This window comes from Acinetobacter sp. ME22, from assembly GCF_022012315.1.
GTDB lineage: Bacteria > Pseudomonadota > Gammaproteobacteria > Pseudomonadales > Moraxellaceae > Acinetobacter > Acinetobacter brisouii_A.
In genome coordinates, this window is the sequence record NZ_JAKLTL010000005.1 from 115,344 (window position 1) to 173,014 (window position 57,671).

54 protein-coding genes (2 of these 54 cut by a window edge) are annotated in these 57,671 nt (G+C 44.5%); 22 read left to right on the top strand and 32 right to left on the bottom strand.

Going from position 1 to position 57,671, the window contains the following annotated elements:
* The 3 genes in view from LVY74_RS08915 to LVY74_RS08925 are tightly spaced (at most 57 nt apart) and all read right to left on the bottom strand, a layout consistent with a single transcriptional unit that may run on beyond the window.
* Nucleotides 1–167, bottom strand: partial view of a GFA family protein gene (locus LVY74_RS08915; protein WP_237814781.1) — the 5' portion only. Its footprint begins 241 nt before the window's first position; 167 of the gene's 408 nt are visible here — the first part of the coding sequence; its start codon is at nucleotides 165–167; its stop codon lies off the left edge, out of view.
* A 57-nt stretch (nucleotides 168–224) separates the two neighbouring features.
* Nucleotides 225–1,421, bottom strand: coding sequence for a TIGR03862 family flavoprotein (locus LVY74_RS08920; protein ID WP_237814782.1), 1,197 nt, complete (start codon nucleotides 1,419–1,421; stop codon nucleotides 225–227).
* Nucleotides 1,411–2,049 carry a DUF938 domain-containing protein gene (locus LVY74_RS08925; RefSeq protein ID WP_237814875.1) on the bottom strand — a complete coding sequence of 213 codons (639 nt, stop codon included), beginning with the start codon at nucleotides 2,047–2,049 and terminating at the stop codon, nucleotides 1,411–1,413. Before LVY74_RS08925 ends, LVY74_RS08920 begins: the two co-directional genes overlap by 11 nt.
* Nucleotides 2,050–2,131: 82 nt before the next feature.
* Between LVY74_RS08925 and LVY74_RS08930 the strand changes: the two genes are divergently transcribed.
* Nucleotides 2,132–2,317, top strand: a complete 186-nt coding sequence (locus tag LVY74_RS08930; RefSeq protein WP_151708529.1) for a DNA gyrase inhibitor YacG — start codon at nucleotides 2,132–2,134, stop codon at nucleotides 2,315–2,317.
* Between the two features lie 6 nt (nucleotides 2,318–2,323).
* Here LVY74_RS08930 and LVY74_RS08935 read toward each other — a convergent pair whose 3' ends face one another.
* From LVY74_RS08935 to LVY74_RS08955, 5 genes are all read right to left on the bottom strand, one after another.
* On the bottom strand, nucleotides 2,324–2,968 hold the full coding sequence (locus LVY74_RS08935) for an MBL fold metallo-hydrolase (RefSeq protein WP_151708528.1): 645 nt from the start codon (nucleotides 2,966–2,968) through the stop codon (nucleotides 2,324–2,326).
* 12 nt (nucleotides 2,969–2,980) lie between these two features.
* Nucleotides 2,981–3,997, bottom strand: coding sequence for a ferrochelatase (gene hemH / locus LVY74_RS08940; protein WP_237814783.1), 1,017 nt, complete (start codon nucleotides 3,995–3,997; stop codon nucleotides 2,981–2,983).
* A gap of 37 nt (nucleotides 3,998–4,034) precedes the next feature.
* A complete protein-coding gene (locus LVY74_RS08945; RefSeq protein WP_237814784.1) occupies nucleotides 4,035–5,039 on the bottom strand; it encodes a DUF4062 domain-containing protein in 1,005 nt (334 codons plus the stop codon).
* An 82-nt stretch (nucleotides 5,040–5,121) separates the two neighbouring features.
* Complete coding sequence (gene murI, locus LVY74_RS08950) at nucleotides 5,122–5,988, bottom strand: glutamate racemase (protein ID WP_237814785.1); 867 nt, start codon at nucleotides 5,986–5,988, stop codon at nucleotides 5,122–5,124.
* A 46-nt stretch (nucleotides 5,989–6,034) separates the two neighbouring features.
* Nucleotides 6,035–6,646 (bottom strand): DUF1285 domain-containing protein, encoded by a 612-nt coding sequence (locus tag LVY74_RS08955; protein ID WP_151777237.1) that lies wholly within the window; start codon nucleotides 6,644–6,646, stop codon nucleotides 6,035–6,037.
* A gap of 167 nt (nucleotides 6,647–6,813) precedes the next feature.
* On the opposite strand from LVY74_RS08955, the gene LVY74_RS08960 reads away from it, so the two are divergent.
* From LVY74_RS08960 to LVY74_RS08980, 5 genes are all read left to right on the top strand, one after another.
* Nucleotides 6,814–8,526, top strand: a complete 1,713-nt coding sequence (locus LVY74_RS08960) for an electron transfer flavoprotein-ubiquinone oxidoreductase (protein WP_237814786.1) — start codon at nucleotides 6,814–6,816, stop codon at nucleotides 8,524–8,526.
* 408 nt (nucleotides 8,527–8,934) lie between these two features.
* The gene (locus LVY74_RS08965) at nucleotides 8,935–10,164 is read left to right on the top strand and encodes a COG3014 family protein (protein ID WP_237814787.1); all 1,230 of its coding nucleotides are present in this window, start codon (nucleotides 8,935–8,937) and stop codon (nucleotides 10,162–10,164) included.
* Between the two features lie 21 nt (nucleotides 10,165–10,185).
* Nucleotides 10,186–10,584, top strand: coding sequence for a DUF1425 domain-containing protein (locus LVY74_RS08970; RefSeq protein ID WP_237814788.1), 399 nt, complete (start codon nucleotides 10,186–10,188; stop codon nucleotides 10,582–10,584).
* 12 nt (nucleotides 10,585–10,596) lie between these two features.
* Nucleotides 10,597–11,193 (top strand): penicillin-binding protein activator LpoB, encoded by a 597-nt coding sequence (gene lpoB, locus LVY74_RS08975; RefSeq protein WP_237814789.1) that lies wholly within the window; start codon nucleotides 10,597–10,599, stop codon nucleotides 11,191–11,193.
* Nucleotides 11,194–11,251: 58 nt separating this feature from the next.
* Nucleotides 11,252–12,217, top strand: a complete 966-nt coding sequence (locus tag LVY74_RS08980; RefSeq protein WP_237814790.1) for a CsgG/HfaB family protein — start codon at nucleotides 11,252–11,254, stop codon at nucleotides 12,215–12,217.
* Nucleotides 12,218–12,222: 5 nt separating this feature from the next.
* Here the strand turns inward: LVY74_RS08980 and LVY74_RS08985 are convergent, their stop codons facing one another.
* The 5 genes from LVY74_RS08985 to LVY74_RS09005 form a co-directional block, all read right to left on the bottom strand.
* Nucleotides 12,223–12,420 carry a zf-HC2 domain-containing protein gene (locus LVY74_RS08985; protein ID WP_237814791.1) on the bottom strand — a complete coding sequence of 66 codons (198 nt, stop codon included), beginning with the start codon at nucleotides 12,418–12,420 and terminating at the stop codon, nucleotides 12,223–12,225.
* Entirely contained in the window at nucleotides 12,414–13,001 is a 588-nt protein-coding gene (locus LVY74_RS08990; protein ID WP_237814792.1) for an RNA polymerase factor sigma-70, read from the bottom strand. The genes LVY74_RS08985 and LVY74_RS08990 overlap by 7 nt, the downstream gene beginning before the upstream one ends.
* Before the next feature lie 11 nt (nucleotides 13,002–13,012).
* Nucleotides 13,013–13,741, bottom strand: a complete 729-nt coding sequence (locus LVY74_RS08995; protein WP_237814793.1) for an HvfC family RiPP maturation protein — start codon at nucleotides 13,739–13,741, stop codon at nucleotides 13,013–13,015.
* On the bottom strand, nucleotides 13,734–14,552 hold the full coding sequence (locus LVY74_RS09000) for an HvfB family MNIO-type RiPP peptide maturase (protein ID WP_237814794.1): 819 nt from the start codon (nucleotides 14,550–14,552) through the stop codon (nucleotides 13,734–13,736). The genes LVY74_RS08995 and LVY74_RS09000 overlap by 8 nt, the downstream gene beginning before the upstream one ends.
* A gap of 62 nt (nucleotides 14,553–14,614) precedes the next feature.
* The gene (locus LVY74_RS09005) at nucleotides 14,615–14,869 is read right to left on the bottom strand and encodes an HvfA family oxazolone/thioamide-modified RiPP metallophore (RefSeq protein WP_237814795.1); all 255 of its coding nucleotides are present in this window, start codon (nucleotides 14,867–14,869) and stop codon (nucleotides 14,615–14,617) included.
* 168 nt (nucleotides 14,870–15,037) lie between these two features.
* Here LVY74_RS09005 and LVY74_RS09010 point away from each other — a divergent pair, with 168 nt between their 5' ends.
* Nucleotides 15,038–15,637, top strand: a complete 600-nt coding sequence (locus LVY74_RS09010) for an HvfX family Cu-binding RiPP maturation protein (protein ID WP_151708514.1) — start codon at nucleotides 15,038–15,040, stop codon at nucleotides 15,635–15,637.
* An 11-nt stretch (nucleotides 15,638–15,648) separates the two neighbouring features.
* On the opposite strand, the gene tusA is transcribed toward LVY74_RS09010, so the two are convergent.
* Nucleotides 15,649–15,906 carry a sulfurtransferase TusA gene (tusA, locus tag LVY74_RS09015; protein WP_151708513.1) on the bottom strand — a complete coding sequence of 86 codons (258 nt, stop codon included), beginning with the start codon at nucleotides 15,904–15,906 and terminating at the stop codon, nucleotides 15,649–15,651.
* Between the two features lie 175 nt (nucleotides 15,907–16,081).
* On the opposite strand from tusA, the gene LVY74_RS09020 reads away from it, so the two are divergent.
* Together LVY74_RS09020 and lnt are read left to right on the top strand one after the other, a co-directional pair.
* Nucleotides 16,082–16,921, top strand: coding sequence for a CBS domain-containing protein (locus LVY74_RS09020; RefSeq protein ID WP_237814876.1), 840 nt, complete (start codon nucleotides 16,082–16,084; stop codon nucleotides 16,919–16,921).
* Complete coding sequence (gene lnt / locus LVY74_RS09025) at nucleotides 16,918–18,477, top strand: apolipoprotein N-acyltransferase (RefSeq protein ID WP_237814796.1); 1,560 nt, start codon at nucleotides 16,918–16,920, stop codon at nucleotides 18,475–18,477. The genes LVY74_RS09020 and lnt overlap by 4 nt, the downstream gene beginning before the upstream one ends.
* Before the next feature lie 39 nt (nucleotides 18,478–18,516).
* Here the strand turns inward: lnt and LVY74_RS09030 are convergent, their stop codons facing one another.
* Nucleotides 18,517–18,855, bottom strand: a complete 339-nt coding sequence (locus LVY74_RS09030) for a hypothetical protein (RefSeq protein ID WP_151778318.1) — start codon at nucleotides 18,853–18,855, stop codon at nucleotides 18,517–18,519.
* A gap of 255 nt (nucleotides 18,856–19,110) precedes the next feature.
* Between LVY74_RS09030 and LVY74_RS09035 the strand changes: the two genes are divergently transcribed.
* The 3 genes from LVY74_RS09035 (at nucleotide 19,111) to hslO (ending at nucleotide 24,207) form a co-directional block, all read left to right on the top strand.
* Nucleotides 19,111–21,312, top strand: coding sequence for a primosomal protein N' (locus LVY74_RS09035; RefSeq protein WP_237814797.1), 2,202 nt, complete (start codon nucleotides 19,111–19,113; stop codon nucleotides 21,310–21,312).
* A gap of 127 nt (nucleotides 21,313–21,439) precedes the next feature.
* Nucleotides 21,440–23,281 carry a monovalent cation:proton antiporter-2 (CPA2) family protein gene (locus tag LVY74_RS09040; RefSeq protein ID WP_237814798.1) on the top strand — a complete coding sequence of 614 codons (1,842 nt, stop codon included), beginning with the start codon at nucleotides 21,440–21,442 and terminating at the stop codon, nucleotides 23,279–23,281.
* Between the two features lie 50 nt (nucleotides 23,282–23,331).
* Entirely contained in the window at nucleotides 23,332–24,207 is an 876-nt protein-coding gene (gene hslO / locus LVY74_RS09045; protein WP_237814799.1) for an Hsp33 family molecular chaperone HslO, read from the top strand.
* A gap of 56 nt (nucleotides 24,208–24,263) precedes the next feature.
* Here hslO and garD read toward each other — a convergent pair whose 3' ends face one another.
* A complete protein-coding gene (gene garD, locus LVY74_RS09050) occupies nucleotides 24,264–25,814 on the bottom strand; it encodes a galactarate dehydratase (RefSeq protein WP_237814800.1) in 1,551 nt (516 codons plus the stop codon).
* Nucleotides 25,815–26,197: 383 nt separating this feature from the next.
* Here garD and kdgD point away from each other — a divergent pair, with 383 nt between their 5' ends.
* The 3 genes from kdgD to LVY74_RS09065 all read left to right on the top strand — a co-directional run bounded on the left by kdgD (nucleotide 26,198) and on the right by LVY74_RS09065 (nucleotide 29,500).
* Complete coding sequence (gene kdgD, locus LVY74_RS09055) at nucleotides 26,198–27,109, top strand: 5-dehydro-4-deoxyglucarate dehydratase (protein WP_237814801.1); 912 nt, start codon at nucleotides 26,198–26,200, stop codon at nucleotides 27,107–27,109.
* 16 nt (nucleotides 27,110–27,125) lie between these two features.
* Nucleotides 27,126–28,712 (top strand): aldehyde dehydrogenase (NADP(+)), encoded by a 1,587-nt coding sequence (locus LVY74_RS09060; protein ID WP_237814802.1) that lies wholly within the window; start codon nucleotides 27,126–27,128, stop codon nucleotides 28,710–28,712.
* A gap of 74 nt (nucleotides 28,713–28,786) precedes the next feature.
* Nucleotides 28,787–29,500 carry a FadR/GntR family transcriptional regulator gene (locus tag LVY74_RS09065; RefSeq protein WP_237814803.1) on the top strand — a complete coding sequence of 238 codons (714 nt, stop codon included), beginning with the start codon at nucleotides 28,787–28,789 and terminating at the stop codon, nucleotides 29,498–29,500.
* 3 nt (nucleotides 29,501–29,503) lie between these two features.
* Here the strand turns inward: LVY74_RS09065 and LVY74_RS09070 are convergent, their stop codons facing one another.
* On the bottom strand, nucleotides 29,504–30,463 hold the full coding sequence (locus LVY74_RS09070) for an NAD(P)-dependent oxidoreductase (RefSeq protein ID WP_237814804.1): 960 nt from the start codon (nucleotides 30,461–30,463) through the stop codon (nucleotides 29,504–29,506).
* Nucleotides 30,464–30,772: 309 nt separating this feature from the next.
* Here LVY74_RS09070 and LVY74_RS09075 point away from each other — a divergent pair, with 309 nt between their 5' ends.
* The 7 genes from LVY74_RS09075 to LVY74_RS09105 all read left to right on the top strand — a co-directional run bounded on the left by LVY74_RS09075 (nucleotide 30,773) and on the right by LVY74_RS09105 (nucleotide 36,556).
* Nucleotides 30,773–32,089 (top strand): MFS transporter, encoded by a 1,317-nt coding sequence (locus LVY74_RS09075; RefSeq protein ID WP_237814805.1) that lies wholly within the window; start codon nucleotides 30,773–30,775, stop codon nucleotides 32,087–32,089.
* A gap of 9 nt (nucleotides 32,090–32,098) precedes the next feature.
* Entirely contained in the window at nucleotides 32,099–32,911 is an 813-nt protein-coding gene (locus LVY74_RS09080) for an NAD-dependent epimerase/dehydratase family protein (protein WP_237814806.1), read from the top strand.
* Nucleotides 32,912–32,913: 2 nt separating this feature from the next.
* Nucleotides 32,914–33,789 carry an SMP-30/gluconolactonase/LRE family protein gene (locus LVY74_RS09085; RefSeq protein ID WP_237814807.1) on the top strand — a complete coding sequence of 292 codons (876 nt, stop codon included), beginning with the start codon at nucleotides 32,914–32,916 and terminating at the stop codon, nucleotides 33,787–33,789.
* 1 nt (nucleotide 33,790) lies between these two features.
* Nucleotides 33,791–34,657, top strand: coding sequence for an aldose 1-epimerase (locus LVY74_RS09090; RefSeq protein ID WP_237814808.1), 867 nt, complete (start codon nucleotides 33,791–33,793; stop codon nucleotides 34,655–34,657).
* A 205-nt stretch (nucleotides 34,658–34,862) separates the two neighbouring features.
* Entirely contained in the window at nucleotides 34,863–35,792 is a 930-nt protein-coding gene (locus LVY74_RS09095; RefSeq protein ID WP_237814809.1) for a DnaJ C-terminal domain-containing protein, read from the top strand.
* Between the two features lie 11 nt (nucleotides 35,793–35,803).
* Nucleotides 35,804–36,139, top strand: coding sequence for a chaperone modulator CbpM (locus LVY74_RS09100; RefSeq protein WP_237814810.1), 336 nt, complete (start codon nucleotides 35,804–35,806; stop codon nucleotides 36,137–36,139).
* A 192-nt stretch (nucleotides 36,140–36,331) separates the two neighbouring features.
* Nucleotides 36,332–36,556, top strand: a complete 225-nt coding sequence (locus LVY74_RS09105; protein WP_151708505.1) for a YdcH family protein — start codon at nucleotides 36,332–36,334, stop codon at nucleotides 36,554–36,556.
* Between the two features lie 94 nt (nucleotides 36,557–36,650).
* Here LVY74_RS09105 and blaOXA read toward each other — a convergent pair whose 3' ends face one another.
* From blaOXA to LVY74_RS09180, 15 genes are all read right to left on the bottom strand, one after another.
* A complete protein-coding gene (gene blaOXA / locus LVY74_RS09110) occupies nucleotides 36,651–37,460 on the bottom strand; it encodes a class D beta-lactamase (RefSeq protein ID WP_237814811.1) in 810 nt (269 codons plus the stop codon).
* Nucleotides 37,461–37,542: 82 nt separating this feature from the next.
* Entirely contained in the window at nucleotides 37,543–37,857 is a 315-nt protein-coding gene (locus tag LVY74_RS09115; RefSeq protein WP_237814812.1) for an AzlD domain-containing protein, read from the bottom strand.
* Nucleotides 37,854–38,546, bottom strand: a complete 693-nt coding sequence (locus LVY74_RS09120; RefSeq protein WP_237814813.1) for an AzlC family ABC transporter permease — start codon at nucleotides 38,544–38,546, stop codon at nucleotides 37,854–37,856. Before LVY74_RS09120 ends, LVY74_RS09115 begins: the two co-directional genes overlap by 4 nt.
* A 70-nt stretch (nucleotides 38,547–38,616) precedes the next feature.
* Nucleotides 38,617–39,447 (bottom strand): AraC family transcriptional regulator, encoded by an 831-nt coding sequence (locus LVY74_RS09125; RefSeq protein ID WP_237814877.1) that lies wholly within the window; start codon nucleotides 39,445–39,447, stop codon nucleotides 38,617–38,619.
* Between the two features lie 107 nt (nucleotides 39,448–39,554).
* A complete protein-coding gene (locus LVY74_RS09130) occupies nucleotides 39,555–40,400 on the bottom strand; it encodes a Cof-type HAD-IIB family hydrolase (RefSeq protein ID WP_237814814.1) in 846 nt (281 codons plus the stop codon).
* A 182-nt stretch (nucleotides 40,401–40,582) separates the two neighbouring features.
* Entirely contained in the window at nucleotides 40,583–42,307 is a 1,725-nt protein-coding gene (locus tag LVY74_RS09135; RefSeq protein WP_237814815.1) for an acetyl/propionyl/methylcrotonyl-CoA carboxylase subunit alpha, read from the bottom strand.
* Between the two features lie 20 nt (nucleotides 42,308–42,327).
* Nucleotides 42,328–43,902: a 5-oxoprolinase/urea amidolyase family protein gene (locus LVY74_RS09140; RefSeq protein WP_237814816.1), complete on the bottom strand. Its 1,575-nt coding sequence runs from the start codon at nucleotides 43,900–43,902 to the stop codon at nucleotides 42,328–42,330.
* Nucleotide 43,903: 1 nt separating this feature from the next.
* The gene (locus LVY74_RS09145) at nucleotides 43,904–44,665 is read right to left on the bottom strand and encodes a LamB/YcsF family protein (protein ID WP_237814817.1); all 762 of its coding nucleotides are present in this window, start codon (nucleotides 44,663–44,665) and stop codon (nucleotides 43,904–43,906) included.
* Between the two features lie 113 nt (nucleotides 44,666–44,778).
* Nucleotides 44,779–46,002, bottom strand: coding sequence for a magnesium transporter CorA family protein (locus LVY74_RS09150; protein WP_237814818.1), 1,224 nt, complete (start codon nucleotides 46,000–46,002; stop codon nucleotides 44,779–44,781).
* Between the two features lie 90 nt (nucleotides 46,003–46,092).
* On the bottom strand, nucleotides 46,093–48,180 hold the full coding sequence (gene pnp, locus LVY74_RS09155) for a polyribonucleotide nucleotidyltransferase (RefSeq protein ID WP_237814878.1): 2,088 nt from the start codon (nucleotides 48,178–48,180) through the stop codon (nucleotides 46,093–46,095).
* Between the two features lie 247 nt (nucleotides 48,181–48,427).
* Nucleotides 48,428–48,697, bottom strand: a complete 270-nt coding sequence (gene rpsO, locus LVY74_RS09160) for a 30S ribosomal protein S15 (RefSeq protein ID WP_111895817.1) — start codon at nucleotides 48,695–48,697, stop codon at nucleotides 48,428–48,430.
* A 116-nt stretch (nucleotides 48,698–48,813) separates the two neighbouring features.
* Nucleotides 48,814–49,011, bottom strand: a complete 198-nt coding sequence (locus tag LVY74_RS09165; protein ID WP_237814819.1) for a hypothetical protein — start codon at nucleotides 49,009–49,011, stop codon at nucleotides 48,814–48,816.
* A gap of 574 nt (nucleotides 49,012–49,585) precedes the next feature.
* Nucleotides 49,586–51,310: an exodeoxyribonuclease V subunit alpha gene (gene recD / locus LVY74_RS09170; protein WP_237814879.1), complete on the bottom strand. Its 1,725-nt coding sequence runs from the start codon at nucleotides 51,308–51,310 to the stop codon at nucleotides 49,586–49,588.
* 124 nt (nucleotides 51,311–51,434) lie between these two features.
* Nucleotides 51,435–55,145, bottom strand: a complete 3,711-nt coding sequence (locus LVY74_RS09175) for a UvrD-helicase domain-containing protein (RefSeq protein ID WP_237814820.1) — start codon at nucleotides 55,143–55,145, stop codon at nucleotides 51,435–51,437.
* Nucleotides 55,145–57,671, bottom strand: the 3' portion of a protein-coding gene (locus tag LVY74_RS09180; protein ID WP_237814821.1) for an exodeoxyribonuclease V subunit gamma. Its footprint extends 1,136 nt past the window's final position; only the last 2,527 of its 3,663 coding nucleotides appear in the window; its start codon lies beyond the right edge, outside the window; its stop codon occupies nucleotides 55,145–55,147. Before LVY74_RS09180 ends, LVY74_RS09175 begins: the two co-directional genes overlap by 1 nt.

Below are 57,671 nucleotides of genomic sequence, written 5' to 3' on the forward strand. Positions count from 1 at the left end.
ACAATTTTAAAGTCTGCAACACGGATCGGGGCATTGGCAGCATAAGCACTACCATTGGCTTTGCGGCAACGTTGGCAATGACATTCAACAATATCGCCAATTGCACCGTGCACTTCGTATTGAATGCCTTGGCATAAACAACTGCCATGATAGATGGTTTCAGACATTTTTCTTCCTTCATGTTGTATTTATCGTGGCGTTAGCATAACAAAAATAGATAGGCTTTAGCTTAAAAACTGCGCCACGCCTTGTGCTGCTGCACGTCCTGTCGCAAAACATGCTGTCAGCAAATAACCGCCCGTTGGCGCATCCCAGTCCAGCATTTCACCACAACAGAAAATACCTGCATGCTGCTTGAGTTGTAAGGCATCACTGAGAACATCTTGCTTGACGCCACCCGCACAACTAATCGCTTCATCAATCGGACGAAAACCTGTTAGCGCAATCGGAAGCTGCTTAATCTGAGCCGCCAATGCTTCGGGTTGCTGCCAAAGTGTCTTCGGCACAAGCTCGCGGACTAAATTGGCTTTTGCAGCGTCCAAACCTGCTTTACGCCAGATATTTGCCATCGACTGTTTTTTATGAGGTTGTAATTTATGAGTCAATTCTGCTTGGGTCAGTTCAGGCAACACATCCAAGTAAAGCTGCATGGAAGATTGCTGTCGCAGGGCACGATTCAACTTATAAATCAGTCCACTTTCCAGACCATATTGGGTAATCACAATATCACCCATACTCGCCTGTTCGGCTTGATTGACCCAAGCTTTAACCCGCTTTAAAGGCTGACCAAACACAGGCTGCATATAGCTTGACCATGTTCGTTCCACACCTGCATTGCTCGCCTGAAAAGTTTGAATTTCTTCAGGTTTCAGCCATGCTTGCCATGCGCCATCACTGCCCAAGCGCGACCAAGACACAGCCCCACAGGCTAAAATAATCGCGGAAAATTTCTGTTGAATGACAGGTGCATCGGGCATTTGCGTATGCTGAAAACACAACACTTGCTCAGACTGAATGTCGACACAACGATGCCGATAATGAAACACCACACCCGCCTCAGTTAAGCGTTTCAGCCAAGCACGTAATAACGGTGCCGCTTTCATCTCTACAGGGAAAATTCGCCCTGATGTCCCGACATAGGATTCAATGCCTAAGTCACCCATCCATTGGCGAATCCATGTAGCATCCCACTGCTCTAACCACGGTTTCAACCAATCGGCATGATCATAACGTTGGATAAACTCAGGCAAAGCTTCGGCATGGGAAATATTGAGTCCTGTTTTACCTGCCATCAGGAATTTACGGGCTGCCGAAGGCATCTGTTCAAAGATTTCAACGGCATAACCTAACTGGCTCAACACTTCTGCAGCCATTAGACCCGCAGGCCCTGCCCCAACAATCGCCACCGATTTAGCCTGCATGGTTTTGTCCCAAGAGCGGCATAAAATCGTCAAAACGCGTGGTGTAATCCGCAGGTTTACGGATGATGAGTTGCTGACACAATTCACCACGTTCCAAATATTTCACTTCAAAATGTGTGCGGGCTGAGTCAGACGCAATCACCTGTTTTTCATAGGGTAATTTCCAGATTTCTTTGAGTTTCTGCTCTGCTTCCTCAATATATTCAGGAATATTGCTGGCAAGGGTAATTTGCCCCCCGAACCGCAAACGCGACAAAATGAACTCAAAAAATGGCATATTCACCCAACGCTGTGCAGGGTTATGCGGCTCAGGATTGGGATACAAAATAAAGAACTGTTCAACCTGTGCAGGATAGAGCGCATGGGTAATCCACGGCAACGCATCTGCATGAACAGGACACAAATTGTTTAAATCAGCCAATTGATGCTGTTTTTGCATCGCTTCAAATTTTTCGCGCGTCCGCTCAATTGCATACAGCGTCGACTGAGGCTGTTGTTGGCTAAACAAAACAGCATGTTTACCTTTGCCTGCCCCGATTTCCACACAAACAGGCAGATTTTCAATGGCCTGAAAGTCACGCGGGGCTTGCATACGCTGGGCTTGAAATTGACGAAGATGCATAATCAGATCAAACTATTCACAAATTGGCACAAGTCTAACAAGTGCTTGACCAAATGCCTACCCGAAAACGCTTTTGTAGGAGTGACTTATGCCTCGCACTTTCCCTTGCCCACGCTGCGGTGAACCGAGCCACTGGGAAGATAATGCTTATCGTCCATTTTGTTCAGAGCGTTGCAAATTGATTGATTTAGGTGCATGGGCAAACGAAGATTATCGTCTACCCACTCAAGACTCACCGCAATCGGATATTTCTCGCCAAGAAGATGAGTTTTAGCAGGTCTTAACCTGCTTTGCTGGCAACAAAGGGATTGAACTGTTTTTCATGTCCGATGGTACTGATTGGCCCATGTCCTGAAATAAACTGGGTGTCATCGGGCAAGCTAAAACATTCCCGTTGAATCGAATCCAGTAATTGCTGATGATTGCCTCGTGGAAAGTCTGTGCGACCAATCGAACCTTTGAACAGCACATCACCCGTCCACAGCAAGCCATATTCGGCACTGTAGAACATCACATGTCCAGGTGTGTGTCCTGGTGCATAGCGCACTTCAAACTGATGCTCACCCAAAGTTAAAGTTTCCCCACCTTCAAGCCACTGTGTCACTTCTACAGGTTCAGGAATTGGGAAGCCATAACGCGCTGAAACGTCTTGCAGCGCATCGAGCCAGAACTGATCTTCTTTTTGTGGACCAATCACGGGCACTTGCCACACGCGTGCCAATTCCCCAACTGCCCCGACATGATCCAGATGTCCATGCGTGACCCAAAGTGCTTGTACGGTTAAACCGAGTGCTTCGACTTCTTGTTGCAATTTTTTCGCATCACCACCTGCATCAATCAATACAGCTTGTTTAGTATCTGCATCCCAAAGGATTGAACAATTCTGTGCAAATGCCGTGACAGGGACAATTTTAACTTGAAGCATAATTTCTTAATCTCAGTAACTTGCAAAGGTCTGTTGTAAAGCGGTCAGATGCGCTGACAACAATTGTTCAAACAACTGCAAATGCAGTGGCTGAGTATTTAAAGCAGGAATATAAGCATACGACTGTCCACCTTGGCTTTGGAACAGTTCGGCATTTTGAATAGCGAGTTCTTCTAATGTTTCCAAACAGTCCGCCGAAAATGCAGGACTCAAGACTTGGACTGATTTCACGCCTTGTTGTGCCCATTCGGTTAGTAAAGCATCGGTATACGGCTTTACCCACTCTTGCTTGCCAAAACGCGACTGGAAGCTGATTGCCCACTGTTCATGAGTTAAACCCAAAGCCTGTGCAACTTTATTGGCAGTGACATGACAGCGCTCGGGATACGGGTCGCCCTTGTCTGCATAGGGCTGTGGAATGCCATGAAATGACATCAACAATTTTTCAGCACGCCCATGCTCTGCCCAATACTGCTGCACGCTCTCAGCCAGCGCCTGAATATACAGTGGATGCTGATAATAATCCCGAATAATGGTTAAACCCGGCAAATTGCGTTGCTGCATCACCCATTCTGCTAACTGATCGTACTGCGGTGCAGTTGAAGTCGCTGAGTACTGCGGAAACAGGGGTAAAACCAAAAGATGTTCTTGCGGTGGCAATTCTTTTAGAAGTGCTTTTAGTCCCGGATTGCCATAACTCATGGCAGGCACAATATTCAGCTCAAATTCGGGATAAGCAGCTTCAAGGCGCGGTTTCAACCACTCCACTTGCTGAAACATGATTTCGCGCATTGGAGAGTCTTCACCCCAAACCGAAGCATAAGCATGAGCCACCCGTTTTGGACGAAATGGTAAAATAAACGCTCTTAGAATGATTTGCCAAAGCAATTTCGGAATTTCAATCACACGCGAGTCTGATAAAAACTCTTTGAGAAATGCACGTACCGCAGGAACAGTCGCGGCATCGGGCGTGCCTAAGTTGGCTAAAATAACAGTGATCTTGGGTTTCACAGTGAACCTATCATTCATTGCGCAAAGGAATGCAGCCTAACATATCATAAGCTCTTCAGGCATTTTTACTGGCGGTCATTTTTTCCAGTAAATTCTTGCCCTTTTCGGTAAATTGCCACATCACACGTTGACGGTCATCCCGTCCAACAGGTGTAATCCAGTCGCTTTGTTTGAGTTGATGTTTGATGTTGTGCAAAGCACGGAAATTGATTTGTGAACGTGCAACTGCATGTGCTCTTGGCATTTGAACTTGAGCATCTTTCAAACCTGTTTCATTCAGATAATCATTGATCCGAATAGAAAAATATTCTTCTGGAGTTTGATTTTTAAAGACCTTAAACAGAAGTTGTAAAATCTCCAGCCATGTCATTTGGCGATTGAGTTTTAACTCTTTAAAATTACCATCCTGATAAGCATGCAGTTGATATTCAAAATCAAAGGTATCCTGACTGGTCACTTTACGCACATTCAAAAATGGATCAGGTGTTTTTTGTTCCAACTCACCTTCTAAACCTTTAATTTTTTCTTTCAATGCCGCAATTTCATCATTGAGTGCTTGTGTATTTTGTGGGCGTACCCAACCCAGTGCAGGATAACGAATTAACATATTGGACATATTCATTCTCACCGTTAATTCAAGTTCACGGACATTGCGAAAATAAAAAATATGCTCGACTTCTTGTTGTAGAATTTGGCGAAACGCCTGAAATTTTTCCTGCACAATCTCGGGTTCTTTCGGCAAAATATCGCGCCGCGACTCAAGATCTGAATGAATAAAGGCAATAATCGGTTTGTCTTTACTCATCGCATAAATATATTCGAGCTGCATATAACTCACGCCAGACATGGATTGTTCACCATAATGATTGCCTAACAGCATGATCACATAGTCACAATCATCAATTTGCCGACGCGCCAAACTTGTGCTTAATGGCGTTCTTTGTTCAAGCCCCCAAGCAAAAAATCCCATCCCGACTAAGGTCTGACACAACACACTCCGCTCTGGTAGCATTTCCTGCCCTGAGGTAGAAATAAACACTTGGTATCGTTTATCGACCATAATTATACTCTTGAGTGTACTATGAGAACTGAGCCAAATTTGATTTATAAATCAAACAAAAAAACAGCGATTTTAGTATAAATCACAGTATAAGATTTGCAATCTCCCATTGTAAATGTAACGGCATTAAATGCTGAATGACTGTGTTTAATTGTTGTGTCTTTCCGCCACTGGCATAGCAAATAATCTGTTTTCCCAAAATCGGCTGATCATTGAGCAAGCCATGTTTAATCAGCATACGCGATGTTTGGCGTGCCACAGCCAGACCCGAATCGACAAGCTTAAACTGATCTCCAAACACATGCTGTATGGCATCGGTCAAAAACGGATAATGGGTGCATCCCAATACCAAATAATCTGCGCCTTGCTCGGCGGCTGGGCTTAAACATTGTTTTAAGAGTTCCAAACAGCGTGGACTCATTTCCTGTCCCGCTTCAATCAATGGAACAAGTTCTAAACAAGTCACTGTAATGACACTCACACCTGCTGGTTCGGCAAAATGTTGCATCACATCTTTGATTAACTGCCCACGAAAGGTTGCAGGCGTTGCTAAAACAGCCACAACTTTACTTTTCGTTTGTAGAACCGCAGGTTTAAGTGCAGGAACTAAACCAATAATCGGAAAATTTTCCCCATAGTGCTCGCGCAAATAGTCTAGACTAAACGCTGATGCGGTATTGCACGCGACCACTACAGCTTTACAGCCTTGACGATACAGCCACTCAATCGCATGGGCTGTCAGCTCCTGAATATCTTGTCCAGAACGCGAACCATAAGGCACATGGGCTGTATCCGCAAAATAAATAATGCGCTCATTCGGTAAATACTGAGCAATTTCTTTGACAACCGATAAGCCGCCAATTCCTGAATCAAAAATTCCAATCGGGGCATGCGCATCGGCTTGAGGCATGGGCTGAGAAATCAGTGGTCTGGGTTGTATTGCGGTCATGGTCAGACTTTAAATGGCAATCAAATTCATGTGTAAAGCTTAAACCTCAACTGTGTAATTGCAAGAGCAAATCACCACTTTGTAAAGACAAAATACTCTCGCCGTGTTCGGTTTCACTGAGTGTTCCATAGTCGATCAGATGATAAAAACACTGACGTTGAATCAGGGCATTTAAACCAAAACGGACATGCACATAAGCACGCCACTCACCTGCATACTGCTGCATAAAAATCGGGTGTTCAGCATCAACGATCACCACATCACCATGAGTCGTGGTCAACTGCAAATGGCTTTTCCCATTGAGTTCGACTTGATCCACCTGATTGATTTGCAGCGGTGCATCTTCAACTTCAATCTCAATTTGTTCGACAGGCGTCTTTAAATAAAATGTATCTTTATCTTTCCAAAGCACGCTGGAAAACAGGTCAATCAGGCTTTTTCGCGTGATCAATTGACCTTCGTGCCACCATTCTCCGTTTGATTTTATGACTAAATTCATTTTGCCACAATGTGTTGGATGCCACTGGTCAAGAGGGGGAATTGACCTTTTGTGACTTTGCTGTCCATCTTTTAAGTATTGAGTAATCTGCATAAAATTTTTATTATCACTACTTGACGTTTTTTTGTTCATATCGGGTGAAATCTTTTGATTTGCCATCGCTTTTATGCCCTATTTGACAGAAAATACAGCCCTCTCAGTCAATGGACTGAACACGGTTCAAATCTATACTAACTGAAAATATTTGAATCTACCCCAAAGAACACTCATGGCAGCACCAGTTTTCGCTTTTGGTTGCCACCTTTAAGCAATATGAGGAGTCCTACATGGAGCACATCGAACGTGAATCGATGGAGTTTGATGTCGTGATCGTTGGCGCAGGGCCATCTGGTCTTTCTGCCGCAATCAAAATCCGTCAACTCGCAATTGAAAACAATTTACCCGATCTTTCTGTGTGTGTCGTGGAAAAAGGCTCCGAAGTTGGCGCGCATATTCTTTCTGGTGCTGTTCTTGAACCTCGTGCGCTCAATGAGCTGTTTCCTAACTGGAAAGAAGAAGGCGCACCGCTCAATGTTCCTGTGACACAGGACAAAACCTATTTCTTGCTGTCTGACAGTACGCATAAAGAAGCCCCTCACTGGATGGTGCCAAAAACCATGCATAACGATGGCAACTATGTCGTGTCTTTAGGCAATGTGGTTCGTTGGCTTGGTCAGAAAGCTGAAGAACTGGAAGTATCAGTATTTCCGGGCTTTGCAGCATCTGAAATTCTGTTCCATGAAGATGGTTCTGTGAAAGGCATTCAAACAGGTGACATGGGCATTGGTAAAGATGGTCAACCGACCCACAACTTTGCGCCTGGTTATGAACTGCATGCCAAATACACCGTATTTGCTGAAGGTTGCCGTGGTCATTTAGGCAAACGTCTGATTGCTCAATATAACCTCGATAAAGATGCTGATCCGCAACATTACGGCATCGGCATTAAAGAGCTTTGGGAAATTGACCCTGCCAAACATCAAGAAGGTTTAGTGATGCATGGTACAGGCTGGCCGTTTGCCGAAACTGGTACAGCAGGCGGCTGGTGGTTGTATCATGGTGAGAATAATCAAATATCGCTCGGAACTTTTGTCGATCTTTGCTATGAAAACCCGCATGTTTATCCATTTATGGAAATGCAGCGCTGGAAAACTCATCCGCTGATTAAACAGTTCCTAGAGGGTGGTAAACGTATTTCTTACGGTGCACGTGCCGTGGTGAAAGGTGGTTTTAACTCGCTACCAAAACTCACTTTCCCAGGTGGCTGCCTGATTGGTGATGATGCAGGCTTCCTGAACTTTGCCAAAATCAAAGGCTCACATACCGCCATGAAATCTGGCATGCTTTGTGGTGAGGCGATCTTTGAAGCCATCGCTGCGGGCGTAGCACAAGGTGGTGAAGTTGGTTTTGCCCGTGTGACCGAAGGTAATGATGTCTTCATTAAAGAAGTCACCACTTACACACAAAAATATCAAAATAGCTGGCTCAAAGAAGAGTTATATAACTCACGTAACTTTGGCCCTGCTATGCATAAATTTGGCACGTGGATTGGCGGTGGGTTTAACTTTATTGACCAGAACGTATTCCGTATTCCATTCACCTTGCATGACCTGTTGCCTGACTTTAAAGCCTTAAAAACTGTTGATGCAGTCAACTTTAAGCCAGATTATCCAAAACCAGACGGCAAGTTGACTTTTGACCGTTTGTCATCAGTGTTTATTTCAAATACCGTGCACGAAGAAAATCAGCCGTCGCATTTGAAACTGGCAGATGCTTCGATTCCTGTGAATGTGAACCTGCCAAAATGGGATGAACCCGCACAGCGTTACTGCCCTGCTGGTGTATATGAAATCGTCGAGGAAAATGACGGTTCAAAACGCTTCCAGATTAACGCAGCCAACTGTGTGCACTGTAAGACTTGTGATATTAAAGATCCGTCACAGAACATTACTTGGGTTGCACCTGAAGGCGGCGGTGGGCCAAACTATCCAAATATGTAATTAAAAAAATCCCTGATTCGTCAGGGATTTTTTATATATCAATCATTTTGTAATAATGAATTCGGCTGATCTATTTCAAGATGGACTATTTATATACCAAATAGAAAATTTAATATTTTAATAAAGTTTAATATTTTAATGAAATATTAAATTCCCCCTACTACTTATAAAAAATAAGTATTATTTTATAGTTTATTTTTATTTTCGTTTACATAAATTAACACTTGAAAATTTATTTTATTTTCATAAAATTCACTCATTTTTTTACATAAAAGTTTGAATATTGTGTTTTTTTCAAGAATTTTCAATTTATCACTAGGCTGCACATTACTTACCATTGTAACAATGAGTAACTCAAATGCAGAAACTTTTAAGACATATAACACTGAAAGCAACTCTTTCAGAAGCATGTTAAACCAAAACAACAGTGAAGAAATTAAAAGCAGTTTTGCTAAAAAAGAACGCTCTAAAGATGCAGTGTTATACCTACTCGAACAAGCACGCATTCAACAAGTCAACCTCGACTATGAGCAAAGTCGTGACAGCTATAAAAAAGCATTTGCTTTACTCGACAAACAAAATAATCGCGCCAAAGTCAGTATTTCTAGAGTCGGCTTCCAAGCACTTTCTATGCTCAGTAATGATTCAGTTGTTCCCTATCTTGTTGCACCTTATGAACAAGTGCTTGCTCATATTTCCCAAGCAAAAAATTATATCTATTTAAAAGATACTGAAAGTGCCAGTGTAGAAATGCGCATTGCTCAGCAATTACAGCGTGACATTGAACTAAATCATGAAAAAGAACTCGAAAAGAAAACTTCAGCTCAAAGCCCTGCTCAACTCGATCAAACCCTTGAAGGTTTAGACAGCATCACCAGTCGAGTAAAAAATACCTATCAAAATAGCTATGCTTTTTATATGGCTGCCAATTTATGGGAAGTTATTGGTGAATATAACGATGCTCTCGTTGACTATAAGAAAGCGTATGAATTACAGCCCGACCCACAAATTGCAGAAGATATTAAACGGGTTGAGCTGTCCAGTAAGCACAAAATAACAAACCAAATTCCTGTGATTATTTTTATTGAACAAGGACTCGTACCACAAAAGGTTGAGAATAAACTGGCAATTCCAATGCCTCCTAATGGGATCTTAAATATTGCTTTTGCCAGCTATGAACCAAGCAGCTATAGTCGCCCACAAACTATGAATGTTAGCCTGAATAATCATAAAATTAAAAATAGCTATGTCTTGAATGATATTGGGGCTTTAGCTGTCAAACAACTCAAGGAACAAACCACGACTGTGGTCAGCAATCAAATTTTACGTGCAACGACTAAATTTGTAGCTCAACAGCAATTGGGACAGCAATTTGGTCCACTTGGGCAGATTGCTGGCAATTTGCTCAACATCACCACAGAGCATGCTGATTTACGAACATGGTCAACTTTACCAAGCAACACACAAATTGCCCGCCTGAGTGTTCCCCAAGGCAAACACTCGCTACAACTCTCAAGTGCAGGGCTTAACAGTGATTCTTTAACTTTAAATGCAGAAAAGAATCAGACGATTTTTGTCTATGCTTATCATGTGAATAATAAAATCATCTTAAGCTCTAGCAGCTTGTCACCTCATTAAATTTAGATTAGAGCATTCTTTATGAAATTTATTTATTCCGTTCTTCTCTCGGGCTTGATTATTGGGTTATCTGCATGTACCGCTTCCAACTCATTATCCACACAAATGCAGGATAATGGCAGCATGTTGGTACAACGTCGAGTGAACAATCCTGTATTGATGACTGAAATTGGAATTGATCAGGTTCACATGGTTAATGTCGGTGATTTGAAAAAAGTCGCTCTTGGCATTAAAAATCAACGCTTTAATAACAAACACTTTTTCTACAAAATTGTTTGGAAAAATGCACAAGGCATAGAAATTGACCCTGAAGGTGCAATTTGGAAACCAATTGAGTTAACTGGACGTGAAATTAAAGGTGTGCAATCTCTTGCACCGAATCCTTCTGCGGTTAACATTGTGATTTATTTCAAGAAGTAAGCGAGATATAAAATGAAAATTCAAATCGTCAGTGGTTTATTGCTCGGTACGTTATTGTTAACAGGTTGTGCAAGCAGCAGTGTCAGTTATGAAGATGCTCAATCTGTTGAGACTCTAACCCGAGATTTTGGTGCAACAGATTTACAAATGATTGCCAATAAAATGGTCGATGACATGTTGAGCTTTCCACCTGTCATTGAAATGACTCAAAAGCGTCGCCCTGTTTTATTTATTGATCGCATCAAGAATAAAACCCAAGAGCATATCGACACTGAATCGATTACTGACACAATTCAAAATAAACTGATCAATTCAGGCAAATTCCGTTTTGTTGATATGACATCTGTGAATGCAATCAGTGATCAAATGGCCTATCAGAAGAAAAGTGGCATGGTCAATCAAGCTACAGCGGTTCGTACAGGTGGACATATTGGCGCTGAATATATGCTCAATGGCAACCTCTCAAGTATTGTCAAAACCTCAGGTGGTCGCAGCGATGTCTATTATAAATTCACGCTGAAATTACAAAATTTACAAACAGGAATTGTGGAGTGGACAAGCGAAAAAGAAATTCGCAAATCAGCTAAACGTCCTGCTTTTGGTTTTTGATTCTTTCCATTTTTAAGCAGCAGACTTTCTGCTCTGCTGCATGTACATAGATTCTCTTATGAAAAAAATGATTTTAGCGGCATTGCTTGGATTTGGTATGCATCAAAGCAGTTGGTCAGCTATACAGGAAGTAGCACAAGAGGCTTCTGGCAGTGGTACATCTCAACACCAAGCCATTTCAGAAGCTTTACTGATCGCAACGCAAGCAGTCAATGGAACAACGGTCAGTCAGCAAGTTGATTATGAAGATACTGTTCAACTCACGATGCAACAAAATCATTGGGTATATACTGGGAAGTCTTCCCCTGTATTTAGTGTAAAAAGTACAGGTGCAGGTTCCATTACACGGTTTCAGGTATTGAGTGTCACAGGGAATCAGCAACACTATCAGGCGCGTGTCCGTGCTTATGTGACTAAATTCGGCTCGAGTGTAGAAGATCAGCATTTACATCGTATTGCGATTTTACCTTTTCGCCTGACAGGAACAGCACATCGATCTAGCGAATTCAGCGAAGAACTGGCAGATGTATTGGGGACTTACCTATCTCAGTCGAATCAACTGAGTGTTGTTGACCGTCAATATATTGATGAAATGCAAGCAGAAAATGACTTCTTACGTTGGGATGGTGCACCGCAGGAACTGGCTCGTATTGGTCAAAAAGTGGGTGCAGATTATTTATTAGTTGGGAAAATTAGCCAACTGAGTGATACTTCTTCGACAGCCAGTCATCTGTATGGCTTAAACCAAAATGCTCAACAACTCCGTCTCACATGGCGAGTCATTGAAGCCAATACCAGCAAGGTCGTTGCAGCAGGAACATTGAATCAAGTCATTGCAGAACATGCAACGGATAACTTACTTTCAGATGAAGTGACAACACCGATTGATCAGGTTGCACAGCAGCTCAATCAAAAAATTCTACAAGGTCTTAAACTCACGGTTCCCGTTACCTTGCCTACAACAGATCCATCTCCAGGCTATGCCATGACCCCAGGCTCAAGTGAAGAACCCATTCGCTGGTAAAACCATCAGGAAGATCGATCGACTGGCAGGGTCTGCTGTGTATATCGCTTTGAAAGTTGTTTTAAACTACGCACCTGTCGCCTATAGCGGCGGCAGGAACGACAAATTAAAATATGACAGCGCAACGCTGTTATTTGTCGAAAACTCAAAGTCTGATCAAGCTGCTCAGACAATAATTGTGTCGCTTGGCGGCAAGTTAACATGAACAATCCTCCTGAAGTAGCCATTTATTTTCAAGGCATTCCCTTAATCGCGTTCGGCTACGGTACATCAGCACATTGAAATTGCTTAAACTCAGCTCTAATTTTTGACAGATCTCTTCGCTACTTAATTCAATCATTTCTCTCAACATAAACACTTGAGCATAACGTGCAGGCAAATGGTTCAAACATGCATCAAATACTAGCCAAAAATCCTGTTGCTCCATCATTGTTTCAGGGCTTTGCCATGCTTGCGGAGCCTGATCATGTTGCCAGTGTCCATGCTGATCAAATAGTGCATCAATGCTGAGTTCAGTTTCATCATCAGCAAACAGTTCACTCATACTTTTAATGCGTTTACTGTGCCGCAAAATATCAATAATCTTATTTTTTAAAATCGCAAAAACCCATGTTTTCAATGCGGAGCGTCCAGCAAACTGCTCCACATGTTGTAATGCACTACTCAATGCCTCTTGTACAGCATCTTCCGCCAGACTCAATGACGATAATTGCAATACGGCAAATTTAAGCATTTGTTGACGTAGGTCTTGTAAAAAAGCAGCATCATGTAACAAACTCGACATGCAATTTCTCCCTACAACAAATCATGTTGTTGCAGATAAGCCCGCAACTGATCTAATTGCTGTTGTTGCTGCGCTGTGTTCCATGTGGGTATCTGCTGCACAAGCAACTGTCTTAACTGTTGAGATGATGTGACGCCCTGAGTTAAAGGTTCTATCAGAAGGGCAAAAATAGTGGTTAATTGCTGAACTTGGATTTGATCATGAACATCACGCCATACCAAAATTGCACTGGGCTGAACTTGGCAATCTGCGATCGACATGCCGACTTGCCACCGATAGACAGGATACTGATAAACCAAGACCCAAACTGAAGTCTTGAGTTGCCAATTGTCACCATTCAAACTAGAGACATCTCTTAAATGCTCAAGCACTAAGGTATCAAGATACAACTCTAACCATTCATACTGCAACAGCTCCAACAACCACGGATATGGCGCTATCCTATCGGATTGATATTGCTCCACATACTCACGAAAGTGCAATGAAATATCATGATACAACGGCGACTGACACTGTGCGTGGGCAAAAAATTCATCTAGCAAAGCCTGCCAAAGCGGTTGAGGTAACAGACTTTTAGCAATCGGATAAACATTCTCCACAAAACTAGAGATATTGTTGAAGAGCAGTTCACGATACAACTGTATCCGCTCAAGCTGTAGCTCTGGCATTGCAGCATAATCTGCTTGTCGAATCGCTTGGCAGAACTGCTGTTGAATCTGCTGAAATTTAAGCTCAGACATCGCCTGCTTCCTGTTGAAGTTGCTGAATCTGTTGTAATTCGGATTGTAGTTGCTGCCATGTCGGAATATTAAAATCACGCTCCAACAGCGTTGGACGTACACCTATGTGTTGATAGGTTGCCCGCAACAATTCCCAAACAGGATCATTGATTGCAGCACCATGTGTATCAATCAACAAATCAGGGCTGATCTGCTGATGTCCTGCGACATGTAAATAACGAACACGTTCAGGCGGCATTGCTGTAATAAATGCCAGTGCATCACTGCCGTGGTTGATACTGTTGACATAGACATTATTGACATCCAATAACAGCTCACAGTCTGCGGCTTGTAAGACTGCACAGACAAACTCGGCTTCTGTCATTTCCGCAGCAGGCATAGCATAGGTTGAAACATTTTCAATCACTAAACGCTGCCCGAGGAGATCCTGTACTTTTAAAATGCGCTCAGCCACATAATCCACGGCTTCTTCTGTCATCGGAATGGGAAGCAAGTCATATAAATAACCACCATCATGGGTATAACTTAAATGCTCCGAATACAGTAAAGCTTGATGCTGTTTAAGAAACTGTTTGATCTGTCCAATAAATTCTAAATTCAGCGGATGTGGCCCACCAATCGATAAGGACAATCCATGACAGAACAACGCTGTACGTTCTACACATGCTGCAAATTGCTTGGCATGCCGCCCACCAAGTCCAAGCCAGTTTTCAGGGGCAACCTCGATAAAATCAGGGACGTGTTCAGCCTGCAAATAATCATCAATCAGTTCACGTCGTAAACCAAGCCCAACACCTGCTATGTTCTGCATAGAAAACCTCACATTGCGGACACATGAGCAGTGCTGGCACTGCCCATTTTCCAATCGACGATTTAGTGATTGCTACCACATTTTGCATCTGCTGTTTTTTTCGCTGCGCCACACTTGGCATCGGCAGCTTTTTTATGCTCAGGAGCTTTCTTGGCTGCACCACATTTTGCCTCACCACATTTGCCATCTTTCGCTTTGCTCATTTGATGAGGCGTTGAGGCTGGTGCTGCTTGGTTCTCAGCGGCCTGTACCGTCGTACCTGTCACTGACAATGCCAATAATGCCGCTACAGGTGTCATGCTATGTAATTTGTTCATGTCCAATTTCCTTGTATTAAGTTCAAAAATCATCACGTACCGAAACAGTACTGAGATATAGACGTTGCATTTGAAGATTTCTTACACTTAAAAATAAAAATTTTTCCTGTGTAAGAATCAGTCGTCTATAGCGTCTAACAGATTAAGCTTAACGATGAGCAAATCAAGATGGAAAGACTTTTCACAACTTATAGAAAATTGATCAGCGGGATTCAGCATTTTGATGGCTTGGTTGCCTTATCGATTCGCTGCTATTTAGTCCCGATTTTTTGGATGGCAGGTCATCATAAACTCCAGCATTTTTCCGATACTGTGGCATGGTTTGGCAATCCTGATTGGGGGTTGGGCTTACCTTTACCGTGGCTGATGGCAAGTCTTGCAACAGCCAGTGAGCTGCTTGGTGCTGTTTTACTCGCACTTGGCTTAGCAACACGCTATATCAGTATCCCTTTGAGCATCACCATGCTGGTTGCCATATTTACAGTACATTGGCAAAACGGTTGGCAAGCAATTGCCGATCCAAGCGCGCCATTTGCCAATGCCCAAGTTTTTGCATCAGCCGACAAACTCGAGCGTGCGCAGCAATTATTAATGCAATATGGCGATTATGACTGGCTCACTTCGAGCGGTTCATTGGTGATCTTAAACAATGGGATTGAATTTGCTGTAACTTATCTGATTATGCTGCTAGCACTGATCGTGATGGGCGGTGGACGCTATGTCAGTGTCGATGACTGGATTAAACGCTACTCTCGACACGTTACATAGCCATTATGGTGTTAGCCTTTTTTCACCAAATAGTGATATTCCTTCTTCTGATTTTCATCGAGCTGTTCTTCTTGGAGTAACAGTTCATGCCCCAAATGCATACAGAATTTTGGAATATCCCATGAGGTTGACGGATCTGTTGCAAAAATCTCAACCACTTCCCCTGATTTGGCTTTACGAATCGCTTGATGCAGCATCATGACAGGTTCAGGGCAACGCAGCCCACGCGTGTTGAGTTGGATTGCAGGGGTAACAGGAACTTCAGACATGGCGAACTCAAGATAAAAAATCGGCTTTATTTTAGCATAAAGCAATAGAAGACTTGGTTTTTCTCAATTCGTTGTATTGTCGTTGCAAGATGCAGTTTATTAGATGCATCTCGGTTTTTTCTTCGGTATGATTGAAAGCCATTCAGTAACAAAAACACCCGTTTTAGGAACAATCATGCACGAGGAATCAAGCCCATCGTGGGGGATGCGAGGCTTAAGAAAATGGTTAGGCACAGCGCCTGAAACCCGAGATGAATTATTAAAACTTGTCCAAGATTCTCGCCGTTTTTTAGAGCCCGATACAGTGGCGATGCTTGAAGGCGTGCTGGACTTACCCGCCACTAAAATTCGCGAAGTCATGACACCACGCACCGCCATGATCAGCCTACAAGAAGATGACGAACTGCTCGACATTTTACATGTCCTGATTGATTCGGCACATTCACGTTTTCCAGTCTTTTCAAATGATCAACCTGAAAACGTCGTCGGGATTTTACTGGCCAAAGATTTATTGCCTTTTTTAACCGACCCTAAAGCCAAACTCGACATCCGTGCCATTATGCGTCAGCCTGTGTTCGTGCCTGAAAGTGCCCGTTCAGATCAGGTTCTGCGTATGCTGAAAAATACCCAAACCCATATTGCTATTGTGATAGATGAATATGGATCAACGTCGGGGTTGGTGACCTTAGAAGATATTCTTGAGGAAATTGTCGGCGAAATTGAGGACGAACATGACACGGCAGATGAAGAAGCCAGTTATATTGTGCCCGATCCGAAACATCAAACTGCCAATGCTTGGCTAGTTCAGGCACTCACCCCAATTGAGTACTTTAATACCGTACTCGACACGGACTTTTCCGATGATGAAGTCGAAACCGTTGGTGGTTTATTGCTGCAAGAACTTGGATTGGTCAATGACTTGCAAGGTCAGGTGATTGAACTCAATCAGTGGCAATTTACCATTTTAGAAGCCGATGCACGTACCATTCAGTTGATTCAGGCTGTGCGCCAATGAGTGAGCTGCGTATTAAAAAGTCTACTCAAAATCAGCTGAATGCCAAATTTCCTGTTTGGCTCGCTAGCCTGATCGCACTTGCAGCAGGGTCGACTTTTATTTTTGCTTTAGCGCCCTATCATATTTGGATTGTGGCACTCATCAGCCCCGCGCTGCTCTATGCTTGCTTACAACAGCGTTCTGCACCTCAAGCTTTACTGATCGGTTGGTGCTATGGCTTTGGTCTATGGTTCGTTGGGGCATTTTGGCTCTACACCTCAATTCATGAGTATGGCGATACCAGTGCTGCGGTCAGCGTGCTACTGATTGCGATTATGGCAAGTCTTATGGCGCTATTTAGTGCGCTACAGGCGTGGGTCTATCGTCGCTTTTTCCCAGAAACCCCTTTGACCTTTGCTCCACTTTGGGTATTTTTTGAATGGGCAAAAACATGGGTGTTTACAGGTTTTCCGTGGTTATTTGTCGGTTACGCTTTTACTGAACGCTTTTTAGATCAATATGCTCCATTATTTGGTGTATTTGGGGTGTCCTTTATTGCCATGACCATTGCCTGTGGCTTGGTTGAAATGGTTCGTAGAAAATGGTTTTGGGCAGTACCAATTGCCGTACTCCTTGCGGGTGCTTGGGCTGCATCGTTTTTGGTCTTCGTGCAACCCAAAGCCGAAAAACCACTCCATGTTTCACTGATTCAAGGCAATATTCCACAAGATCTGAAATGGCTAACCAGCTATCAAAATCGTACTTTAGATATTTATCATGATCTCAGTGCTTCAGAATGGGGACAAGACTTGGTGGTATGGCCAGAATCTTCGATTCCAATGCCACAAACCGCCATTGAACCCTTTTTACAAGACATAAACCGCCAAGCACTTGCCAAACATTCGGCATGGGTCACAGGTATTCCATACTATGATGAAGCAGGTTCAGTCAAGGCACAGAAACCATTGTTTTATAATGCCCTCATGGCTTTTGGTGAACAAACTTCAGGTTTATACCAAAAACAACGTCTTGTACCATTTGGCGAATACGTTCCATTGGCAGGCTTGTTGAAGTGGGTTTTACCTTCACTGCAAAATGATGCCAGTGCAGGTGGCTTTAGTGCAGGTGCAGCAGGACAACAACCGTTGTCTGTGAAAGGACACCCTCTCGGTGCAGCGATTTGCTATGAAGTGGCATATCCTAACCTCACCCGTATCAATGCAGAACACAGTGACTTTATGGTGACGGTTTCCAATGATGCATGGTTTAAAGGCACGGCTGGCCCTTGGCAGCATTTACAAATGGTACAAATGCGCGCCAAAGAAAATGGTCGTTGGTTTATTCGTGCAACCAATACAGGCGTGACTGCATTTATTGATGCGCAAGGACATATTGTCAAACAAGCGCCGCAAGACAAAGCCTTTGTCTTGCATGGTGATTTACCTGCTTATACAGGGCAAACCTTGTATAACCGTCTAGGCAATTATCCAGTTCTGATTTTCTCAGGATTATTGTTATTGCTCAGTTTGCGTTATCGCCCTCGTCAAATTGATGTGTCGTATAAATCACGTCGTTAATCGCGACAGACATGTTGGTTGCTTCAAGCAGCCAACATGTTAATACTGAAAATTCACCACCAAATAGCTCACCACACCTGCCAAAAATAACATCGGCACATGCTGATAGACTTTGATCATGCGTTGTTCAAGTAAATTATGCTCTAACGTCATGGATGCATTTAAAACGTGCAATGCCGCAATAAATCCTAAACTGGCGCAAGCAGAAAATAGACTCAGTGCAAAGAACCCTAAAACAATCTGGCTTTCTGCATCACTGACATGCCATAAAATATTGGCAATATGCTGAGCAGGTAACAAGCCCGCAATTAAGCTAATGGCTTTGAGCATTTTCCAATGCAACTCATGAATTTCATCTTTTAAAAATAATGCTTTCATGTCTCATCCCTTCCGACAAAAACATTGTCTTTTTTATTATGCAAATTTTTAAAAATAAGAAATAGTCTGATTTTTCTCCATCTTGAGAGTTTCTTGTAACTATCATTCTTGAGAATTATTCTTGTTCTAAATTAAGATGTTAAATCATTCTTAGTTGATGTTTTTCGAGCCTTTTTGGCATTTTTTTAAGCCTAGACTTGTCAACACTCAAATAAATCTTGCATAGTGCTGTCAAATTCAAAATAAGTGATTTCTATGCCTTTACCGTTTCGGATTCGAGTTGCCATTCCTGTTCATTTATATGACTGCTTTGACTACACGCTAACGGAAGCTCAATATCAGCAGGCAGCGCTTGGCGCGCGCGTCTATGTGCCGTTTGGGGCACGGCATTGTGTCGGGATTATTGTCGAGAAACTCAGTCCCGATGAACCCCTCGATCCACGGTTTGAATTAAAAGGCATTCTCAATTTACTCGATCAGCAGAGTTTACTTGATCCGATCTGTCTCAAGCTGATGCACTGGGTAGCATCGTATTATCATTTTCCGCTTGGTGAAGTGTTGCCTGTCGCCTTTCCAACCTTGCTACGTCAAGGAAAATCCAATGATTTATTGGCAAAAGTCTGGGTACTCAATCCTGATCTTCAGGAGGTCAATTTAAAAAAAGCACCACGCCAACAAGATGCCTATAAAATCCTAAAACTCTCGCCACATGGCACACCACAACATATTTTAAATGCCAATGATATTGAAAATTCCACCCTCGAAGCTTTAGCAAAGAAAGGCATTATTCGGGCGGAATATCATCAGCAAAATATGCAGCCCGAAGCTGTGCAACTGGCTCAACTGCCCCTCAAAGCTAATCCTGATCAGAGCAAAGCCATTCAAAGCATTTTAAAGGCACAAGATCAGTTTCAGGCCTTTTTACTCGATGGAATTACAGGCAGCGGCAAAACCGAAGTCTATCTGCAAGTGATGTATGAAGTCCTCAAGCAAGGCAAACAGGTTTTAGTTTTGGTGCCTGAAATTGGGCTGACTCCGCAAACCATTAGCCGCTTTCAGTCACGTTTTCACTGTCATACCGTAATGCTGCATTCAGGTCTGAGTGACACGCAGCGGTTACAGGCATGGCAACAGGCACAGATAGGACGTGCTTCAATTATTTTAGGAACACGTTCTGCGATTTTCACCCCACTGCCAAATTTAGGCTTGATCATTTTAGATGAAGAACATGATCTGTCGTTTAAACAGCAAGATGGCTTCCGCTACCATACCCGTGAAGTGGCACTGTATCGGGCACATGTGCAACGCTGCCCAATTATTTTAGGTTCAGCCACACCAAGTATTGAAAGCTATGCACTGGTTCAGCAAGGCAAGCTTACCCATTTGCAGCTCAATCAACGTGCAGGGCATGCGGTGTTGCCTAAAATGCATGTGCTGGATTTGAAAATTGCACAAAAACAGCATGGACTGAGCCAGCAGCTCATTGAGCAAATTCGACAGCGTCTCGACAAACAGCAGCAAGTGCTGATCTTTCTCAATCGGCGTGGTTATGCGCCTGTGCTGCTCTGTGAACAATGTGCTTGGCAAGCCAACTGCCCACATTGTGACGCGCATTTTACCTTGCACACCAAACCCTATCAGCACTTGCATTGCCATCATTGTGGTTTGATTCAACGTCTGCCCGATCACTGTCCTGCCTGTAACCATGACAGTTTAAAACCGATTGGTTTGGGCACTGTCAAAATCGAAGAAGCCTTGCAAGAACTGTTTCCAGACTATCCTGTGTTACGGGTGGATCGGGACAGCACCAGTCGGGTGGGAAGCTGGCAGAAAATTTATGATCAAATCCAAGAAAATAAACCGCTGATTTTACTCGGCACTCAAATGCTGGCGAAAGGACATCATTTCCCTTATGTCAGTTTGGTGGCACTACTCGATATTGATGCAGGCTTACTGAGTGTGGACTTTCGCGCCACAGAACGTACTGCCCAATTGATTATTCAGGTCGCAGGACGTGCAGGACGGGGTGAGCATAAAGGGGATGTGCTGATTCAAACTTTACGTCCTGAGCATCCTTTATTTCAAATGTTACTAGAAAAGGACTATCGTTACTTTGCTCAGCACACGCTCAAAGAACGGCAACTGGCGCAGTTTCCGCCATTTCGTTACAGCATGCTGGTGCGTAGCCAAGCCCGAAATGCCACAGAAAATCTAGAATTCCTGACGAAAATTGCCGCCCAACTGCGTCAGCTTGCAGGGAATCACATTGAAATCTGGGGGCCAATTCCCGCCCCGATGGAACGTAAAGCAGGTCGACATCAGGCACATTTATTTTTACAGGCCTCCGATCGGGTACAACTGCACATGCATGTGAATACTTGGTGGGCGAACGTCATGCAGCAGCAACCTCGCGGCTTTAGAGTATCGCTAGATGTTGACCCACAAGAAATGAGCTAACACAACTACGACCATTGCTTGAAATATTGCTGTTTATAATATATGGATCAATGAGATAAATTGAGCTGTATAATTGCCTCCTTCGGGTTTGAGTTGCATTTGTGCTGCTTGTGAGAAAGGCTGATCCATGTCGTTACTTTTGCAAATCACAATTTTTCTGGGTGCCGCCTTAATTTTGGTGCCTTTGGGAAAACGCTTTGGGCTAGCAACAGTACTGGGCTATTTGTTCACGGGCATTATTTTAGGGCCGAGCGTCTTTAATATTGCCAGTGATGCCGATGCCATTATGAACATGGCTGAGTTTGGCGTGATTTTGCTGATGTTCCTGATTGGGCTGGAACTGCGCCCACAGCGTTTATGGCAGTTACGCGAATCGATCTTTGCCATGGGTAGCCTGCAAGTCTTTGCCACAGGCTTGCTGATTATGCCGATTCTGTACTTTGCCCTGCATTTGTCGGTTGCCAGTAGCTTTGTCATTGGCTTTGCCTTGGCACTCTCTTCAACCGCCTTTGTGCTGCAACTCCTCACAGAAAAGCAGCAACTGAATACCACCTACGGGCAAAAAGCCTTTTCGGTGTTGTTATTTCAAGATATTGCCGCGATTCCCTTACTGGCGACCATTCCAATTTTGGCAGGCAATCAGTCAACACATCACGGAATCGCTTACTTCGCTGCAATTATTGCCACCTTTAGCGGTCTGTTTTTATTTAGCCGCTTTGTGATGCGTCCATTTTTCCGCTTTGTGGCAAAAAGTGGCGCAAGCGAACTAATTACTGCGGTGGCACTGTTTATTGTGCTTTCCGTAGTTCTGCTAATGCAGGCACTTGGGATTAGTGTCACACTTGGTGCATTTTTAACAGGCGTTTTGCTTGCTGACTCTGAGTTTCGACATGAACTCGAAGCCAGTATCGCGCCGTTTAAAGGTTTGTTACTCGGTCTGTTTTTTATGACCGTAGGCATGACCACACAACTGTCTTTGCTGCAAACCATGCCTGAAGTGATTATCGGGGGGGCGGTGGCATTGTTGCTGATTAAAGCCTGCATTATGACCCTGATCGGGCGTTTTTATCACAACAGTTGGAAAAACAGTTTATTACTCGGAACCTGCTTGGCTCAAGGCGGGGAATTTGCGTTTGTGGTGCTGACCGCTGCACAAGATGCAGAGGTACTGGGTAATCATTTACTGGAACCTGTCAGCCTGATTGTGACGTTGTCGATGACCTTGACTCCGTTATTGTTCTGGGTGGTGAGTCGCTGGATTGCGCCACGTTTTGACCGTCAGGAACAGCCCGCTTATGACGATATTCCCAACCAGAACAACCCGATGATTATTGCGGGATTTGGTCGTTTTGGGCAAATCATTGCGCGGATTGCACGTCTGCAACACATTCCCTTTACCGCAATTGACCATAGCCTGCAACAGGTTGATTTTGTCAGAAAATATGGCAGTACGCTGTACTATGGCGATGTCACCCAACCTGAAATCTTGCGTTCGGCAGGCATCGAAAATGCCAAAATCTTTATTCTGGCGATTGATGATGTGGAAGATTCGCTGAATGTCGCGCGGCATATTACCCTGAATTATCCCAACATTACCTTACTGGCACGGGCACGTGACCGCCATCATGTCCACTTACTGCGAGATTTGGGCGTGAATTTTATTTGGCGGGAAACCTATTTATCCTCACTGGGTATGGCCTATCGCGCCTTACGTGAACTGGGCATTGATGACGCCACAGCCTATCAGAAAATTGAAGTGTTCCGAGATTGCGATGAAAAGTTACTTTTGGAACAGCAAAATATTTATAATGATGAACAGAAAATTTTTGAAACGCATCGTAATGCCCTAGCAGAGCTTGAGCACCTGTTTGAGAGCGATGCCTTTGTTGATAAAAAGAACCAAGATGTCAATTTGCGTCGTGGTTTAGATCAGCAACGCATCAATGTGACGCGAGATGAGTCTGAGTAACTTGTGTTTTAGAAGATCATCTCCATTAAGACAGGGTCTTGGAGAAATATATGTCTAATTTACGTCAACGTTTTTATATTGAAAACTGCCCTGTTCGCGGCGAAGTGGTTCATCTTGAAGAAGCACTGCATACCATTTTGCAAAAGCGTGACTACCCACAAGCCGTACAGATTTTATTGGGTGAAATGCTCAGCGCGACAGCGTTACTTGCCAGCACCTTAAAAATCAAAGGTCGTATCAGCCTGCAAATTCAGGCACAAGGCACGTTTAAATGGGCGATGGCAGAATGTAATCACTTGGGTGAAGTTCGTGCTTTAGCTGACTTTGAACAAGACCCGCGTTTTGAGCAGGCAACCGACAGCAGCACGGTCTTGGCAGCACTCAGCCAACCTGTTTTGTTTATCAATATTGAACCTGAATTTGGTGAGCGCTATCAAGGAATTGTGCCTTTAGACCAACCGACTTTGGCTGGCTGTTTGATGCAGTATTATGATTTATCTGCACAAATTCCAACGCGTATTGTTTTGGCAAGTACAGAAAAACGTACAGGTGGTTTACTGATTCAGCTCCTGCCACGTAACAGCGAAGAAGAACAGCAATTTGTCGATGAAGACCTGTGGCCACGTCTGATTATGCTGACCCAAACACTGAAAACTGAAGAACTGACTGATCTGAGTGCTAACGAAATTCTCTATCGTTTATATAACGAAGAAGATGTGCGTTTGCCTGAAGTTGAACAGCTTCAGTTTGGCTGCACCTGCTCGAAAGATAAGTGTATCAACGCACTCATCCAAATCGGTGTCGATGCAGTGAAAGAAACTTTAGAATTCCAGAACCCAATCGAGATGGACTGCCAATTCTGTAACACCCGTTATGAGTTTACCGCTGAAGAAGCGTTGGGCTTGTTTGGCGAGCATTTAAGTTAAATCTTAAAAAAAGATGAATTGAAGTCAGGCTTCAATTCATCTGAACGCAAAAAAAATCAGGTCACAGGTGCAGGGTTAAACACCGCCAATGAGTTGTGAATGCCCCACTTGTCTGACCATGTTTGTTTCTCCCCACTGGCGACCGCCAAAATCAGTTCAAACAATTCCCAGCCAACTTGTTCAATACTTTTCTTGCCAATTGCGATATCCCCTGCGCTAATGTCAATCAGGTCTGACCAACGATTAGCAATGTTGTTACGGCTCGCCATTTTAATCACAGGCACAGCCGCTAAACCATACGGCGTTCCGCGTCCTGTGGTAAATACCTGAACCGTAATCCCCGATGCCATTTGCTGCGTCCCACAAATAAAATCACTCGATGGCGTTGCCGCAAAGATCAGCCCTTTTTTACTTGGCTTTTGCCCAGGAGAAAGCACTTCCACAATTGCTGAAGTCCCTGATTTAGCAATTGATCCCATGGCTTTTTCCACGATGTTATTCAGACCGCCTTTTTTATTGCCTGGTGTGGTGTTCGCGCTTCGGTCGACACGACCTGCCGCCAAATAATCATCGTACCACTGCATTTCACGAATCAGATCTTTAGCGACCTGTTCATCGGCTGCACGTGGTGTCAGTAAATGAATTCCATCTCGTACTTCAGTGACTTCCGAGAACATCACTGTACCGCCACAACGCACAATCAGATCGGCAGCAAAACCAACCGCAGGATTCGAGGTCACTCCTGAAAAGGCATCGCTCCCACCGCACTGCATACCGACCACTAAATGCTCGGCAGAAACCGTTTCTCGTTGGCGCTGATTCAGTTTTTGCAAATGAATTTCAGCCACCGCCAGAATATGATCAATCATGTCCTGAAAGCCCAAATGCCGTTCATCTTGCAAACGTACAATGTCTGCATCGGCAACTGGAATCCGTTTACTGTTGGCATCGACTTCATTTAACAGACGTTCAGGCTGTAACTTTTCACAGCCCAGACTCACCACCATCACCTCTCCACCAAAGTTTGGATTCAGTGCAAGGTTGTGAATAGTACGAATCGGCACGACTGCCGCAGGTGCATCAATTGCAACGCCACAACCATATAAATGGTTTAAACCTACTACGCCATCGACATTTGGGTATTTCGGCAGGACTTCGCGTTCAATGATTTTCACCACATAATCCACGATGCCTTCAACACAGTTCACACTGGTGGTGATTGCCAGCAGGTTTTTGGTTCCCACGCTGCCATCGGCATTTTTATAGCCTTGGAAAGTATAACCTGTCAGCGACTCAAGTTTCGGCGCTGGACGGGTTGCCATTTCCAGTTCATTCAGATTTGGCGGTGTCGGCATGCGAGTGACGGCTTCATTGACCCAACGCCCTTGTGGCAAGTCTTCATTGGCATAGCCAATAATTTCTCCATAACGCATGATCGGATCATCAAGTTTTAAATCACTTAAAGTGACTTTATGACCTTGCGGGACATCATCCACCAAAGTGACCTGATGTTCCTCAATATAAGTACCTTTGGGCAATCCACCATCATTGACCACAATAGCCACATTGTCCTGAGCGTGAATTTGAATTAAGAGTGGTCTTTGCATGTTTATTCCCTAATAGCAATCCAACACGAAATCATCCCGAACGTGTATGAAGCAGATTGTGCCGTACTTCAGCGAGCCAACACCAGCTGTTTCATTTTCGAATGATCTTAACTGATATGACATCTTATGTTTTTTTGCGTTTTTTCTGCAAGTCATTTTTATATCAGACTTACAAAAATCTCAAATTCACGTGGTCATCAGATCAACACAACAGCGCAAATAAAAATAATTAAAATAAAAAATATGATTATTTATAAATAACTTAAATCCATATTTTCATTTTTATTCTGCTCCGTATTTAAAAAGCACTTGGATGAAGAAAATTTATATTATAAGATGTCTGACATCTACCCTGATCTAGACACAAATACGGAGTACTGCACATGGATGCTTTGGAGTTAAAAAATATTATTTCTGATGGTTTATTGTCTTTCCCTGTCACCGATTTCGATGCACAAGGTAACTTTGACCAGCAATCTTATATCAAGCGCTTAGAATGGCTTGCACCTTATGGCGCGAGCGCCCTGTTTGCTGCAGGCGGTACAGGCGAATTTTTCTCATTGACCAATGATGAATACAGCCAAGTGATCAAAACTGCGGTCGATACTTGCCGTGGTGAAGTACCGATTATTGCAGGTGCAGGCGGTGCAACACGTCAAGCAATTGCTCAAGCTCAAGAAGCACAGCGTTTAGGTGCACATGGTATTTTGCTCATGCCACATTATTTGACTGAAGCAAGTCAAGAAGGCTTGATTGAGCATGTGAAACAAGTCTGTGATTCTGTTGACTTTGGCGTGATTTTCTACAACCGCAGCGTATCTAAACTGTCTGTTGAGTCATTGCAGAAACTCACTGAAATGTGTCCAAACCTTGTCGGCTTTAAAGATGGTTTAGGTCAAATCGACACGATTACTTCAGTCACACATGCTTTGGGTGATCGCTTGGCATATTTGGGTGGTTTACCAACCGCTGAAATTTTTGCAGCGCCATATAAAGCGTTGGGTGTGCCAGTTTATTCATCGGCCGTATTTAACTTTATTCCAAAAACTGCGATGGAATTCTTCCATGCAATTCGTAGCGAAGACCACGCGACTGTTAACCGTTTACTGGATGATTTCTTCCTGCCTTACATTAAAATCCGTGACCGTAAACAAGGTTATGCCGTGAGTATTGTCAAAGCAGGCGCGAAAATTGTCGGTCACGATGCAGGTCCAGTTCGTCCACCACTCAGCGATTTGGATGCGACAGAAATGCAAATGTTGGCTGAGCTGATTGAAAAATTAGGTCCACAATAATTTAACGAGGTTAGCCATGTTACAGATTTTAGGGCAACAATTTATTGATGGGCAACGTGTAGCAGCAAATGCTGCTGCTCTGGACAGTATTGATGCCAGCAGTTATGCCGCAACAGGGCATCAATTTTGCCAAGCGACATTGGATGAAGTGAACCTTGCAGTTGCTGCTGCACAGCGCGCTTTTGCTGTCTATAGCCAGACATCACCTGAACAGCGTGCTACTTTTTTAGAAGAAATTGCCACACAAATCGAAGCCTTGGGTAGCCAACTACAAGACGTTGCTGTCGTTGAAACAGGTTTACCCCTCGGACGCCTGCAAGGTGAAACAGGTCGCGTGACTGGGCAATTACGTTTATTCGCTACCCTATTACGTCGTGGAGATTTTTTAGGGGCGCGCATCGACTTGGCATTGCCTGAGCGTAAACCTTTACCGCGCGTCGATTTACGTCAGTGCAAAATTGCCCTTGGCCCTGTTGCCGTCTTTGGTGCAAGTAACTTCCCGTTGGCTTTCTCCACTGCTGGCGGTGATACGGTTGCTGCACTGGCTGCGGGTTGTCCTGTGGTATTTAAAGCCCACTCTGGACACATGGCAACGGCTGATCTTGTGGCACAAGCCATTGTGAAAGCGATTGAAGTGTGTCAGCTTCCAACAGGCACCTTTAACATGATTTTCGGGGCGCGTGTCGGTGCAGATCTTGTGGCACATCCACAGATTCAGGCCGTCGGTTTTACAGGTTCTCTGGAAGGCGGCATGGCGCTGTATCATATTGCCCAGAACCGTCCACAGCCGATTCCTGTATTTGCCGAAATGTCGAGCATTAACCCTGTGGTGGTGTTACCGAATGCTTTGGCACAACGTGGCGAACAAATTGCTAAAGATACAGTGGCTTCATTTACTCTCGGTTGTGGTCAGTTCTGTACCAAACCAGGTCTGATTGTCGGGGTAAAAAGCCCAGCCTTTGATACCTTTATTCAACAGTTAGTCGCATCAACACAAGCGGCTGCGCCACAAGTCATGTTGAATGCAGGAACATTGAAAAGCTATCAACACGGCGTACAAGCATTAAATGAAGAAGCGGGTTTCAGCTGCCTTGCACAAGGTCAAGCTGCCGAGCAAGCTTCACAAGCCACAGCGCATTTATTTCAAGCAGAGCAAAGTGTCTTGCTGTCAGGCAATGCCAAATTGCAGCACGAAGTCTTTGGCCCAGTGTCAATTGTGATTGCGGTGGATGATGTTGCGACTTTACATGCAGGCTTACAAGCACTTGCAGGTCAGTTGACAGCAACCATCATCTCCGAAGATGCCGATTTGGCAGAAGCAGGCGAACTCCTACAATTGCTCAGTCACAAAGCAGGACGTGTCTTGTTTAATGGCTTCCCAACGGGTGTAGAAGTCAGTGATGCAATGGTGCATGGTGGTCCATTCCCTGCAACCAGTGATGCACGCGGCACATCTGTAGGTACAGCGGCAATTGAGCGTTTCCTGCGCCCTGTGTGTTACCAAAACACACCGCAAGCCTTGTTGCCTGCTGCACTACAAGACCATAACCCGCTTGGCATTGTCCGTTTGGTGAATGGTCAGTGGAATGCGGCTGCACTTTAAGCCCCAATACATGACAGCCAGTTTTGCTAAAAGCTGGCTATCTTTTTTTCAATGACCGAGGATGGACATTGCCGATGACAGATCTCGCAAAAAATAAAAATACCGTCAAACTCAGTCATGCCATTGTGGAACAATTCATTGAGCAGATTCAATCTGGTCACTATAAAACAGGCGATAAAATTCCCAGCGAACTGGAACTGATTACTCAGTTTGATGTCAGCCGCTCCGTGATTCGTGAAGCTGTGACCGAACTGCGCTCTTTGGGTTTTGTTGAAACCCGACACGGTATTGGCACCTTTGTCAAAGAACAGCCCGATGCCCAGTCTTTTTTACTGTCCAATGCCAGCCTTGCCACACTCAATGATATTTTATCGCTACTCGAACTGCGCATCAGTTTAGAAACCGAAGCTGTATTTCTGGCTGCCGAACGGCGACAACCCCAGCACTTGGAAAAAATGCAGCGTGCCTTGCATGATTTTCAGCAGCACATTCATTCTTCTGCACTCGATGGTACGGTACTTGCCGACTACCATTTCCATATCGCGATTGCTGAAGCCTCGGGCAATCAATACTTTGTGGATTTTCTGAAATATTTAGGGGAAAAGATCATTCCGCGCGCACGACTGCGTTCAATTGAGCTCAATCCCGATACTCGTCTGGACTATCTCAATAACGTGCATTTAGAGCATCTGAATATTTTTAAGGCGATTCTGGATCAGGATGCTGCCCTTGCGCGGCAAATGATGCGCGCGCATTTAGGCAAGAGTTTGAAGAAATTTAAGAGCTAAGATTTACCGAACAAAACCCACCAAGTTCTGTGCAGTTCCCTGCATATTTTGATTCACATTGTCCTGCAACATATCAAACAGACGCTGCTGAGCTTCATCGGTTGCCCATGCTATATGTGCTGTAATCATGACATTTGGGTGTTGCACATTTAATAAAGGATGATCGGCTGGTGGTGGTTCCTGATCCAGTACATCTGCACCATAACCTGCCAACAGACCTTGTTCGAGCGCAGTGATAACATCCTGATTATTCACCAGTCCACCCCGTCCGACATTGATTAAAATAGCATTCGGTTTCATCTGCTCAAATACAGCCAAATCCATCATTTGCTCAGTTTCTGCATTCAGCACACAGTGCAAAGACACCACATCGGCTTGGGCAATTGCCTGCTGAAATGGCACATAACCCTCACGGCAAGTTGTCGCCTGTTTATGTTCACTAAAAATCACCTGCATACCAAAAGCACGCGCCTTTTCCGCAAGTGATGAACCAATTGTCCCTTTGCCCAAAATCGCCAAGGTTTTGCCTTTGAGTTCACGCATCGGCGCTGCCAAGTAAAATGATGCCTCACCTGACCATTTGCCCTGTTCTACCGCCTGACATTGTACTGGAAAGTTTTTAATCAGGTTAATCATTAGAATAAAAGCATGCTCTGCGACGGCATCAGTTGCCTGACCACGAATATTGCAAACCTTGACACCATGACGTTGCATCAGCTCCAGATCAACATGGTTATAACCCGTTGAACACAGCGCCAGTAATTTCAAATCTGGATTATGTTCAAGCACCTGCTGATTGACCTCTAACTCACTGACCATCAAGACATCTTGATGATGAACTAAAGTTTCTAATTGCTGCTGTGTCATTTGATGATGTTCAGTATATTCAACAGGAAAGGCAAACTTGAATTGCTGTTCAGGAAACAGATATTTATCTGTAAAGGTAATTTTTAGAGGCTGCATAGGGATGTCCAAGATTCAAAACAATTGTATGATATCATATATCAACAATTCGATTAACACGTTAAATATTATTCTATTCTACTCAACATATTGTTTGTATTCAGGTATTCCATAATTTCATTAACAATCACACCGATCGTTACACAACGACAATATAAAAATATATTTTAATTAAAAACAAAAACTTAATAAAAAATCATCTTCTCATTTTCAAATTATCCAATTTAAAGTGTTGTGTCTAAAAATTCTCCTCGATATACTAAAGATGTTGTATGACAACATACAACTAATGTTTAAAGGGAATCAAACATGAAATTCAAAGGAATCCGTTGGTGGATGATTGGCCTCGTGACGCTTGGCTTAATGACCAACTATCTCGCACGTAACACCCTCTCCGTTTCCGCTGCCAGCATGATGACTGATTTAGGGGTCACCACACAACAATATGCCTACATCGTATCGGCATGGCAACTGTGTTATGCCTTTATGCAGCCGATTGCGGGCTGGATTATTGATTTTCTTGGCACCAAACTGGGCTTTGCGATTTTTGCTTTTGCATGGTCACTGTCTTGTATGGCCGCAGGTTGGGCAAGCAACTGGCAAGGTCTGGCTTTTTTCCGTGGCTTACTGGGTATTACCGAAGCCGCAGGTTTGCCCGCAGGTGTCAAAACTGCAACTGAATGGTTCCCTGCCAAAGAGCGTTCTGTTGCAATTGGCTGGATGAACATTGGTTCAAGTATCGGTGCCATGCTTGCACCACCCCTCGTGGTTTGGGCAATGTTACACGGCGGCTGGGAATTTGCATTTGTGATTGTGGGCTTAGTCGGTATTGTTTGGTCAGTGATCTGGACAATTTTTTATAAACATCCCAACAAACACAAAAAGCTTTCTGCCGAAGAACATGAATATATTGTCGATGGTCAGGAGCAACATGTTCAAGATGCGAATGCCCCAAAACAAAGTGGCAATACATGGCGTAATATTTTCAAAAACCGCAATATTTACAGTATTGCACTGGCACGCTTACTGACTGAACCCGCTTGGCAAACCTTTAATGCTTGGATTCCATTGTACTTAATGACGCAACGCCATATGAACATTAAAGAAATTGCGATGTTTGCGTGGCTGCCGTTTTTGGCTGCCGATTTAGGCTGTGTCCTTGGTGGATATCTCAGCCCATTTTTCATGAAATACTGTAAGGTGTCCATGGAGACCTCACGCAAAATGGTCATGCTCTTTGGCTCACTGTGTATGGTTGGGCCAGCCTGTGTCAGCTTGGTTGCTAGCCCTTATATTGCTATTTTACTCCTCTGCGTTGGCGGCTTTGCACACCAAACATTATCGGGTGCGCTATATGCCATTACGTCAGACTCATTTAGAAAAAATGAAGTGGCAACTGCAACAGGTTTAGGCGGTATGTTCGGTTATTTGGGTGCGGCCAGCTTTACCCTGTTATTTGGTATTTTAGTGACACAAATTGGTTATGGGCCGTTATTTGTGATTTTGGCTTGCTTTGATATCGTCGCTGCGATTTTGGTCTGGAAGACCGTAACTCAATTCAAAAAATCAGAACTCAGCCCAAATCCAGCACACCACTCCACTGAAGTTTCTCATCAACAAAGCTAAGGAATGCTTATGTCTGCTCATCCCGTATTCCAACGAATTTTACTGACAGGTGCAGCAGGCGCTTTAGGACGCCAACTGCGTCAGCGCCTTGCCCAGTACAGCACAGTGCTACGTTTATCTGACATTCAAGTTGATCCACTTTATCCTGCACAGCCACACGAAGAAATTGTGCAATGCGATCTGGCGGATAAAACTGCTGTGCAACAACTGGCTCAAGGGGTCGATGCCATTGTGCATTTTGGCGGGGTGTCTACCGAGCAGGCTTTTGAAAATATCTTAGCAGCCAATATTTGTGGAACGTATCATATCTACGAAGCAGCCCGAGTTCATGGCATTCGCCGTGTGATTTTTGCCAGTTCTAATCATGTGATTGGCTTTCATCGCCGTGGGGAAATGCTCGATGCGAATTGTGCACGCAAACCCGATGGTTATTATGGTTTGTCCAAATCTTACGGTGAAGATCTGGCGACGTTTTACTATGACCGCTATGGCATTGAAACTGTCAGCATCCGTATTGGTTCAGCATTTCCTGAACCAAATAATATTCGCATGCTCTCGACATGGCTCAGTTACAACGATTTAGAACAGATCATTTATAAAGGGCTGACCACGCCAAATGTAGGTCATACCGTTATTTTTGGGGCTTCCAATAATCCAGATACTTGGTGGGACAACCGCTTGGCAGCCCATTTGGGTTATCAACCTGTCGATACAGTCGAAGTCTATCGTGAGCAAATTCTCAAAAATAGCGTTGGACAAGCCGACCCTGGTGCCGCCTATCAAGGTGGCGGTTTTACCGAACTCGGGCCTTTTGGTGAATAAGTATGAATTACCGTATTGTTGCCAACTGCCAAAACCAAACAGGTGAAAGTCCTGTCTGGTCGGTTGCTGAGCAGGCGCTGTATTGGGTCGATATTCCGCAAGGGCAAATCTTTCGCTGGCATGCAGCGCAAGGCGTAAGCCACTGGCAAACCAAACAGGTTGCGGCCTGCATCATGCCGCATGCCTCAGGTGACTGGATGGTCTGTCAGCAAGATCAAATCAACCGCATCAGCTTAGCAACTGAGGCAAAAGTCCAGATTCAGCAGCAGTTACAGGTGTCACATCCTCATCCCGATTTACGCTTTAACGATGGAACCTGTGACCGACAAGGACGGATTTGGGTCGGCAGTATGCACCTCGACAATAACGGCAGCCCTGTTGGCAGTCTGTATTGTTACAGTGCAGAAGGTCTCAGCCTCAAACTCAGCGGATTATGCACTCCGAATGGTTTGGCATTTAGCCCCGATGGTCGCACGCTGTATTTATCCGATTCACATAAAAGTGTCCAGAAAATCTGGGCCTTTGATTATGACCCAGACACCGCAACGATCAGCCAGCAACGGCTGTTTGTCGACATGCAACTTTACGACGGCCGCCCCGATGGTGCCACAGTCGATGCCGAGGGTTGTTACTGGTGCTGCGCGATTGATTCAGGAAAAATTTTACGCTTCGACCCACAAGGTCAACTTTTAGAAAGTTTTGAGCTTCCTGTCAGTAAACCGACCAAATGTATTTTTGGCGGGGCTAATTTAGACACCTTGTTTGTGACCTCACTACGCCCCGATGCCGCAAACAGCGAGCAAGATGCGCTTTCAGGTGCGGTCTTCGCTTTAGATGTCGGTGTCCAAGGTCTTGCTGAAACTGCCGTGAATTTCTGACATGCTGAACCTGATTCGATTGGAAGATAAATACACCGAACTGGCGATTGCACCTGAACTTGGCGGTGCAATTGTATCTTGGCAACGCCGCCATGATGGGCTGAATTTCTTGCGTCCCCTTCCTGTGGATACCTCTGCACTAACCGCCCGACAACTCGGTGCATTTGCCCTGATTCCATGGTCAAATCGGATTGATCAAGGGGGTATTTCTACACCCGCAGGTTGGTTTCCCCTCCCTGCCAATACTGCCAACAGCCCATTTGCCATGCATGGTTCAACATGGCAAGAGGTTTGGCAGGTGATCGAAAGCTCAAAACAACATGTCATTTTGGAATGCTATAGCCAGCAGCCTGTTGAGTTAAGAGCTAGACAACGGATTCAATTAGAAAATGGAAAATTACAGCTTCAGTTTGAGGTTGAGCACTTAGACTCACGTCCTTTTTGGCATGGCTATGGTTGGCATCCGTTTTTTATACGAACGGCCGCAACACAAGTCTTGAGTCCATGCAAAACGCTCTGGCAGTCCGATGCTCAAGGGCTTTCTGTACAACAAATCCAGATTCCTGAAACATGGGATTTTTCTAAATTGACCCCCCTTCCAAATGAACAGATAGATCACGCCTTTTCCGGTTGGTCAGGGCAGTCTATCATTCATCAACCTGATCATGATTACCAGCTTTGCCTATCCTGTCCCGATGTTGATCACCTGATTTTCTATTGCCCGACCCAACAACCCTTTTTCTGCCTTGAACCTGTCAGCCACCCGATTAACGCCCACCATTTCCCAGACCATCTGGGTTTAAGCTTATTGCAGCAGCACCAGCAACTGAGTTGGCAAGTCAGTGTGCAATACCAATCTCTGTCATAAACATCCAACTTTTTTCATCACTCCTTACCCCCCTCTTTCTTTTTCTCCCTGAGCAAAATTGAAATCTATTTCAATACAGTGCAAGAGAAAGCCAAAGGCTGGATAAAAGAATTTTAGTTCATTTCGTCTTCTGCATAATCGCTGTTGAAATCTATAAAAATCGTTTCATAATGAGGAAAAGATAACCATAAATAGCGATTAACCTATGTCAAAGAACTATTACGAGGAACTAGGAGTCAGCCGCAAAGCGAGTGCGGATGAAATTAAAAAAGCCTATCGCAAACTGGCACGTAAATACCATCCCGATGTCAGCAAGGAAAGTGATGCCGAAACCAAAATGCAGGCCATCAATGTTGCCTATGACACCCTGAGCAATCCTGAAAAAAAAGCAGAATATGATCAGATGCTCGATCATCCACAAGGCTTTGCAGGGTTTGGTGGACAAGCAGGTCAAGGCGGTTTTGATGAGGCCCAGTTCTACCGTCAAGGCAATGCCTCAGACTTTCATGGCTTTGAAGATCTGTTCGGTCGTTTTGGTTCAGGCTTTGGCGGTGCTCAACGTCAGCAGTCGTCCTATCGTGGTGAAGATCAGCATGCCAGCATAGAAGTACCGATTGATGTGGCGTATCACGGGACAACACAACAGATTACTTTGCAAATTCCAACCATGAATGCCTATGGTGAACCCGAAGTTCAGCGTAAAACCTTAGAAGTCAAAATTCCAAAAGGCATGAAAGAAGGTCAGCAAATTCGGCTTTCAGGTCAAGGTCAGGTCGGTATTCGTGGCGGTGCCAATGGCGATTTATATATTGAGATTCGTTACCAACATACAGACAGTATTCGGGTTGAAGGCAGCGATGTTTATCTCACTGTACCGATTAGCCCGTGGGAAGCAGCACTCGGTCATGGCATTACGGTCAATACACCCGCAGGGGCTTTACAAGTCAACATTCCAAAAAATGCAAAACAGGGGCAACAATTACGTTTAAAAGATAAAGGCATTCCCAATAAAACCGCAGGACATTTATACCTCATTCTTAACATCGTATTTCCACAAGCTCATACCGAGCAACAACAACAAGCTTATCAACAATTCGCAGCAAGTTTTCCAAACTTTAATCCGCGTGAAGGTTAAGGAGTTGAATTATGACGACTATTCATTATCGTGAAATTCTCTGTGACGGCTGTCCTGATGCAGAAATTATTGATGAACACATGAGCTTTGATTTAATCCATTTTGCAGACAGTTGTGGACAGCCTACAGAGTGGGTACTTCAATTGCTTGAATATGACATCTTGCCAACACGAGCCATCCACACTGAAGAGCATATTTTTTTAGGCGAGGATCTCAGTCGGGCACGCCAAGCTTATCGTTTACAGCGTGATTTCGATGCCTCTTTTTCAGCTGTCGCGATGATGTTGGATCTGATTGATGAAGTACAAAAATTACGCAAACAAATCCGACATGCCAATTTTGAATAAACCAGACTGGGCTATACACCATGTATAGCCCAAATTCCATAATTTTTTATGTGTATTTTTCACACAAACACTATGCAATCGCAACAAAATCCCATAATATTTATAAGGAATTGAAACGCCACTTCGCGTTATATATAACAATAGCGTTGCCCAAAAGGCAGCCACAACCAACAACTCACACGAGGAGCAACCATGTTTCCAGAATATCGTGCATTGATTAGTCAACTAAAACAGGAAGATGCTCATTTTTCTAAAGTGTTTGAAGCACACAATGAGCTTGACCATGAAATCATTCGCTTAGAGCAAGACCCTGTCACCTCAGGTTTGGATGACATTGAAGTGCTTAAACGCAAAAAACTCAAATTGAAAGAAGAATTGTACGATATGTTGAAACGTGCTGATACAGCAGAAAGTTAAAACTGAATACACTAAAAAGACGGGATATTATATTCCCGTCTTTTTTATGTTGCTGCTATTGAAAAAAATGCACTAAACATTCAGCACAAGCAAACTAAATTAAGCCCAATTGCTGTAAAGCAACCTGAGCAATTTGAGTTCTGACGGCTCCTGACATTTTCGGTTTCATTTCGAGGTTCAATGAAAATGCAGTGATTTTACCATTCGGCTGCTCGACCCAACCTGTGTACCAACCGACTTGTGGTTGTACATCCATACCCCAGCCTGTTTTTGCATAAACTTTGCTGCCATTCACTGTTTCAACCAGCAACATCTCATGTACATCTTGCTGTGCCTGCTGAGAAAACGGCAGTTGTTTGGTCGCGAGACGGTAAGCAAACTCCGCTTCTTGTTCAGGGGTAATTTTGAGTGGGCCAACCAGCCAGAAGTTATCGACCTGTTGTCCAATCTCGGCATTCCCGAACTGTGCTTTTTTGACTTGTTCTGCCATTAAAGGCAAACCAATTCGGCGTGCCAATTCCTGATACACAGGCACAGCCGACAGTTTCATGCCTTCTGCCAAGGTCATGTCCTTTTCCCACATCGTATAGCTGCGTTTTTGCCCATCCCATTTAAATACTTCTGTCGTGGTAGCTTTATGCTGATCTAAACCAATCACGGCGTTGAGCATTTTAAAGGTCGATGCGGGCACATACTGAGTCTTGGCACGGCTAAGGTCATTGCCATAATGCTGAAACTGCTTGCCGTTGTAACTGACAAAAACCCCTGTCGTTTGGGCATGGTTAAATTGCTGCTGAATGGTCTGACGAACCTGTTGCTGCTGTACAGCCGTTACTGAGGACTGAGTTTGACAGGCACTGACTGCTGTTGCTGCCAAAATACAGCAGAGAAATTGTGTTTTCATGATCTTGAGGTCTATTTTGTTCAGGAGAGTATGCACTTCAAGTACATGCTCAATAGTTTACCAAAAGATAAAATTTAAGGGTTTATTGAATGTAAACCAATGCATAAAAAATCAACAGACTCAGCACAATCACCAATAAGGTATTTTTCAGCCGATACGCTAAAGCAATACAGGCAACTGCTCCCCACAAATAAGGCTGATTCCATGCATTCAGGCTCAATGCTTGACTCTGCTCAAACACAATCGGCGCTGCGACAGCAGACAGTAAACACGGCGCGGAATAATTTAAACTGCGCTTTAAGCGATCTGGGAAGCGCAAAGGCAAACGAGGCTCAAGCAACAAATAACGATTGCAAAACACCACAGCCGCCAAGATCAATAGTAATCCCCAAGTCATGTGCGCGACTCCCAAAGACTGGCTGCCAACATGCCCGATATACCTGCGATGACCGTACCACTTTGCCAATGCAGTGCATGGAAAATGACCGCCAACAACACGCTCACGGCGACACCCACCAATGCAGGTGAACTCCGCACAAAAGGCACCACAATGGCAATAAAGGTTGCCACAATCGAAAAATCCAGATGATAAGCGGCCAAATTGGGCACTGAAGCTGCTAAAACCACACCTGCCAAACTGGACAGATTCCAAGCTAAATAAAACATCAAACCTGCTGCCAGCATAAACGGCGTGGACAATCGCTGCCGCCCTGCGCAAGCAGCAAACAGTTCATCGGTGAGTAAAAAACCGATCAGCAAACGGATTTTGGATTGTTTCTGCTCAACATGCGGACGTAACGTCAACGCATACAAATAATGCTGTGCCGTCATAAAAAATACTGAAATCACAATGGTCAGTGCGCTTGCGCCAACACCCAATAAACTCAGACTGAGTAACTGTGCTGCTCCTGCAAAAATCACCACCGACATCAGCATAGCTTGTACAGGCGGTAGACCTGCATGAATCGCCATTGAACCTGCCAAAATTCCCCAAGGAATCACCGCAATACACAACGGAAAAACCTTAAAAATCCCTGCTCGAATTTCTGCTGCTGTTGTCAGTGTCGGAAATGTTGAAGATGGCATATCTGCGCCCCAAAACCCAATGAAGCCTGATTATGCGAAGCGAAGATGCCGCTGGCTTGAACAAAATTGCTCAGTTCAAAATCAGCTGTTGTCGATAGTTTTGCGGCGTGACGCCCAAGGCTTTTTTGAAATGACGGGTAAAATGACTTTGATCGGCAAAGCCACATTGCATGGCGATGTTCACCAAAGGTTCGCCTGCGCGTAATAAGCGTTTGGCTTTTAAAATACGATGCTGCACCAACCACAAATGCGGGGTCATCCCCACATATTTTTTAAACTGACGCAGAAAATGCCACTGGCTCAAACCTGCTGCCTGCGCCAATTCCTGCAAGCTATAATCCTGCTCAGGCTGATCTGCCATGAGATGTTGCACTCGCGCCACCCCACAAGGATGATCCGACAATGCCATCTGATTGCTACGGCTTTGCCCATAGCGACTGACCAGACACGCCAAGGTCGATAAATACAGGGTTTCTTTAAATAAACTATGCTTTTCAGGTTGTTCTAGGACATTGAATAAAAAGCGCAATTGCTGAGATAAACCAACATCATGAATCACGGCTTGCGAAAACCACGGCACACTGCCCTGATACATGGTTAAATCTTGAGTGAGTTCCTGAAACATTTCAGGGGTTGGGTAAATCGCCCGATAGCTCCAAGCTGAGTCCAAAGCAGAAGATCCTGTATGCACTTCATCGGCATTGACCAGAATAATATCGCCACGCGGTGCAACATGATTGGCACCACTGCGAAAGAAACGCTGTGCGCCATCATCAATCACACCAATGCAAAATCCCTCATGCACATGCCGAGAAAATTCTAAAGTCAGGTCTTGGGCTTTGAGCATTTCCAGCCCGCCCAGCTCATTGAAGTGAAAGTAATGGGTGCGTTCCTGCATCAGCATGTATGACTAGCCACAGAGTGAAGCTTTACCATGCCAACTTGGAAACGAATTGTATAGAAGAAAATTGCTGTTTTAAGATTTGAGGCAGAGAAAAAATACTGTTCTTAAGCACTTTTCTTATGCTGACACTCAAATGGAGCATGTCGCATTAAGACCAAATCAATCACATCTAGAACTGCCTCATGCTGGTTATCTTTTGCTGTGACAAAATCGGCAATCTGTTTTAACTCATCAACCGCATTGGCAACAGCAAAGCCATAACCTGACTGTTTCACCATTTCAAGGTCGTTGTAGTTATCACCAATCGCCAAGACTTGATCATTTGAGATTTTCCAGCGTTGTTGCAATAACTGCAAACCGTGTGCCTTGTGACGATTCGGTACGATCAGATCAATAAAGCCAAAACCACTAGACACCATTTTGACTGAGCCATTGGCAATACAATTGAGCTGTTCAAGATCTTGATAGAGAACATCAAAATTATAATCACTGGTATTCAACGTGACTTTACAAATCTGATCTTGGACTTGAGCCAAATCATCAACCCGTTGTAGTGACTTAAAGTATTTATTCAGCTTTTCTAAATTCTGTTCTGGAACAGCCTGACCAATATACGCGCCTTGCTTACCACATAAAATCAGTGCACTGGCATAACGCTCTGAAATTTGCGTACGCATTTCATCGACCAAGTCATGCGAAAAATGGGCAAACGATACTTCCTGTTCAGCATCTGTCACATAAGCACCATTTTCTGAGACGAAAGCAATCTGGTGAGCAATTTCAGGGAAGTAATTTTTGAGTGTGGAGAGTTGATTGCCACTGGCGACCACAAAATGAATACCGCGTTGTTGAAGTTGTTGATACTGTTTTAAAAAGCGTGCTTTGTTATATTGTTTTTCTTCATTCAGAAAAGTTCCATCCATATCAACTGCAATCATTTTAACTGTCATTTACACCTCATCTTTTGTGTGTTGGGAGATTTATTCATTTCGGTTTTAATTCATTATGCACATAAAAGATTGCGCTTTTGTGAATTTTTTTAGACTAAAGGCGAGTATTTTTAGTTTTTTGTTATAAAAGCATCTATAACTCGTAAAAAATGACTTATAGATGCTTTTATTTGTTAATTTTACTACACAATTTCCGCAATCGGTTGATCGGCATGCAAGGTTTGCCCTGTCTCTGCCAGTTGCTGAATACACCCACTGCTGTGTGCGAGTATCGGCACTTCCATTTTCATGGCTTCCATCACCCCGACCACATCACCCTCTTGAACCTGATCCTGTTCAGCGACTTTCCACGAACTGATCACCCCATTGATCGGTGCAAGTAACTGCTGTGGCTGATGTTTTGGGGCTGTCATCACGTGTTCAACGGGCTGACTCATTTGCATTGCCCCGAGCAATGCTGCGGGCAAACCAACTTGATGCAGCTTGCCATCAATCTCAATCGGATAACGCTGCAAAACATTTTGATGACTGTACTGGCTACGTGGTGCAACCGCAAAATCATGTTGTAAATCCTGCTCAATCCAACGGGTATGTACCTTGAAGTCCTCGGTAAAATCAGCATGTTCCAACACAGCCCGATGAAATGGCAACACCGATGCCACACCTTCAATCTGAAAAGATTTCAAGGCGCGTTTTGCCCGCTGGATGGCAATCTCACGGGTTGCCCCTGTCACAATCAGTTTTGCCATGAGTGAGTCAAAATGGCTCGACACCAGACTACCTGAACGCACACCCGTATCTAAACGCACTCCGATACCCGAAGGCGGTTGAAATGCGGTGAGTGTCCCAAACGCGGGAATGAACCCTCGTGCTGGGTCTTCGGCATTGATACGAAACTCAATACTGTGCCCTTGTGCGACAGGCGTTTGCTGAATCGACAAGGGTTGTCCCAACGCAATCGCAATTTGCTCAGCCACCAAGTCCAAACCTGCGGTTTGCTCCGTGACAGGATGCTCAACCTGCAAACGGGTATTCACTTCCAAAAAGGACAACTTGCCATCACGACTCAACAGATATTCTACAGTTCCCGCACCCACATAACCCGCTGCACGGCAAATGGCTTGCGCCGAGCTTAAAATTTGCTGCTGAATTTCTGCTGTTAAAAATGGTGCAGGCGCTTCTTCGACCAATTTCTGATTACGGCGCTGCAACGAACAATCCCGTGTTCCCACCACCACCACATGCCCATGCTGATCGGCAATCACCTGCGCTTCAACATGGCGTGGCTGATCAAGATACTGCTCGACAAAACATTCACCCCGACCAAAGGCCGCAGTAGCTTCACGCACGGCTGACTCATATAATTCTGCGACTTCATCGAGTGACCATGCCACTTTTAAGCCACGACCACCACCACCGTATGCAGCTTTAATCGCTATCGGCAAACCATACTGTTTGGCAAAATCCACAGCTTGCTGTGCCTGTTGCAAAGGCTCATCGGTTCCCTGTACCAAAGGTGCGCCCACGGCTTGTGCCAGTTTACGCGCCGAAATTTTATCGCCCAGTTGTTCGATACTGGCAGGCGATGGGCCAATCCAGATCAATCCTGCATTTTGTACAGCCTGTGCAAAGTCAGCACGTTCCGATAAAAAACCATACCCTGGATGCAGCATGGTGGCCTGTGACTGCTTGGCAATCGCTAAAATCTTGTCGATATTTAAATAGGTATCTTTAGCGGTTTGCCCTGAGAGTGCCCATGCTTCATCGGCCAATTGCACATGTAGGCTGTCAATATCATCATCGGCATATAACGCGACTGAGGTGATGTCTAAATCGCGGCAGGCCTGAATGATCCGCACCGCAATCTCTCCACGGTTGGCAATTAAAATTTTATGCTGCTGTGTCATTCTTTTTTCTCAATCTTTATCTATTCGGAAATCTGGCGAAACTGGATCTGGCAGCCCGCAGGAATTTGTGCAACCAACGACAAATGATGGGGTGCAACGGCTGCAATCACGGGGTAACCGCCTGTCAGGGGATGATCATTCATAAACAGTACAGGTTGCCCATTCGGCGGCACTTGGAGTGCGCCCGTGCATGTGCCTTCACTCGGCAACTCCCGCATTTGACTGCGCTGCAACGCCTGTTGCCCCTGTAACCGCAGCCCAACCCGATTGCTGTCAGCACTCACCTGCCAAGTCTGTTTAAGTAATAAATCTACACTTTCTGAACTAAACCAATCTGTACGCGGCCCCAACACAATATCGAGCTGTACAGTGTCACCCACTCGAGGCAAAGTCGGTATTGAAAATGGTTCAACCTGTACCGCCGTTGTTTCAGCATCAGCCTGCGCCAGTAATTCACCTACCTGTACAGGCGGGCTGCCCAGTTCTGCAAGCGAGTCATAACTTCGACTTCCCAAAATTAGCGGTGCGGCAATACCACCCCGTAGTGCCAAATATTGACGTAGCCCCACCTCTGGTGCTGCAATCTCAATCCGATCACCAGCATCTAAAGCAATAGCACGATAACAACCGACATCGACACGACTCTGATCAGGATAGGTCACCCACAGCGAACCCACGCCCCCTGTCACCGCAATCACAGTCGGCTGTAACACCTCCGCAGAAAAGCCACCATTTAAAATTTCCAAGGCAGCAGCCGTTTTCGCATTTCCGACTAAAGCATTGGCAGAGGCTAAAGCGGTTTGATCCATAGCTCCTGCCTGTCCGACACCGAGCTTGGCGACTTGGTCGCGCCCTTGATCTTGAATCAGGGTTTGCAAACCGACTTTCAGAACTTTGAGAACTGCATTTTCAGCGCTGACCTGATGAGTCTGAACAGTTTTTGGGGCAATGTTTTCATTCAGAAACACGTGTGTCGGCTGTCGGGTCACATCACGAAATACCACGCGATCACTCGGCAACAGCAATGCAGGAGGATCACGTAATTCATCCCACATTCGACTTGTGGTTCGCCCGATCAACTGCCAGCCCCCTGGGCTGTCTTTGGGATAAATTCCCGTGTAATCATTGGCAAGCGCCACCGAACCCGCAGGCACTTTTTTGCGCGGGGAACTGAGTCGTGGAATATTTTGAAACTGCTGCTCAGGGCTGACCAGATACGCAAAGCCCGGTGCAAAACCAATAAATGCCACTTGCCAATGACTTTGAGTATGTCGCTGAATCAACTCGGTCACTGACCACCCCAATTGATCAGCCAAAGGGGCTAAATCTTCTCCGTCATAGCAGACATCAATCACCCGCTCACGACCAACCTCCAGTGCCTGATCGTGTACAGGCTGCTGAGCAATCCAATCTTTCAAAACTTTGGCTTGAGTTTTCCAGCGATCGAAATACACCAGAATGGTCTGTGCCGCAGGAATCATTTCACGAATATCAGGATGTCCAAGCTGTTGTAGCTGCCGATACAGTGCAAGAGTTTCTTCGAGGCTATTGAGTTCAATTAAAAAGCTATCCAGATTGACCGATAAAAAACGCATGTTAATCTCCTGAAAATGCCCGAATCTGAATCCCTGCCTGCTCTAAACGCTGACGAATGGCTTGGGCCATTTCAACTGCGCCCTGCGTATCGCCATGCAGACAAATGCTTTGCGCCTGAATCGGGGTAAATTGACCATCGATTGAAGTCACTCCACCTTTTTGAATCAGGCTAACCACACGTGCTGCAATCTCGTCAACATCATGTAAAACTGCACCTGCCAAACGTCGAGAAACCAATGATCCATCGGTATTGTAGGCTCGGTCAGCAAAAGCTTCCGCAATGACTTTCACACCTTGCTGTTGAGCAAATTCAATCAGTGCTGAACCTGCCAATCCAACTAAAATTAATTTCGGATCAAGCAATTGCATCGCATCTATCACCGCCTTCGCTTGCTGTAAATTGTCTGCAACGGTGTTATACAGTGCACCATGTGGTTTGACATAGGTCACTTGTGTGCCTGCGGCTTTGGCCAACCCTTGCAGTGCGGAAATCTGATACATGACATCGGCGAGTAGCTCATCATAGGACACATCCATATTACGGCGCCCAAAACCAACAAGGTCTGGATACGACACATGTGCACCGACATTCACCCCACAGGCAGCCACCTGTTTTAAGGTTTTAAATATGCCCGCAGGATCTCCCGCATGAAAACCACAAGCAATATTGGCACTACTCACTACAGCTAAAATCAGTAAGTCATTCCCCATCTGCCACGCGCCATAGCTTTCACCCAAATCACTATTTAAATCGATCTGCATGCGGTACTCCCTCTAACATGTTTTACATCATGAAAATAGTACTCAAAAGAAACCTAAGTCATCGTGATTATTCCCTATCAACTCAGCACACGATAAATTTAGCCATCAATGGCTTATTTAAATTTGGTAATTTTCTCAACTTCTTTCAAAGTCTGTTTAATCGGTTCATAGTCTAAAAACCAGAACAGGTTAATGGCACGATGGTGATGCTGCTGTGCCAACATATCAATCACACTCTTCTCACCACGCCCCAGTAAATGACGGCGATAAAAATACACCACCAGCAATGCCGTACAAAACAGCATCACAATCAACATCACCCAAAAACCGACTGGAGATTTAAGTCCGGGAATAAATTCAAAATTCATTCCATAAACCCCCGTGAGCAGCGTTAATGGTGCAAAAACTGCGGTGATAATGGCTAAAATCCGCATATTTTCATTGGTCTGATTGGAAATAGCAGAAAAATGCAGATCAATCGCTGCCTGAATAGAACTGCGCGAACGTGCGGTATATTTTTGGATTCGCTCAATATGGCTGACCAAATCATTGACCCGCACCAACATGATATCTAATGCTTCGCGGTGCTGCTCTCCGACCAAATGATGATAGTTTTCAACAATTTCATCTCTGAGCTCCTGCAAGGTTTCAATTTGTTCTTCGCATAAATTTTCTACCTGCTGAAATGCAGTATTTTCCTGCAATAAACGATGCCATTGTTTAAAATTATGTCGCCCTTGTAACAGTTCACGCTGCCAATATTCCACGCGGCGAGTCAACGGTGTTCTTAACTCCAAATAGTCATCAATCATGCTGTTCAGAATACGCAGTGACAGATTTAATGGTGTGTTGGGCAACTTACGCAAGCGGTTTTGTTCTTCGGGAGGTTTATGCATAAAACCATGCAAACGCTCAATATAACTTTCAATCGCTTTATTGCCCTTTTCACGGACTGTCACCAATGATCTGGCACTCATACAGAAAGCAACTGGGGTGGTGACTAAACCAAAATCACTACTATGTTTTTCAAGACTTTTTTCAGTCAAATTAATTTGATCTTCAGGGCTGATCAATTTACGGAAAATCAAAAAATCATAATCTTCCATCGCATCAAAAGCACAAGGATGTTCAATGTTCAATACATCCTGCACATGAAATTCATTAAGCGACATATGTGCCAAAGCATGCAATTGATCCTGCCATTCATCTGCTTTGCCCACCACATCTTGCCTTAGACAATCCACCCAAACAAAATCAAGCACATAGAACTCAGATTGTTCTTGGCTAATAAAGGCATAATTTTCATCGGGATGGCGGTAGAAGTAATAAATTTGCATAGATTTGTATTTAAAAACATCATCAAGCTTGCATCATGACATAAAAAAAGCCCGCTTCAAGCGGACTTTCTTTACCAAGCGTAGCTCAGATTATGCTTGTTCTACATCTTTCATGGTCAATTTGATACGACCACGGTTGTCAACATCGGCAACTTGAACCTTGATTTCTTGACCTTCAGTCAATACGTCAGTCACGTTGGCAATACGCTCATTTGAGATTTGAGAGATATGCAACAAGCCGTCAGTTCCTGGCAAGATATTCACGAACGCACCAAATTCAACAATACGAATCACTTTACCAGCATAGATTTTGCCTGGTTCAACTTCAGCAGTTAACGCTTGGATCTTGGCAATCGCTGCACGTGCAGCTGCTTTAGATTCACCAAATACGCGTACTGTACCGTTGTCTTCAATATCAATCGCAGCTTTAGTTTCTTCAGTAATCGCACGGATGGTTGCACCACCTTTACCAATCACGTCGCGGATCTTGTCTGGGTTAATCGTGATCACTTCGAATGTTGGCGCGTGAGCTGAAATTTCAGCACGTGCACGAGAAATCACTTTGTTCATTTCATTCAAGATGTGCATACGACCAGCAAATGCTTGGTTCAATGCCACTTCCATGATTTCTTCAGTGATGCCTTCGATTTTGATGTCCATTTGAAGTGCGGTAATACCGTTTGCAGAACCCGCTACTTTAAAGTCCATATCACCAAGGTGATCTTCGTCACCCAAGATGTCAGAAAGAACTGCGAAACGCTCGCCTTCTTTCACTAGACCCATTGCGATACCTGCAACAGGTGCTTTCAATGGAACGCCAGCGTCCATCAATGCCAATGAAGCACCACACACAGATGCCATTGAAGACGAACCGTTAGATTCAGTAATGTCAGAAACTACACGTAACACGTATGGGAAACGGTCAATTGGAGGAAGAACCGCTTGAACACCACGACGAGCCAAACGACCATGACCGATTTCACGACGTTTTGGACCAGATTCACGACCCGTTTCACCTACAGAGTATGCAGGGAAGTTGTAGTGCAACATGAAGTTGTCAGTTTTTGTACCTGCAAGTGTGTCAACCATCAAGGCATCACGAGTGTTACCTAAAGTTGCAGTGACAAGTGCCTGAGTTTCACCACGCGTGAACAACGCAGAACCGTGAGTACGCTCTAACACGCCCACTTGAACATCTAAGCCACGAACAGTTTTAGTGTCACGACCATCAATACGTGGTTTACCAGACAAGATGTTGTCACGAACGGTGCGGTATTTAAGATCTTCAAACAAGAAGTCAACTTCGTCAGCAATACCGTCAACATCTTCTGCAGGAACAAACTGAGCAACAGCTTCAGCATGAAGCGCATCAAGCGCTGCATAACGATCTTGTTTCACTGCAATGGTGTAAGCTTCTGAGATTTTCGCTTCAAATGCTTCTTTTAATTGTGCACGCAATTCTTCGTTGTGTGCAGGTGCAGTCCATGTAGATGCTGCTGCGCCTACTGCTGCTGCAAATTCTTGAATCGCTTGAATGGCGATCTGTTGCTCGTCATGACCGAACAATACAGCGCCAAGCATTTGATCTTCTGAAAGTTCTTTCGCTTCAGATTCAACCATCAACACGGCTGATTCTGTACCTGCAACCACAAGGTCAAGGTCAGACTGAGCCAATTGTTCATAGCTTGGGTTAAGTACGTATTCACCGTTAATCAAACCAACACGCGCTGCGCCAATTGGGCCGCGGAATGGTGTACCTGCAATTGCAAGTGCTGCAGAAGTACCAAGCATTGCTGCAATGTCAGCATCCATAGTTTTGTCAGAAGATACAACAGTTGCAGTCACTTGGATTTCGTTGTAGTAACCTTCTGGGAACAACGGACGAATTGGACGGTCGATCAAACGTGAAATCAACGTCTCAGCTTCAGAAGCACGACCTTCACGTTTACCATAACCACCCGGGATACGACCCGCAGCATATTGTTTTTCTTGATAGTTAACAGTCAGTGGGAAGAAATCCTGACCTGCTTTTGCTGTTGGCTGAGCCACAACTGCAACAAGTACGCTTACCCCACCCATTGTGATCAATACAGAGTTAGCTTGGCGAGCAACACGACCCGTTTCCAAAACCACTGGGTATTGACCATATTGGAATTCTTTACGAACAATATTAAACATTGACATGTATTGTATTTTCCTAGTTCTTTTTGAACAGTTTTTCTAGTGGAGACCCCTAAGGTTTGGCATTCACAGCACAATTTTGCAATAAATGACAAAGCTTAGAAGCCGACCTCACTAGATATTAGACACGAAGAAGGAGCGAATATTCGCCCCTTCTAGAATAGCTTAGCAAGCTAAGCCTAGCTCGATTTTCAGTGACGAAGTCAGAAACATTCGAAATACCGAAAAGTAAGCCCAAATCGAATTAACGACGTAAACCTAAAGCACCGATCAATGCAGTGTAACGACCGTGGTCTTTACCATTTAAGTAGTCAAGTAACTTACGACGTTGGTTAACCATACGGATCAAACCGCGACGGCTATGGTGGTCGTGTTTGTGCTCTTTAAAGTGACCTTGTAAGTCATTGATTTGAGCAGTTAACAAAGCAACTTGTACTTCTGGTGAACCAGTGTCATTTTCTGCACGTGCAAATTTAGCAATAATTTCTGCGCGGTCTTGGTTAGTTAAAGCCATTCGATTTCTCCGAGATGCTTAAAATTTAAAAAGATGATATTTATCAAAAAGTTAAAATAATTAACTAATTGATTGCCGTGCATCACTACAGCAAGGGGTTTATTTTAAGTGAAAATCTAGACGATTGCAAAAAAAGCATGCGTGGATTGTCTTTTTTCTGAATATTGAAAAAAAATGCAAAAGCCCAAACGGTATTTTGTTTGGGCTTTTGTACGCTGTAGTTTCTTGTTTTTGCTTTTTTTATTTTTATGAGCGGTCAGACCCACGCTTCTTATGGAAATTGTTAACATCCCAACTTGAGCTTGTGTTTCCATGTGTTTAATGTTCGCATAAAAACTGTAAGGTACATATAGACGTTTTCTCAAGCTCTTGTAAGCAAAAACTTACATAAAAAACATGATTAAAACACTCAGGAAACAAAAAAACACCTTTTAAAATTTTAAAATTCCATATTAATCAATAGCTTTTTTACTTTATAAAAATCATACCTATAATTTTATAGATTTGAGAAAGTAGAACACATGATACATTTTTTTACATGTTTAATTTGCGATAACTTAGCTGACAAAAAACCGACAGGTTTAGTCTACTTTCTTTCTAAATTGTTGACATCACAAAAACAGCAGATATAAAAAAACCCTGTAGTCTCTCCCAAAACTACAAGGTTTAGTGGCTGTAAGTTTCCTGCGTGTGACTCACGTCCTGTAAGTTCGTTGTCTATAGACTCTTATTCTTCTTATACGATTATGATTTAGCTTTCCATGCTAAATCAATTTAGCATCGCCATAGTACCTAAAATTAGAGTTGATCAGCTATCCGCCAATTTCCCTATTTAATGTAAGCCATTGCTTACATTGCGTCTGATTATCAAAAAAAACTTTACTATTCTCATAATTGTTCAATTTTTCTAACCAAACCACTCTGTCTAACGGTCTGGCAGGTTAATGCCTGAGCAAATGCAGCCCGATCGACGAGCAATGACACTACTTTTTTGGCACGGGTAATCGCGGTGTAAATCAGTTCTTGGCTCAACAATTTTTCCGCAGGAGCATCGAGCACTACAGCAGTATGTGCAAATTCAGAGCCTTGTGATTTATGGATTGTCAGGGCAAATGCGGTTGCGATATTTTTAGGCAAACGCTGTGCAATGATCCATTTTTGCAAACTCGGAAAAAACACTTCAAACTGCTGAGCATCTGTGCGGTGTAAAAAACAGATGCCAATATCACCGTTGGCAAGTCCTAGCTGATCATCATTTTCTGTCATCATGACAGGTCTTCCCACATACCAATCACCTACCTGTTGCGTATAAGGGAGTAATGCCGCTAATAACTGTCTTTGCATAAATAGGTTAATGGCATTTAACCCCAGTTCTCCATAATGAATCGCGGTCAAAATACGGTACTGATCAAAACTCGCAATCACCTGTTCAACATCGGCTTGCGAACGCTCACTTTGTAAATAGGCAATCAGGCTATGTTGATAGCTTTGAAATCCTGTCCAGAGCTGTTGCAAGGTCTGCTCAGTCGAAGTTTCCGCATTTAAATACTGAAGCTGGATATAATCTTTAACAATTTGAGTCAGGTCGATGCTGTCTAACTGCCCTGCACTCACCACTTCTTGTTCAAACTGAACCAATACCTGTGTTGCATCAAGCTGTCGAGCAGTCACCTCTTGAATGAAACGTGCCATTTTCCCAATCAAAGCATCATCACTAAAACGTCGACTCGTCACTAAATTGACACGGCAGCTCTGTAACTTTTGTGTTTGCTGTAAATCCGCCAATACTGAACCGACATCGACCGATGCCAACTGCTGTGCATCGCCCAATAAAATCAGGCGAGCATGATCGGGAATGGCTTCAAACAATAAAGTCGCCAAATTTAGATCCAGCATTGAGGCTTCATCGACCACAATCAGGTCATAAGGCAAAGGTTGCTGCGCTGTATATTTGGCTTTGCCTTGTAGACCAATCCCCAATAACCGATGCAAGGTGACAGGTTTTAACAGCAATAGTTCAGGCTGAATTAAGCCTTGTTTTTGCAGCTCAGGATCATTAAAAGATCCTTGCAAAGCTTCCTGCATCCGCTGCGCTGCTTTCCCTGTCGGTGCAGCCATAGCAATCCGTAAATGAGGCAAACTGTGATTTAACACAGCGACGATTCGCGCCAGTGTATAGGTTTTTCCTGTTCCTGGCCCACCTGTAATGATATTGAGTGCTGACTGCCCGACCCTCTGCAATGCTTGCTGCTGATATGGATCTGATAACAATGACGTATATGCTGAGGTATCAACCGTTGTTGGTTGTTGTTGATATAAGCGCTGAACCTGTTGGGCAAGCCGCTGCTCTAAAGCAAAATAACGATACAAAAACAAGGCTTGTCCATCATAAACAAATGGTGCGATCTGCTGCGCTGAAGATGTTAATAATTGACCAAACTGCTGTACTTGGTCAGGATAACAATTCATACAACTATCACCACGGGATTTTGCCAAAAATAATTGGCGAATCGTCATGATGAGTTCAGCATTTTCACTTGACTTTGCAACCTGATTTATCAGATACTCTGCCCACTTTTCAGACCAAGCCAAATTTTCTTGCTGTCTTGGCATCGCTTCTTTTCTCACATTGTGATCCTCAAAACTTATTCACACAGATATCAACAGAGTTATACCCATAATTGTCCACAATTTAAGCTTTTGTTTTTTAAACACTTAGTAAAGTTATTCACTTTTTTCATACTGTTTGCTTAACTTTTGCATAGCCTAAAATTGCATCGAGTCGCAAAATAAACTCAGGCTCAGGTTGCCAAAAATAACTGCCAAATTCTGCTTGTGCCGACATTCCCCGCAAATACAAATAACTGGCTCCGCCCAAGTGCTGCTCAATCGCATAATTTTCCAGACGTGTCTGCAAATAACGATGCAGTGCTACCAAATAAAGACTCGCCTGTAACCAATAACTGCTTTGTGACATGTTCTGCCCAATCGCTGTCGCATGATAATCCTGCAAGCGATCACCCAGATAATTACTTTTATAGTCGGCGATATAAAACCGTCCCTGATGTTCGTAGACCAAGTCAATTGCACCATTTAAATAGCGTGCTGATTCGGCAGGATTAAACTCAGGCATATACAATTGGTATTCTTGAAACAAAGCATGCAGGCGCTGTACCGCAAAGACCTGATCGGAGAGCGCCATAAAAAATGGAAACTCAGCCAAATGCTGTTCAGGACTTAACTGCTGCAAACAAAAATCAGCATGAATCGGAGTCGCCAGAATTTTTGCCAACCAGTCTTGGACTTCACTCAACGCGTAATCTTCCAGCACCGTCTCGCTCGGTAGATCATGCCGTTGTTGATAACGTTCTAATAACTGTTGCCATAAATAAATATCATCGTTTTTAAAACGGCGGCGGATTTCATAAGCCCAGTCTTCATTTTGCTGAAAATCTAAATGCTCAAATACGCCATGCAAGAAGTTCCCTGCATGGGTGCCTTGTGGAAACTGGCGCTGAATCCACGGCAACTGTTCTTGCTGACTTGCAAATTGGACTTGTGGTGAGACTGCTTGCCATTCATCTTCAGCCGCTTGTTGCTCTCCGACGTATTCTGCCAATACATCTTTGGCTTGCTGCCGAGACAAATGCTGCGCTAATCCTGTAAAACTGGTTCGCGCTCTCGGATAAAAGCGTTTATTCGGCAAAGCCAAAGCCTGTAGCTCAGTCACATTTTCGGTTTCAGTCGCAACAATTGGCTTAGGACATTCGGTTAAAAAGACCGCCTCGGCACAAGCAGGGTGTTGAAACTCACCTGCCTGATTTTTCCAAAATGCCAAGCCTGTGGTGGAGTTGCCTTTATGGTCTTGCAACACGGCATAGACCCGATAACTGGCTCGGGTCAGCGCGACATACCAAAGCCGATGCTGTTCGGCTTCAAGGCGTAGTTGATGCTGATCTAAATCGGCTTGTGGTAGTTTTTCTTTATCATGAATTGCGATCACGCGCTGTGCTTCAAGCTGCCCTGTCTGCGGATTAAGCTGTTTGACCGTCGAGAAGTTCAGTTGTTTATTTTGCTCGTTAAACTTGCCATCGGCATTGAGTAAAAAGACAATTTTAAACTCCAAACCTTTGGACTGATGAATAGTCATCAGTTGCACGCCTGCCGCACTGGACAACTTGCGTTCCAGTTCCCATTCCCGATCGCTTGGTTTTTGGAGCTGAGTCATGTACCAGTGATACAGATTTTGAGCACCCTGATATTGCCCACTGTGCTGACTGAGTAATTCAGTCAGATGACGTAAATTCACCACCACCCGCTCATTGTCACGACTTTGGCTTGCGACTACAGTTTGCCAGACGTCAAAATGCTGCAACAAATACTGCCATGCTGTCAGGAAGTTGCGTGTCATCCACAACTCACGCACATGGTCGAATTCAACAATATACTGACTTAAGCCATCCGCTTGGGCTTGTAGCTCCACCAGTTGTTTCAATGTCAGACCAAACAGACGACTCAATAAAGCTCGTTTCAGTTTGGCTTCATGGTAAGGCTCTAAAATTGCAGTCAATACGGCTGCCACATCTTTAGCCATTGAGCTATCAAACACGCTGCGTTTAGCAGGACGATTGACCCGAATCCCCATGCGCTCCAGTACATATTGCACCTGATCCAAACCATCATGATTCTTGGACAGCACTGCAATATCATCGGCGATCAGCGCTCGTGAGCCTGTACTTTCGGCAAAATACAGTTGCCCTTGTGCCGACTGATTCAACAACTGACGAATTTGCCATGCCACCTGTTCGGGAGCAGGCTGTTTTTCGGGGATACTTAGCCAACGTAATGGATGTGGATTTTCCTGATCGTGATCAATCAAGGAAGGATGCGGACGATGCCCAGCCTGCACAGGATAATAAATCACCTGTTCACCAAAATCGGGCTGTCGCAGGAACAAAGCATCTACAACTTCAACCAGTGGTCGAATCGAACGCTGGTTGAACACCAGTTGATAAAACTGACCTGCCTTTCGCGTTACATCCTGATGTGCCTTGATAAAGGTCAGCATGTCTCCACCACGAAAGCCGTAAATTGCCTGTTTACGGTCACCGACCATGATCATGCAGCTTTGGCTATAGCGCTGTGGATGCCGCCAAATACTCGCCAACATATCATCCTGATCTTGGTTGGTGTCCTGAAACTCATCCACCAAAATCAGCGGGTAACGACTTTGTACAAAAGCTGCAAATTTTTGCCCCTGCTCGCCTTGTAAAGCTTCTGCCAGTGTACGGATTTGCTGCGAAAAGGTGGTTTCCCCATGTTGCTGTAACAACTGTGGCAGCCGTTTTTTGACTTCCTGACACAGGTAAAACTTCAGAAATGTGCCTGTATCTTGCAAAGACTGCTGCATGTTGGACAGACATTCCAAGACCTTCAAAAAAGCATTGAGCTGTGCATCGGCATAGAATTGTTCGGCAGCGTCCACAGGACATTTTTTAGAGAAGATTTTTTGCTGTTGAAACAGGTCTGCAAACTTGAATAGTTTATTGCGGCTTTCACTAAAACTTGGGTTAAAAAATCCTTGCCCATCTTCGTTTAAAATCAGTGACACTGCACTTGGAATCAGCTCGCCAAACAGCACAGTAAAGCTGTCTTTTTTAAAATAGGTGCCACTCACACCTTTAAAATATTCACCTGTTGGCAAATAAAATGCCGTTAAATGACTGAGATCAAAGCCACTCAACTGCTGACGTTGCTGCAAGAGTTCATCGGTCTGAAAATCCGTAGTCTGCACACGTTGAAACTGAGCATTACTAAAATTCAGGCTCTTTTCCACTACTTCGACATAACTGTCGACTCGCCCCAATTCGCCACTGATATACAGCCAGTCAATCAACTGCTGCGGCTGTGCATGAATCCATTCGCGTAAAATGTCATGCACCAATTGGCGTGTGTACTGTTTGGCTTGATCCGTAATTTCGGCGCGCTCAATTTTGCCACTTTCAAAGGCAAACTCACGCAGTAACTTTTGACTAAAGCTGTCCAGTGTTCCGACAAACAGTTCATCAAGTTGGTCAATCACCAGTTTTAGCCGTTCACAGGCATAACCGACCTGATGGGCAAACTGACTCAGGATTTTGGCTTGTAAGGGATCACTGCACTGCTCGGCAAAGATTTGATTTTCTTCTGCGGTGTTACTGCGCCGTGCATCAAAAAACACATAACTTTCTTGCAGACGTTTACGAATACGACTTTTCAGTTCGGCTGCTGCCGCACGGGTAAAGGTGGTGGCAATTACCTGACGCGGCAAATATTGTTCCAGTAAAATCCGTACCATCAGGCTCGATAAGGTAAAGGTTTTGCCTGAACCTGCCGAAGCTTCAATCCAGTGTAAGCCTTTGAATTGAATATCGTGAATTGGGGTGGTTGAAATGCGAGTCGTGTTCATTAGGCATGCTCCACCGCTTGCTGGTACTGGTAAATCGGCGCATATAAGGCATAGGCAAAGCGCTGACAGGCATCTTGCAATAACAGGTCGGCATCTTGCTCCTGCAAAATAAACTGCCAGTCATCGTGATACTGGGTTGAGCGATCTTCAGTGATTGAAAAGAGGCTGTTGTAGTTATTGCTGCCTTGCCATTGTTTGAATAGATTTTTTTCAGGTTCAACCAGCTGCATCTTGCCCTGTTCATCGGCTTGCCATTCAAGCTCTTTACCACTTTCCAACGGTTTGAGCAGCAATGCCGCAGGCAAGACCAACGGCGTGGTTTGCCCGTAGTCCCACGCCTTGAGCCATTCTTGCAGATAAACTTGTGCCTGTGCCGAATTGAGTCCCTGACAAATCAGGGTACGATCACTAAACACCACAATCCGTTTCAAGGCTGTGCCCTGTTCACCTAAATTTAAGTAGCTCAACCACAACAAATATTCGAGCCATGTTTTGGCACGGCGTTCGGCACGGGCACTCGATGGATTCAGGCTGACCCAGTCCTGTTCAGGCTGTTTGGGAATCACGATGCGCATATGCAAATTATTCCGCAAATGCAACGTTTGCCCTGTGGTGGCACTCGGTGCAGGCGCGTATTGCTGTAACTGGCTTAGAAGTTGCTGATGTTCCAACTGACTGAGTTGCCACGCACTGTGCTGCGTTTTGCCGACAGGCAAACGGTCTTGTAGCAATGCGGTACTTGCCGTGTCTTGCTGCTGTAAAAATTCGCGCAGGCTATAGCGCCCCAAACCATCGAGCAGCAAGGGTTCGACTTCATCAGGCAAATCCTGCATGCGCAGGTTTTCCACGCCAAGCGTTTTCAGATACAACTGTGCAGGAAAAATCATGTCATTCAGCCACTGCTGGCTATTCAGCATGATGATATCGCTATCAGACACTTCAAAAGTTTGATTGCTCCACGGCTGACGTTGTCCTGTCGCGTGTTGAATTTGCTGTGCCACCGTAAACCACTGATCCCGATAACGCAAATGCTCAGGTGTAAAACCTTGTAGATCAAAAGGTTGTAGTGGATGCACCTGATACAGACTTTGCAGATGCTGCGGAATTTCCAGACCTGCATATTCCACAGTCGGCGCAATGTGAGCATCGGGCTGTTCTGACGCGACAATAAAGGCAATATGATCCAGCAGTTCTTGCAATACACTGGATGGCTGACGCACTTCGCCATCATTGACATCAAAGCCATTGTAAAATAACCAGAGCTGCTCTTTGGCGAGCAGCAGTGCATCTAAAAATGCACCCTGATCATCTTCCAGACGGGAACGGTCACCGAGTTGTGGACGCAGACTTTGCATCAGATCAAATGGGGTATGCGTCTGTCGGCTTGGGAACTGTCCGCTGTCCAAATTCAACATCACCACCAAACGATACGGCAACGGGCGAATCTGTCCAATCTGACTAAAAGTAATCTGCCCGCTCGGTTCAGCCTGATCAAGCTGACTGTCGAGCTGCTGCTGAATTTCCTGCAAAATCACCCCAAGCGGCAGACTAAAATTCTGCAAGGCGACCTGTGGCGAGTGTTGCTGTTTTTGATAATGCACCGACAGGGTCAGCATACGAATCTGTTTACGCACCATTTCATAGGCTGCACCAAGCGCAGTCACGCCTGCCTGCTGAAACTCGTGAATATCTTGCTGAATCTGATACAGCCAGTGCTCAACAGTATGGTTTTGTCCGAGTTCATGCAAAATCAGCCAGTCCCGACGCAGCGCCAGATCTTCATAAATTTCGATCAAACTGGCAATCAGTTCAAAGTCACTTGGCAATACCTCTGCATAGCTCAGCGTGCCTTCAAACAGCACATGTTCAGGAATGGCTATGCCCAGTGCCAAACGATCGAGGGCAAATTTAAAACTGAAACGGTAATCCTGATCGTCTGAGCTGAGCTGACGCGCCAGATGGGCTTCATCTAAACCACGTTTAAAACCCGCTTGGATCAATAACTGTAAGGCACGCTGCGTCTGAGTAATGTCTAAAGCATAACGCTGCTGGGTGGCAGGTAAACTCAGCCAGTCAGCAAACTGTTCAAACTGGAAACGTCCATGCGGCAACTGAATCCGCCCATACACCGCCTGCCATGCCTGAGTCATATCGAGCTGAGCCACGCCGCCAATTTTGACAGGCAAATACGGCGCTTGCTGTGCGTTTTGCAAACGTGGTGGCGGTGCAAATACACTGCGAATATGTGGTTCAAGCGCCTTGATATTCGGGGTTAAAATCAGAATATCATCCAGTCGGCGTGGCTGTTGTGCTGTACCCTGTGCCAGCCAGTGCAACAACTGATCTTTTAACACTTCGAGCTGACGCAGTGCCGAATGACAGACATGCACTTGAATCGACTGATCATCAGAGGCAAGTTCAAACTGATGCTTTTCAGGTTCCATCAGATACAACACATCGGACTGAATTTTGCCCAACAAGCTGTCGGAATAGTCTTCATCAAACAGATCAACCCATTGCCCTTCT

Excerpts from the sequence above, each read along its gene's own strand:
- recD (WP_237814879.1), bottom strand. The coding sequence starts at position 51,310 with ATGCCAAGACAGCAAGAAAATTTGGCTTGGTCTGAAAAGTGGGCAGAG.
- LVY74_RS09060 (WP_237814802.1), top strand. The coding sequence starts at position 27,126 with ATGTTACAGATTTTAGGGCAACAATTTATTGATGGGCAACGTGTAGCA.
- tusA (WP_151708513.1), bottom strand. The coding sequence starts at position 15,906 with ATGTCTGAAGTTCCTGTTACCCCTGCAATCCAACTCAACACGCGTGGG.
- LVY74_RS09000 (WP_237814794.1), bottom strand. The coding sequence starts at position 14,552 with ATGCAGAACATAGCAGGTGTTGGGCTTGGTTTACGACGTGAACTGATT.
- LVY74_RS08955 (WP_151777237.1), bottom strand. The coding sequence starts at position 6,646 with ATGGCAAATCAAAAGATTTCACCCGATATGAACAAAAAAACGTCAAGT.
- LVY74_RS09035 (WP_237814797.1), top strand. The coding sequence starts at position 19,111 with ATGCCTTTACCGTTTCGGATTCGAGTTGCCATTCCTGTTCATTTATAT.
- pnp (WP_237814878.1), bottom strand. The coding sequence starts at position 48,180 with ATGTTTAATATTGTTCGTAAAGAATTCCAATATGGTCAATACCCAGTG.
- LVY74_RS09040 (WP_237814798.1), top strand. The coding sequence starts at position 21,440 with ATGTCGTTACTTTTGCAAATCACAATTTTTCTGGGTGCCGCCTTAATT.
- murI (WP_237814785.1), bottom strand. The coding sequence starts at position 5,988 with ATGACCGCAATACAACCCAGACCACTGATTTCTCAGCCCATGCCTCAA.
- LVY74_RS09095 (WP_237814809.1), top strand. The coding sequence starts at position 34,863 with ATGTCAAAGAACTATTACGAGGAACTAGGAGTCAGCCGCAAAGCGAGT.
- LVY74_RS08960 (WP_237814786.1), top strand. The coding sequence starts at position 6,814 with ATGGAGCACATCGAACGTGAATCGATGGAGTTTGATGTCGTGATCGTT.
- LVY74_RS09020 (WP_237814876.1), top strand. The coding sequence starts at position 16,082 with ATGCACGAGGAATCAAGCCCATCGTGGGGGATGCGAGGCTTAAGAAAA.
- LVY74_RS09070 (WP_237814804.1), bottom strand. The coding sequence starts at position 30,463 with ATGCAGCCTCTAAAAATTACCTTTACAGATAAATATCTGTTTCCTGAA.
- LVY74_RS09065 (WP_237814803.1), top strand. The coding sequence starts at position 28,787 with ATGACAGATCTCGCAAAAAATAAAAATACCGTCAAACTCAGTCATGCC.
- LVY74_RS09010 (WP_151708514.1), top strand. The coding sequence starts at position 15,038 with ATGGAAAGACTTTTCACAACTTATAGAAAATTGATCAGCGGGATTCAG.
- LVY74_RS08930 (WP_151708529.1), top strand. The coding sequence starts at position 2,132 with ATGCCTCGCACTTTCCCTTGCCCACGCTGCGGTGAACCGAGCCACTGG.
- blaOXA (WP_237814811.1), bottom strand. The coding sequence starts at position 37,460 with ATGAAAACACAATTTCTCTGCTGTATTTTGGCAGCAACAGCAGTCAGT.
- rpsO (WP_111895817.1), bottom strand. The coding sequence starts at position 48,697 with ATGGCTTTAACTAACCAAGACCGCGCAGAAATTATTGCTAAATTTGCA.
- LVY74_RS09135 (WP_237814815.1), bottom strand. The coding sequence starts at position 42,307 with ATGACACAGCAGCATAAAATTTTAATTGCCAACCGTGGAGAGATTGCG.
- LVY74_RS09145 (WP_237814817.1), bottom strand. The coding sequence starts at position 44,665 with ATGCAGATCGATTTAAATAGTGATTTGGGTGAAAGCTATGGCGCGTGG.
- LVY74_RS08985 (WP_237814791.1), bottom strand. The coding sequence starts at position 12,420 with ATGTTAACTTGCCGCCAAGCGACACAATTATTGTCTGAGCAGCTTGAT.
- lnt (WP_237814796.1), top strand. The coding sequence starts at position 16,918 with ATGAGTGAGCTGCGTATTAAAAAGTCTACTCAAAATCAGCTGAATGCC.
- garD (WP_237814800.1), bottom strand. The coding sequence starts at position 25,814 with ATGCAAAGACCACTCTTAATTCAAATTCACGCTCAGGACAATGTGGCT.
- LVY74_RS08965 (WP_237814787.1), top strand. The coding sequence starts at position 8,935 with ATGTTAAACCAAAACAACAGTGAAGAAATTAAAAGCAGTTTTGCTAAA.
- LVY74_RS08980 (WP_237814790.1), top strand. The coding sequence starts at position 11,252 with ATGAAAAAAATGATTTTAGCGGCATTGCTTGGATTTGGTATGCATCAA.
- LVY74_RS08995 (WP_237814793.1), bottom strand. The coding sequence starts at position 13,741 with ATGTCTGAGCTTAAATTTCAGCAGATTCAACAGCAGTTCTGCCAAGCG.
- LVY74_RS09140 (WP_237814816.1), bottom strand. The coding sequence starts at position 43,902 with ATGCGTTTTTTATCGGTCAATCTGGATAGCTTTTTAATTGAACTCAAT.
- LVY74_RS08945 (WP_237814784.1), bottom strand. The coding sequence starts at position 5,039 with ATGGTCGATAAACGATACCAAGTGTTTATTTCTACCTCAGGGCAGGAA.
- hemH (WP_237814783.1), bottom strand. The coding sequence starts at position 3,997 with ATGAATGATAGGTTCACTGTGAAACCCAAGATCACTGTTATTTTAGCC.
- LVY74_RS09115 (WP_237814812.1), bottom strand. The coding sequence starts at position 37,857 with ATGACTTGGGGATTACTATTGATCTTGGCGGCTGTGGTGTTTTGCAAT.
- LVY74_RS09075 (WP_237814805.1), top strand. The coding sequence starts at position 30,773 with ATGAAATTCAAAGGAATCCGTTGGTGGATGATTGGCCTCGTGACGCTT.
- LVY74_RS08920 (WP_237814782.1), bottom strand. The coding sequence starts at position 1,421 with ATGCAGGCTAAATCGGTGGCGATTGTTGGGGCAGGGCCTGCGGGTCTA.
- LVY74_RS09085 (WP_237814807.1), top strand. The coding sequence starts at position 32,914 with ATGAATTACCGTATTGTTGCCAACTGCCAAAACCAAACAGGTGAAAGT.
- lpoB (WP_237814789.1), top strand. The coding sequence starts at position 10,597 with ATGAAAATTCAAATCGTCAGTGGTTTATTGCTCGGTACGTTATTGTTA.
- LVY74_RS09105 (WP_151708505.1), top strand. The coding sequence starts at position 36,332 with ATGTTTCCAGAATATCGTGCATTGATTAGTCAACTAAAACAGGAAGAT.
- LVY74_RS09130 (WP_237814814.1), bottom strand. The coding sequence starts at position 40,400 with ATGACAGTTAAAATGATTGCAGTTGATATGGATGGAACTTTTCTGAAT.
- LVY74_RS09080 (WP_237814806.1), top strand. The coding sequence starts at position 32,099 with ATGTCTGCTCATCCCGTATTCCAACGAATTTTACTGACAGGTGCAGCA.
- LVY74_RS08990 (WP_237814792.1), bottom strand. The coding sequence starts at position 13,001 with ATGTCGAGTTTGTTACATGATGCTGCTTTTTTACAAGACCTACGTCAA.
- LVY74_RS09030 (WP_151778318.1), bottom strand. The coding sequence starts at position 18,855 with ATGAAAGCATTATTTTTAAAAGATGAAATTCATGAGTTGCATTGGAAA.
- LVY74_RS09120 (WP_237814813.1), bottom strand. The coding sequence starts at position 38,546 with ATGCCATCTTCAACATTTCCGACACTGACAACAGCAGCAGAAATTCGA.
- LVY74_RS09165 (WP_237814819.1), bottom strand. The coding sequence starts at position 49,011 with ATGGAAACACAAGCTCAAGTTGGGATGTTAACAATTTCCATAAGAAGC.
- LVY74_RS08970 (WP_237814788.1), top strand. The coding sequence starts at position 10,186 with ATGAAATTTATTTATTCCGTTCTTCTCTCGGGCTTGATTATTGGGTTA.
- LVY74_RS09090 (WP_237814808.1), top strand. The coding sequence starts at position 33,791 with ATGCTGAACCTGATTCGATTGGAAGATAAATACACCGAACTGGCGATT.
- LVY74_RS09150 (WP_237814818.1), bottom strand. The coding sequence starts at position 46,002 with ATGCAAATTTATTACTTCTACCGCCATCCCGATGAAAATTATGCCTTT.
- LVY74_RS08935 (WP_151708528.1), bottom strand. The coding sequence starts at position 2,968 with ATGCTTCAAGTTAAAATTGTCCCTGTCACGGCATTTGCACAGAATTGT.
- LVY74_RS09005 (WP_237814795.1), bottom strand. The coding sequence starts at position 14,869 with ATGAACAAATTACATAGCATGACACCTGTAGCGGCATTATTGGCATTG.
- kdgD (WP_237814801.1), top strand. The coding sequence starts at position 26,198 with ATGGATGCTTTGGAGTTAAAAAATATTATTTCTGATGGTTTATTGTCT.
- hslO (WP_237814799.1), top strand. The coding sequence starts at position 23,332 with ATGTCTAATTTACGTCAACGTTTTTATATTGAAAACTGCCCTGTTCGC.
- LVY74_RS09175 (WP_237814820.1), bottom strand. The coding sequence starts at position 55,145 with ATGAACACGACTCGCATTTCAACCACCCCAATTCACGATATTCAATTC.
- LVY74_RS09100 (WP_237814810.1), top strand. The coding sequence starts at position 35,804 with ATGACGACTATTCATTATCGTGAAATTCTCTGTGACGGCTGTCCTGAT.